Here is a 42,312-nt window from a genome sequence, read left to right as displayed (position 1 = left end):
AGCGGTAGTTCAGTCGGTTAGAATACCGGCCTGTCACGCCGGGGGTCGCGGGTTCGAGTCCCGTCCGCTGCGCCATATCCACCTGCCTCGAGCAGGTTTCCTGAAAAGCGACCCCTGGGTCGCTTTTCTTGTTTCTACCCTCCCTGGATGTCTGCCGCCCAGTGCTCGGTTTTCATCGGCGAATACCCGATGAGGCGTGTGTGCAATTCAAGGCGGCTATACGACTTCTTATTCCCTAATTGAATAAATATCTTCGTAAAAGTGATTTTACGAAATATTCACTAACCTTCATTCTTCGCTGCACCAGACCACTGGAATTCCGCTTTCGCTTAGGCCGCCTCTAAGTCGGTACTTCCAGGAGTCTGTCAGTAATGAGTAATGCTCAATCCTCTGCGCTATCTGTTGCACCCTGGCCTCAGGTGCGTGTTCCAGCAGAGGTTGTGGATCTTGGCGTTCCACTGCGCCATGCGCTGGGCACGCTACGCCACAGGCCGGTGGCATCCAGGTCCGTGCTCAGTCGTCGTGAGGCTGTCCTGCTCGGCATTTTCGCGCTGGTACTCCACGGCGCCGTGTTGCATTGGCTGAGTCAGCGGCCCGAGCCGGTACTGCCGCAAGTGCCGGTGGAAATCCCACCGATGACCATCGAATTCGCCGCCCCGTCGCCGCCACCGGAGCCGGTGCGGCCTCCCGAGCCTGTCGTCGAGCCGCCACCACCACCGCCACCGGTGGTCGATGAGCTGGCGGTCAAGCCGCCGCCCAAGACGGAACCGCCGAAGCCCAAGCCGCAGCCGCCGAAACCGAAGCCTGCGCCCAAGCCCTTGCCGAAACCGGTCGAGCCTGCGCCTGCACCGCCAAAGGCCGAGGCGCCTCCAGCGCCGCCCGCGCCACCAGCACCCAAGCCTGTGACCGAGACGCCGCCGTCGGCCAACGCTGCCTACCTGCGCAACCCGGCGCCGGAATACCCGTCCCTGGCGCAGCGTCGTGGCTGGGAAGGCACTGTGTTGCTGCGCATCCGCGTGCTGGCCAACGGCAAGCCCGGTGATATCCAGATCCAGACCAGCAGTGGCCGTGACGTGCTCGACCAGGCCGCTGTGAAAGCGGTACAGCGCTGGAGCTTCGTACCGGCCAAGCGCGGCGATGTCGCTCAGGAAGGCTGGGTCACGGTGCCACTGGATTTCCGCCTGAACTGACGCGCGCGGCAAATACCTTTTCCCTGGGCCCGGAAAATCCGCGGCCGAATCCCGTCATCGACACATCGCTTTGCGAGGACCGCACCATGAACCTGCTAGCCGACTCTCCTTTCGCCTCAGTCGAACACTCCGTCATCTGGTTGTTGATTGGCTTTTCTGTCGTTACCTGGGGCCTGGCCCTGATCAAGGCCATCCAGTTCACCCGTCAGCGCCATCAGGATCGCAAATTCCAGAAGCTGTTCTGGTCCGCCACCAGTCTCGACTCGGCCGCCGAACTGGGCCACAACCAGTCCGGCGCCGTGGCGCACGTCGCCCAGGCCGGCTTCGCCGCCATCCAGGTGCCGGACGGCCAGCAGCCGGGTGACCTGAGCCAGGCGATCAACCATCAGGATCGCCTCGAGCGCGCCCTTCGTCAGCAGATCCAGCGCGAGCGACGCTCTCTTGAATCGGGCCTGGCGGTGGTCGCCTCCATCGGTTCCACCTCACCCTTCATCGGCTTGTTCGGCACCGTGTGGGGCATCATGGAGGCGCTCAAGGGGATCAGCGCGGCGGGTAACGCCAGCCTGGAGACCGTCGCCGGGCCGATCGGTGCCGCGCTGGTCGCCACCGGGGTCGGCATCGCCGTCGCAGTGCCGGCGGTGCTGGTCTACAACTACTTCCTGCGTCGCCTCAAGCTCACTGCCGCCGATCTCGACGACTTTGCCCACGACTTCTACAGCCTGGCGCAGAAGAGTGCTTTCAAGGTCATCGTCCACCCGGGCGCCAAGCGCGGCGGCATCGTCAGCGGTCAACCTGTGAAAGAGGCGGTGTGACATGGCGTTTTCGACCCAGGACAACGACGAAGTACTCAGCGAAATCAACGTCACGCCGCTGGTCGACGTGATGCTGGTGCTGTTGGTGGTATTCATCGTCACTGCGCCGCTGCTTACCAACTCGATCCCGATCAACCTGCCGAAGACCGAAGCCGTGGCCCCAGCCGATCAGAAAGACCCGCTGGTGATCAGCATTGACGGTGACGGCAAGCTGTTCATCAACAAGGACGAGATCCAGCCAGAGCTGCTGGAAAGCAGCCTGATCCAGGCCAAGGCGGACGACGCCGAACTGAAGGTGCAGCTGCAGGCCGATGACCAGGTGGACTACGGTTCGGTGGCCAAGGCCATGGCCGCCATCGAGCGCGCTGGCATTACCAAGCTGGCTGTGATCACCGCCCGCTGAGTGCAGCGTCGGTAATCACGCAAGAGCGCGATTCGTCCAGGGCGGATCGCGCTTTTTTATGAGCAGTGCTTCGATGCTGTATTCCGGGGTGACACAGCCTTCGGTCAGAATCATTCTATTAGTTCGAATTCCAACAGGTTGCTGGCTTTACCGCTTCACTAGCGAGTGCTATTTTCGCAAATGAAAATGTCACATAATTGTCACATTCGCTTGTGCAGCTAAAACAATAACCGGAGCCTTTGGATGTTCGCCTTCTTCCGTCCTGCCCCCCATCGGGAACAATTGCCCGATGACCAGATAGACAGCACCTACCGCCGCCTTCGTTGGCAGATCTTCGCCGGTATCTTCATCGGCTACGCCGGCTACTACCTGCTGCGCAAGAACTTCTCACTGGCGATGCCCTACCTGATCGAGGAAGAGGGCTATACCCGCGGCCAGCTTGGCTTGGCGATGTCGGCAATCGCCATTTCCTACGGCTTGTCGAAATTCCTCATGGGGCTGATCTCCGACCGCTCCAACCCACGCTATTTCCTACCGTTCGGCTTGATGGTGTCGGCAGGGGTGATGTTCGTTTTCGGTTTCGCGCCCTGGGCTACTTCCAGCGTGACCATCATGTTCATCCTGCTGTTCATCAACGGCTGGGCTCAGGGCATGGGCTGGCCGCCCAGCGGCCGGACCATGGTGCACTGGTGGTCGCAGAAGGAACGTGGCGGGGTGGTCTCGGTATGGAACGTCGCTCACAACGTGGGCGGTGGCCTGATCGGCCCATTGTTCCTGCTCGGCATGGGCCTGTTCAATGAGTGGCATGCAGCGTTCTACGTACCGGCCGCGGTAGCGATGCTAGTCGCCGTCTTTGCCTTCGCGACCATGCGTGATACGCCGCAATCGGTCGGCCTGCCGCCGATCGAGAAGTACAAGAACGACTACCCGGAAGGCTACGACGATAGCCACGAGAAGGAATTCAGTACCAAGGAAATCTTCGTCAAGTACGTGCTGCGCAACAAGATGCTGTGGTTCATCGCCCTGGCCAACGTGTTCGTCTACCTGCTGCGCTACGGCGTGCTGGATTGGGCGCCGACCTACCTGAAAGAGGTCAAGCACTTCACCGTTGACAAGACCTCCTGGGCCTACTTCTTCTACGAGTGGGCGGGCATTCCCGGTACGCTGCTGTGCGGCTGGATGTCGGACAAGGTCTTCCGTGGCAACCGCGGCCTGACCGGCGTGGTGTTCATGGGCCTGGTGACCGTGGCCACCGTGGTGTACTGGCTCAACCCGCCGGGTAACCCGGTCGTCGACATGGCCGCGCTGGTCGCCATCGGTTTCCTGATCTATGGCCCGGTGATGCTGATCGGCCTGCATGCGCTGGAGCTGGCGCCGAAGAAGGCTGCCGGTACGGCGGCTGGGTTCACTGGCCTGTTCGGCTACCTGGGCGGTTCGGTCGCGGCGAGCGCGGCGATGGGCTATACGGTCGACCACTTCGGCTGGGATGGTGGTTTCGTGCTGCTGATCGGTGCTTGCCTGTTGGCCATCGTGTTCCTGATCCCGACCCTGTGGCACAAGCAGGCGCCTAGCGAAGGACGCGCGTCCTGATCGCATGGCCGAGCGCGTGGCACCTGCTGCGCGCTCGTCCCGTTCCTGTTTCCTTCTTTTCCCTGGCCCATGTCGAGGCGCAATGCCCGGTAGCCATCTCTTCTGCAAGCCGATTCGCGCATTCACCGATTACCCGCAAAGCGATACGCGGGCCCTCTCAGCACACATTCTCATGATGGCGGTACTGGCTCGGCGGCATGCCGAACCAGCGCATGCTCGCCTTGTGAAAGCTGCTCTGGTCGCGAAAACCCAGCGTCGCCGAAATGTACTTGAGGCTGCGTGTGGAGTTGCGCAGCAGGTTGTGCGCCAGCTTCAGTCGTGATTCTTCCTGCAGCTGGATGAAGCTGACCGCCTCGCGTTCCAGTGCTTTCTGCAGGCCGCGTTTGCTGAGCAGCAGGGTGTTGGCGACCTCGCTCAAATCCATGTTGATGCCCAGGGTGAGCTGTTTCGAAAGCAGGCGCTCCACCCGCGCGGCCACCGAACCGTTGACCAAGTCGTCGAGGCGCGATTGCGCGTATTCCTGATGCATGACGTGCAATGCTGCATCGGCCGTCGGCAGGGCGATGGCGGCATCCCGTGCCCTGAAGATCAAGCTGTTGTGCGGCGCCGAAAAGCGCAGGTTGTCGCCGAATAGCTGGCGTAAGCGGCTGGTATCGGCGGGTTGCGCGTAGGTGAACTCGGCGCCCAGTGGCCGTGGGCGTTGATGAGGCGTCAGCCAGTGGACGACGCCGAGCGTCAGCGCGGCGCCGGCATCGATGAAGGCCCGCGGTGCTGGTATGGGCGAGGTGCCGACTTCCAGGCCGATCAGTTTCAGGGTGTCCTGGCGCTGCTCGAGCAGATAGTGCGAACCGTTGGTGATCAGCGGGTGGTAATCCACCATCAGCTTCAATGCGGTGCCCAAAGTCGGGCTGGACATCATCGGGTAGCACTGAGGGCCCAGGGCGCTCGGGTGGGCGTGGGCATAGGTGCCGAGGCCGATGTCAGGGTTGGCGGTCTGCTCGCTGGCCTGGCCGAACAGGCTGTATACCTGGGCCAGGGTGATCGGCGCGCCACTGCTCAGGGCCTGGAGCAGTTGTTGGTCGAGCTTTCTCGGGTCGACACCTTGTTCGAGAAAGGTCTTGGCCATCACCTGGAAACAGTTGCTTGTCACTGTGTACATCGCGTGTCCTGGAATGCCGCTGGCAGTGAAGTGAACAGGAAATGCACGTGCGGACAACAAACGGGCTTATGGGAACACTGGTCGCGAAGCCGCTGCGCTGGGAGCATAGGCATCCTGTTCATGGTACTCCCGCTTACCTAGGCAGGCTCCGCAGTGCCGCCGCGGCGCCAGCCCTCGCGCTTTCTCTCGAGCCATGAGGCCGAATAGCCGCCTTAAGAACCGCCGAGGCGCTGCCGAGCAGCCTTGCACCTTATTCCAGTAGGGGATGCGATCTTATCGAATAGTGGCGACAAACCGCCACAAGCAAACGTTTGCGGTTGCCCGTCACGTTGATCAGTCATGGAAAATCCTGGAATGCCTTCGATGTTTGCAGCGCGCCCGATGATCAGCCTGGACGCCATTTCCGAAGTCACTGCGTCATCCGATGAAGCGCGCGTGCGCTACTTCTATGCGCAGTTGCAAGGCGGCCGGTTCCATCTGGCCTTTCAGCCGGTCAAGGCGGCGGCCGATACCGAGCACGCGCTGTATCAGGAAGGCCTCCTGCGCAGTGACGGCGAGCCCCTGGGCTTCAACCCGTTCGCGGTACTGGAGCGCAATCAGTCGATGCGCCGTCTCGATCGCAGCGTCGTTGACGCCATCATCGACCTTCTGCAGCGTCACCCGTCTCTGACCCTGGGATGCAACGTTTCCGCACAGAGCGCCAGGCTCGATTACCACTGGGAGCAGGTGCTGCAGCGCCTGGCCGACGGTGATATCGCCTCGCGCCTGGTCATCGAGATTACCGAAAGTTCGGCGCCAATCAGCCACGATCAGGCCGTCGAGTTCGTCCACCAACTGCGCAGCACCGGCTGCCACGTGGCCATCGACGACTTCGGATCGGGCTTCGGCACCCTGGCCTTCATCCAGCAGGCCCAACCCGACATCATCAAGATCGATCAGGGCTATGTGCAGCGCGCCCGGCGCTCCTCGCAGCATGTCAGGACGCTCAGGCATCTGGTGGGGCTGTGCAACACCCTGGCCGCCCATGTAGTGGTCGAAGGTATCGAGACCGCCGACGACCTGGCGATCAGCCGTGAATGTGAAGCCCAGTGGGTGCAGGGCTTCCTGTTCGCCCGAGCGCAGAAGCTGATCGATGGCCTCGATGCGCCCTGCGTGCTGAAAGCCGTTTGAGCCCGTTCAGTCACCGTCTCCAGAATGCTCCGGTATGGAAATGATCCAGGCATGAAAATCCTGCATGTGGACTCGAGCATCTCGGGCGAAAGCTCATTGAGCAAGGACTTGTCTGCCATCGCAGTCACCCATTTGCGCTCCATCTATCCGCACGCCGAGGTGCTTTATCGGGATCTGGTAGAGGCCCCCATCAATCACATGACCGGCCCGATCTTCGCGGGTTTTGGTGGCCATTGGGGCGGAGAATTCGACGCCGCCACGCAACAGGAACATCGGTTGTCCGAGCAACTGGTGGGCGAGTTTCTGGCCAGCACTATCCTGGTGATCGGCGCACCGATGTACAACTTCTCCATCTCGACCCAGCTCAAGGCCTGGCTCGATCGCATCGCCCAGCAGGGCCGCACGTTCAATTACACGGAGAACGGTACAGTCGGTCTGGCGAGCGGCAAGTGCGTGATCGTGGTGTCGGCCTGCGGCGGTTTCTATTCCCACGGTTCGATGATGCAGATGGACTTCCAGGAGCCGTACCTGCGCGGCTTCTTCAAATTCCTGGGCATCACCGATATTCGTTTCGTGCGGGCCGAAGGCGCGCTCAAGGGCGAACTGGAGCGCAGCGAGGGCATCAGGGTCGCTAAGGCGGCGTTGTCGCGGGTTTACTGATCAGCCAGATGCTGCTGACCGCCAGGTCCGGTTACCGTCGCTTGCGCGGGGGCTGACCGACGTCACCGTGTGCCGATAACCGGTTGCGCCTGGTGCATCAGGCTGCGGCGGAACGCCGGGTCATCCAGGTAGGCCACATTGAGCCGCGTCCAGGGCACCGGGGTGTGGCGATTGACGGCGAAGATCGATCCCGGCGCGAGCATCACGCCCTGGGTCAGGCAATGGCGGGTCAGGACATTGGCGTCATCGATACCGGGGAAGCGCGCCCATAGGTAGAGGCTTTGTTCCGGCCGGCAAAACACCTCGGCACCCAGTTCATCGAGCACCGCGAGACCGCGTTGGGTGGCGGCGTGCAGGCGATCCTGCAGGCGTGACAGGTGCCGCAGGAAATGTCCTTCGCCGAGGATCACCTCGATGGTGCGCTCGCTGTATTCGGCTCCGCTGTTGTGCAGCAGCATCTTCAGGTCGGCCAACTCCTCGATGCGTTGTTTGCTGCCGGCGATGAAGCCGACACGCAGGGCCGCGGAAATCGATTTGGAAAAACTGCCCAGGTAAAGGGTACGTTCGCACTGATCCAGCGCCGTCAGCTTGGTTGCCGAGCTGGGCTTGAAATCGGCCATGGCGTCGTTCTCCACCAGTAACAGGTCATGCGCTTCGGCAATCTGTAGCAGGCGGTGGGCCTTGGCGGGGGAGATGTCCGAGCCGGTGGGGTTGTGGCCCACGGACTGCAGGAAGAACAGCTTGGGCTTTTCCCTTTTCAGCACCCGCTCCAGTGCATCCAGGTCCGGCCCGTCGGCCTCACGTGGCACGCCGAGCATGCGTGCGCCCTGCAGCTGCAATTTGCCGAACAGCGGGTAATAGCCGGGGTCTTCGACAAGCACGGCATCGCCGGGAACGACGTAGCGGCGGATGATCAAATCCATACCGTGGTTGGCGCCCAGAGTGGTGACCAGTTGCCTGGGCGAGACGGCGATACGGTAATCCGCCAGCTTCTGCGCCAGGCGCTGGCGCAGACCTGGGTTACCCAGCCGCGTGCCGTAGCGAAACAGAGTGGTCACGCCACCGCGCACCACCTGGCGGTGAAATTTGTCCAGACGCATGTCCATCAGCCATTCGACCGGTGGAAAGCCCTCGCCGAGGTGCGAGTGGCCGGGGTCGCGGACGAACTGCTGGCGCATCATCCAGATGGTGTCCAGCGCGCGGGTGTAGGGCTGCGCTTCGTCATCCTCGACACTGGCTCTGACGGTACTGCAGACGAAGAACCCCTTGCCGTGGCGGGCCTCGACCAGGCCCTGGGAGGCCAGGTGCTCGTAGGCGGTGATCACCGTGTTCTTGGAGTGCCCGTGCAGACGCATGTACTCGCGCAGCGAGGGCAGTTTGCTGCCCGCCAGCAGGGCGCCATCGGCAATCTGCCTGGCGATGGCAGCGGCGACCTTCTGGGCGAGAGTCTCTCTTGGCATGGCGCAAACCCTGGGTACAGGAATGAAGTGTCCGGGCAAACTGTACCTTCTTTCAGGGATACAGTGCGGCTAACGTTCGTTTCAACCAAGAACAAACGACTCCCCGAGGAGCGCCCATGTCGATCGATTCCCGCCTGCCCGATTTCCGTAACCTGTCCCCCGCAAAACGTCTCGAACACGTGCAGCATCTGCTTGGCCTGTCCGCTGAGGAAGTCGCGCTTTTGCGCGATGCCGGAGCGCTGCCACTGGAGATTGCCGACGGCATGATCGAGAACGTGATCGGCAAGTTCGAGCTGCCCTATGCCCTGGCCAGCAACTTCCGTATCAACGGCCGGGAGATGCTCATTCCACTGGTGGTGGAGGAGCCCTCGGTGGTTGCGGCGGCCTCTTTCATGGCCAAGCTGACCCGCCCGGCAGGTGGCTTCCAGACTTCCAGCAGTGCGCCGCTGATGCGTGCTCAGGTGCAGATCATCGGTGTCAGCGATCCCTACAACGCGCGGCTCAGCCTGCTGCGCAACAAGGACGAGATCATCACCCTGGCCAACAGCAAGGACCAGTTGCTGAACAGCCTGGGCGGCGGGTGCCGTGATATCGAGGTGCATACCTTCATCGACAGCCCGCGCGGGCCGATGCTGGTCGCGCACCTGATCGTCGACGTGCGCGACGCCATGGGCGCTAACACCGTGAACACCATGGCCGAGGCCGTGGCGCCGCTGATGGAGCAGCTCACGGGCGGCAAGGTGCGCCTGCGCATTCTCTCCAACCTCGCCGATCTGCGCCTGGCGCGTGCACAGTTGCGGATCGCCCCGGAGCATCTGGATACCGCCGAGTACAAGGGCACCGAGGTCATCGAAGGGGTGATCGATGCCTATACCTTCGCGGCCATTGATCCGTACCGCGCTGCGACCCACAACAAGGGCATCATGAACGGCATCGACCCGCTGGTGGTGGCCACCGGCAACGACTGGCGGGCTGTGGAGGCGGGTGCCCATGCCTATGCCTGCCGCAATGGCCATTACGGTTCCCTGACCACTTGGGAGAAGGATCGCGAAGGTCATCTGGTTGGCACCATCGAGATGCCGATGCCGCTCGGCCTGGTCGGTGGCGCCACCAAGACCCATCCGCTGGCGCAGCTGTCGTTGCGCATTCTAGGCGTGAAAAGCGCTCAGGAGCTGGGCGAGATCGCCGTCGCCGTCGGCCTGGCGCAGAACCTTGGTGCCTTGCGTGCCTTGGCAACCGAAGGTATCCAGCGTGGCCACATGGCCCTGCATGCACGCAATGTCGCGCTGTCGGCCGGTGCCCGTGGCGATGAGCTGGATTGGCTGGTCAAGCGTATGGTCGAGACCCGCGACGTACGCGCCGACCGCGCCGAGGCGTTGCTGCGCGAAAAGCGCGGGCAATGAGCATGGATGCGGTAAGACTGGTGGAGGTCGGCGCGCGCGACGGCCTGCAGAACGAAGCCCTGACCCTGCCGGTCGAGGTGCGCGTGGCGCTGATCGAACGGCTGGTTGCGGCCGGGCTGCGAACGCTCGAGGCCGGCGCGTTCGTGTCGCCGCGCTGGGTGCCGCAGATGGCCGACTCCGACCAGGTGCTGCGCCGCCTCGGGCAACGCCCAGGGGTGACCTATACGGCGCTGGTGCCCAATCTTCAGGGGCTGGATGCGGCGCTGCAGGCGGGTTGCCGGGAGGTGGCGGTATTCGCCGCGGCTTCCGAGGCGTTTTCGCAGAAGAACATCAACTGCTCCATCGCCGACAGCCTGCAGCGTTTCCAGCCAGTGCTGGGCAAGGCGCTGGAGCAGGGCGTGGCAGTACGCGGCTACGTTTCCTGCGTGCTCGGTTGCCCGTTCACTGGCGAGGTGCCGGTGGCGGATGTGGTCCAGGTCGTACGCGCGCTGCATGCCATGGGCTGCTACGAGATCAGCCTTGGTGACACCATTGGCAGAGGCACGCCGGGCAAGACCAGGGCGCTGCTCCAGGCCTGTGCCAGCGAGGTGCCCATCACGGCACTGGCCGGGCATTTTCACGATACTTACGGCATGGCAGTGGCCAATGTCCAGGCTGCTCTGGAGGCCGGGGTAAGGGTGTTCGACAGCTCGGTATCCGGGTTGGGTGGCTGCCCGTATTCACCCGGCGCCACCGGTAATGTGGCAACCGAAGAGCTGGTTTACCTGCTCGAGGGCCAGGGCCTGGCAACTGGCGTGGACCTGTCGGCGCTGCTCGAAGCCGGCGCCTTCATCGACGCGGCGCTGGGCAAACCGTCGGCTTCCAGAGTGGCCAACGCCATGCGCAACAGGGCCCTTTGATCGAATAGAACATCAACCCGGAACAGATACGGCCAGCCGCGACAAGCATCAGGTCGCGTTGCCCGCATCACTCCGCCCACTCACTGGCCGAGCGCACGTTGGTGTTTCATGCAGGCGCCTCGGCGCGCCGGCGGCGACGTGCCGACACAGGAGAACCCATGAATTCACTGACCGATGCACTGGCGAGCTTCGCCAGAACCGCCGGCCCTCTGCAGGGCGTGACCATCCTCGACCTCACCCGCGTCGTCGCCGGCCCATACTGCGCCATGCTGCTGGCCGACATGGGCGCCACGGTGATCAAGATCGAAAACCCCGCCGACCCCGACCTGACCCGTGAATTTCCGCCGCTCAACCGAAGCAGCGCCGAGCCGGTGAGTGGCTTCTTCGCCCAGTTCAACCGCAACAAGATGGCGGTTGGTCTCGACCTCAAGAAGGCCGAGGGCAAGGCCACCTTTCTGGACATGGTGCGCAAGGCCGATATCGTCATCGAGAACTTTCGGCCCGGCACCATGGCCAAGCTGGGGTTGGGCTACGAGGTGCTCAGGGAGGTCAACCCCGCCATCGTGTTCACGGCCATCAGTGGCTTCGGCCAGTACGGCCCGAATTCGCTGCGGCCTGCCTTCGACAGCAGTGCCCAGGCCAGCGGCGGCTTGTGGTCCATGAATGGCACGGTGGAAGAACCGATGCGCGTGGGCACTGTGCTCGGTGACCTGTCCGCTGCGCTGTATGCGGCCATCGGCACCCTCGGTGCGCTGCGTGAAGCTGAGCGCACCGGCCAGGGCCAACTGGTCGACGTATCGCAGCAGGACTCGATCGTCTCGCTCACCGAGAACGCGCTGGTGACCTACACCGAAACCGGCAAGGTCACGGTGCCGGAGGGCAATGGCCATCCGTTCGTGCGCCCCTACGGACGCTACGCCTGCAAGGATGGCTACGTGTTCTTCGGTGCCTACACCGACAAGTTCTGGCGCGAGGCCTGCCTGACCTTCGGTGACGAGGCGATGGCCAGCGACCCCGAGGTCGACAGCATGGCCAAGCGCTTCGAGGCCGACGTCTACCTGCGCAAGGTCAAGCCTGCCGTGGAGCGCTGGCTCGGCGCCCACACCAAGGCCGAACTGGAAGCCATGACCGGTGATCGCTTCCCCTTGTCGCCAATCAAGAGCATCGATGAAGTGGTGGCCGATCCCCACCTGCGCGAACGCGATATGGTGGTGCCCGTTGACTGCCAGGGTGCTCGCTTCGAGGTGTTCGGCAACCCCATCAAACTCTCTGGTGGCACTCTGGAACGCGATGCCAGCGCGCCGGCGGTCGGCCAGCACAACGCCTCCATCTATCGCCAGTGGCTGGGCCTGGATGAAGCCGAATACGCCGAGCTGGTCCGGCTGGGGGTGATCTGATGGAGAGTCTGATCAGCGATGCGGCGCGGCGCAGCATCGGCACCTCGCTGCCGCCGTCGCGCTTCGAGGTGAACCGCAACGACATCAGAAAATATGCGGTAGCCACCGGGCAGCGCCAGCGCCGCTATCTCGACGGCGACGAAGCGCCGCTGTTGTTCCTGTTCAGCGCGATGATGCCGGTGCTGCCGTTGGAGCAACTGCTGGAAGACGGACACAAACCCGACGACCCGCTGATTCCCGAGTTGCCGCTCAAACGCATCATGGCCGGCGGCAGCGAATACCAGGTGCACCGCAGGATCTTCGCCGGCGACGTGCTGCTTTGTCGGCAGACCCTGCTGGACATCTACCAGAAACAGGGCGCCGACGGGCCGCTGATCTTTCTGGTGTTCGAGAACCGTTTTGAAACCGAATCAGGTGAGCCGGTAGTGACCGAGCGCCTGACCCGGATCGCGAGGTGAGCATGGCCAGGCAGATGATCAGAGCAGGCCAACGGCTGCCTGAGCGCGAGTACCGGCCTGGTACCGTGCAGTTGTTCTTGTACAACGCGGCCATCTGGAATGCCCACCGTATCCACTATGACCTGCCTTATGCCCAGCAGTGCGAAGGGCATCCGGCACTGCTGGTGGACGGCCCGTTGCAGGGCGATTGGCTGACTCAGTTGGTGTACGACTGGATGGAGGAGGGCGATGAACTGCTGAGTTTCCAGTACAGCAATCGCCGCGCCGGTTATCTCGGCGATGTGCTGACCGCCGTCGGTGAAGTCATCACGGTGGAGGGCGGGCAGGTGACCCTGGCGTTGCGCCTAGCCAACCAGGCGGGCCAAGTGATCACCCAGGCAAGCGCCAGCGTACGCCTTGCCCACGCGCAATGAACAGGAGATACGACGGGCGCCATGGCAGGCGCCTGACATGCACACGAAGCTGACCTTGCGGTCGCCAACCAGCTGCTTCCTCAATAACAACAAGAGCCCGAAAGGGCGGGGGACACCATGAGCCAAGAGCTTGCCAGACCGGCCGCGACACCGCCTAGCGCGGACGCGGCGCGCAACACCGACAACCTCTACGAGGTGTGGGGCGACACCGTCGATGCCAGGCATCTGGTGTTGGCCATCATCGTCAGCGCCATCGTCAGCCTGGGGGCTTATGGGCTGGCGCTGTTGATACTCGGTGGCCTCGTCGAATCCGCGCAGATGGCCAAAGCCTACGCCATGCTCTTCGGCATTCTCGGTTGCCTTGGCGGTGGCGCGATCAGCGCCATGCTGTTCAAGCCCAAGCGCGATGTGGTCGAGCACGTGGCGGACCCGGCTTTTCGCGAGCAGGTGGTGGATGACCTGCTCAAGGAGTACGGCAGCCTTGGCCGCCTCGAGGACACCTCGCCGGAAGTGGTCGCCGAACTCCACGAACTCGGCCTCTACGAGTTGTTCCGGGACGCCCAGGCCCGGGAAGAACAGGCCCGCGAGCAGAGTGCAGAGGTCGACGTGGATACGCGCGATTCCCTGGCCCTGAGTGGAGGGCGCCCATGATGGAAGGCCTGCTCTATGAGATTCTCATGGCCCTGGCGCTCGGCCTGTTCGGCGCCATGCTGTTCTCCGCCATCGGCCTGGTATCGGGTACCGACGAAACCACCACCCTGGCACCGCTGACCATGCTCGTGGTGCTGCTCGGCGCGCCGCCGGCCGGCATTCTCACCTTCTTCCTGGCCGGGGCGGTGGCCAAGCATATGACTCACGCGGTACCCACCGCCTTGCTGGGCATTCCCGGTGATACCTCGGCGACCGCGCTGATCGGCGACGCCAACCACCTGCGCCGCCTCGGTGTACCTCACGTGGCGTTGCGCAAGATGATTTCCGGAGGCGCGGTGGCGGCCGTCATCGCGGTGCCGCTGGCGGTGCTGTTCGCCGTACTGCTGGCGCCGTTCGGTGACGTGATCAAGCAGTTCGCCCCCTGGGTGTTCCTCTGCGCCGCCTTCACCATCGCCTACTTCTCGGCCGGGCGCTGGGCCTCGGTGCTGGCCTTGCTGCCGTTCGTGCTGGTGATCGTCGCCCTGCAGACGCTGACGGCCCAGTACGGCGTCAAGCTGGCGGTCAGCTACTTCCTCGGCATTGCCGTGGCACCGCTGATCACCTCGCTGTTCTCGATGCTGGCGCCAGCCGAGCGTGAACGCATGCGCCGCGATGAGTATCGGGTGTTCTCCCTGGCACCGGACATGAAGGGCTGGCGCGGTTACTTTCCCAACCCGTTGCGGGTGATCAATAAACGCCAGACACGTATGACTGCCATGGCGGCGAGCGTGACCAGTGCCACCTTCGTGTTCAGCCCGGTGGCCATGACGGTGATCATGGGCGAGTTGATCGGTGCGCGTATCAAACAGGCCTACGAGCGTCTGACCACGGTGATCACCGCCCGTAATGGGGTCACCGAGTCGACCTACATCGCCGAGGCGCTGATCCCGCTGATCGCCTTTGGCCTGCCGCTCAGCCCGGTGGCCGCAGGGCCGGCGGCGCCGCTGTTCAACGCACCGCCACGCTTCACCGTCGACAACGCCACCGGTGAGGTCAATAACCTGCATAACCTGCTCAACAACTGGGAGTTCTTCGGCTATGGCATGATGGCCGTGTTGGTGGCCATTCTGATCGCCTACCCCTTCACCATGAACTTCGCCCACCAGGCGGCTTCCTTCGTCTCGCGCAGGATCAGCCACGAGGCGGTGATCGCCACCTTCATCGGCTTGGTGCTGGTGGTCGGGATCTGGGAGGGCGGCCTGCTCGGGCTGCTGGTGATCGTCACCATCGGCCTGCTCGGCGGCTTTCTGGGGCGCTTCCTGGGTTTCAATATCGGCGTGCAGTTCATGGGCTACTACACGGCGGTACTCAGCGTGCCTGCGTTGATCGCCCTGTTGAACTGAACGAGCAGGGGCGTGCAGCTTGTGCCAGCACGCCCCTGTTCATCAGCGCTGCGTTGCAGGTGAGGCATCCGCCCGCGCCATGCCAGCGTCCGGCCAGCCACCGCCCAGGGCCCTGAACAGGTCGGCCAGGGCCAGTTGGCGATCGGTGCTGACCTGGATCAGGCCGGTCTGGTCGTTGAAGCTGCTGCGCTGTGCATCGAGGTAGCGCAGGTGGTCGTCCACGCCGCCCCGGTAACGCGCTTCGGCCAGGGTTTCCGCGGCTCGGCTGGAGTCGGCCAGAGCGCTTCGTGCGGCTTCCTCGCGGCGCAGCGTGTCGGTGGCGGCGAGGGCATCGGCGACCTCCCGGAAGGCGGTCTGGATGGTACCTTCGTAGTCGGCCACCGCAGCGTCCTGGCGCACTTCGGCAAGATCCAGGTTGGCGCGGTTGCGCCCGCCCGCGAGGATCGGCAGCGACAGCGTCGGTGCGAAACTCCAGGCCCGTGAGCCGCCGTCGAACAGTCCGGACAGCTCGGTGCTGGAGCTGCCTACCGAGCCGGTCAGGGTGATGCGCGGAAAGAACGCCGCACGGGCCGCGCCGATGTCCGCGTTACGCGCCTTGAGGCGATGCTCGCTGGCCAGGATGTCCGGGCGCCGTTCGATCAGCGCCGAGGTGGTGCCGGGAGCGATGTCCTGCAGCACCAGGCGATCGTCGCGGGGCACGCTGGGCAATCCTTGCAGGGCATCCGGCGTGCCGAGCAGCAGTACCAGGGCGTTATCGGCCTGGCGCAGCTGGCGCTGGATGCTTTCCCGCTCCGCCTTGGCCTGCTCGGCGAGGCCCACCGCTTCCTGGTAATCCAGCGCCGTGGCGGCCCCCGCTTCACGGCGTTTGCTGACCAGTTCCAGGGAAGCCAGGCGGCTGTCCAGGGTCTGCTCGACCAGGGCTTGGCGGCGCAGCGCGCCGTCGCGGGTCAGGTAGGCCTGGATCACCTCGGCGATCAGGCTGATCTGCGTGGCGCGGGTCGCCTGCTCGGTGGCCAGGTAGCTTTGCAGTGCCGACTCGGAAAGGTTGCGCACGCGGCCGAACAGGTCGACCTCGTACTCGGCCAGGCCCAGGCCAACCTGGTACACGCTGGTCACCTCCGAACGCCCGGTCTGCGACTGGTCGGCCGGCAAGCGTTGGCGGTTGCCGCTGGCATTGGCGTTGATCGACGGCAGGCGATCGGCACGTTGGATACGGTACTGGGCACGGGCCGCTTCGATATCCAGCAGCGCCTGGCGCAGGCTGCGGTTATTGCCGAGCGCGGTTTGCACGGCATTGCGCAGGTCGGCATCGACGATGAAGGTCTGCCAGTCCAGCGCTTGCGCGCTGGTACCGGTCGCCTGGGGGGCGCTCCATTGCGCTGTCACTGGCGCCTCGGGGCGTTCGTAGCTGGGCGCCAGGGAACAGCCGGCGAGGGCGACGGCCAGGGCCAACAGGGCAGGGCGCAGCAGGGTCGTGGAGGTCATGGCCTTACTCCGCCTTGTGCAAGGGATGGTGGTCGGTCTGCTTGGGCTTGGTGCGCAGCAGCGACAGCACCCAGACGAAGAAGATCGGCACGAAGATCACCCCCAGCAACGTCGCGCTGAACATGCCGCCGAGCACGCCGGTGCCGATGGCACGCTGGCTGGCGGCACCGGCGCCGGTGGCGATCACCAGTGGCACCACGCCGAGCATGAAGGCCATGGAGGTCATGATGATCGGCCGGAAACGCAGGCGGGCAGCTTCGATGGCGGCATCGCGCAGTGAGTAACCGTCCTCCCACAGGTCCTTGGCGAACTCGACGATGAGGATCGCGTTCTTCGCCGCCAGACCGATCACGGTGATCAGACCGACCTTGAAATACACATCGTTGGGCAGGCCGATAGCCGTCACCGCGAGCACCGCACCGAGGGCACCCACCGGCACGATGAGCATCACCGCCAAAGGAATCGCCCAGCTCTCGTAGAGCGCGACGAGGAGCAGGAACACCACCACGATGGCCAGGGCGAAGAGCATCACCGCCTGGCCGCTGGCAACCTTCTCCTGGTAGGAGAGGCCGGTCCACTCATAACCGATGCCTTCCGGCAGGTCGGCGGCGATGCGCTCCAGCTCGGCCATCGCCTCGCCAGTGCTGACCCCCGGTGCGGCGTCGCCGGAAATGCGGATCGACGGATAGCCGTTGTAGCGGGCGACCTGCACCGGTCCTTGTTCCCACTGGGTGGTCACGAAGGCGCTCAGTGGCACCAGGTTGCCGCTGTCGTTGGGCACGTGCAGCTTGAGCACGCTGTCCGGGGTCATCCGTGCGCCTTGCTCGGCCTGCACGACCACGCGCTGCTGGCGGCCAGCGTTGGCGAAGTCGTTGATCACCGAGGAGCCGAAGGCGGTGGACAGCGCATTGCTGATCGACTCGAAGCTGACGCCCTGGGCGCGCGCCTGCTCGCGGTCGATGACCAGGCGCAGTTGCGGCGCCTCGGCCAGGCCTTCCATCATGCCGTAGAGGAACAGCGGGTTGCCGTTGACCTTGCCGAGCACTTCGTCACGGGCTGCCAGCAGCGCTTCGCGGCCAAGGCCGCCGCGGTCCTGCAGACGCAGTGCGAAACCGCCGGAGTTGCCCAGGCCTTCGATCGGTGGCGGCGGAACGGCCATCATCGCGCCGTCGTCGAGGTTGGCGAAGCGGCCGTTGACTGCGGCCGTCTCAGCCTCGACCGATTGCTGCGAGTCGCGCTCGGACCAGTCCTTGAGCAGCGGGAACGCGATGGCAGCGTTCTCGCCCATGCCCGAGAAGCTGAAGCCCAGCACCAGGAACGAGGTCGCCACGGCTTCGCGGGAGGCGAGGAATTCCTCCAACTGTTTGCCGGTCGCCGAAGTGCGCTCGCGCGTAGCGCCGGGCGGCAGTTGGATGTCGACGATCATGTAGCCCTGGTCTTCGACCGGCACGAAGGATTCCGGCAGGCGCAGGTAGAAGAAACCCATCAGCACCACGATGCCCAGATAGATGAACATGAAACGTCCGGCACGCGGTACAAGCTTGCTATTGAGTTTGGTGTAACGGCCGGTCAGCCCGGTGAACTTGCGGTTGAACCAGCCGAAGAAACCGGTCTTCTCGTGATGCCCCTGGGGGATCGGCTTGAGAATGGTGGCGCACAGCGCCGGCGTGAAAGTCAGTGCCAGGAAACCCGAGAACAGGATCGATACCGCCAGCGACAGCGAGAACTGCTGGTAGATCACGCCCACCGAGCCGGCCATGAACGCCAGCGGCAGGAACACCGCCGACAGCACCAGGGTGATGCCGAGGATCGCCCCGGACACCTGGCCCATCGCCTTGATGGTTGCCGGCACCGGCTCCAGGCCTTCTTCGGCCATGATCCGTTCGACGTTCTCCACCACCACGATGGCGTCGTCGACCAGGATGCCGATGGCCAGCACCATGCCGAACATGGTCATCATGTTCACCGAGAAGCCCAGCAGGTACATGAAGGTCAGGGTGCCGAGCAGGCACACCGGCACCACGATGGACGGAATCAGCGTGTAGCGCACGTTCTGCAGGAACAGGAACATCACCAGGAACACCAGCACCATGGCCTCGATCAGGGTCATGATGACTTTTTCGATGGCCACGTCGACGAACCGCGAGGTGTCGTAGGGCACCGAGAACTGCACGTTGTCCGGGAAGTTCGCGGACAGCTCGGTGAGGCGCTGCTTGACCGCCTCGGCGGTCTGGATGGCGTTGGCGCCTGGCGCCAGCTGCACGGCGGCGGCCACGGCCGGTTTGCCGTCCTGGCGCGAGCCGAAGTTGTAGTCCTGACTGCCAACCTCGATACGCGCGACGTCGCCCAGGGTCAGGCGCGAGCCGTCCTGGTTGGCGCGCAGCACGATGGCGGCGAATTCCTCGGGATTGTCCAGGGTGCCCTTGACCGCCAGGGTCGCGGTCAGCTCCTGCTCGGCGCTGCCCGGCGTGCTGCCGAAGGCACCAGCTGGCACCTGCACGTTCTGGGCGCGGATGGCGTTGTTGACGTCATCGATGGACAGCCCGTAACCGACCAGCTTCTGCGGATCGATCCACACGCGCATGGCCGCTTCGGAGGCGAAGAACTGCAGCTTGCCGACACCGGTAACGCGGCGGATCTCATTGTTGATGTTGCGCGCCGCATAGTCGGCCAGGGCCGTGGTGTCATCGTTGGCGCTGCCGTCCTTGTAGCTCAGCGCGTAGATCAGCAGAAAGCCCGCAGTGGCCTGTTCGGTCTGAATGCCCAGGGTTAGCACGGCCTGGGGCATACGCGCCTCGGCCTTCTTCAGGCGGTTCTGCACGTCGACCTGGGCCAGCTCCGGGTCGGTACCCGGCTGGAAGGTCACGGTGATCTCGGCGATGCCGTTGGCGTTGCTGGTGGACTCGAAGTACAGCAGATTCTTGGCGCCGTTGAGCTCTTCCTCGATCACGCTGGTTACCGAATCGGTCAGCACCTGGGCCGAAGCGCCCGGGTAGGTGGCAGTGACGGTGATCTGCGGCGGCGCGACGTTGGGGTACTGCGCCACCGGCAGGAAGGGGATGGCCAGCAAGCCGCCCATGGTGATGAATAGCGCGACCACCCAGGCGAAGTTCGGGCGCCGGATAAAAAACAAGGACATGTCGGGTGCTCCGGCTTATTGCGCCTGGGAAGGGGTGTCGTTCTGGGCTTCGGCGTCGGGCTGGCGCGGTACCACCTTGGCGCCGGGGCGGATGGCCGACAGCGAACTGGTGATCACCTTGTCACCGGCCTTGAGGCCGTCGGTAATCTGCCAGCGCGCGCCCTGCATGGCGCCAGTGGTCACCGGCCGCGCCTCCACGGTGTCGTCAGCGCCGAGCAACATTACGCTAGCCTTGCCATCGGCAGCGCGCTGCACGGCGCGCTGCGGTACCAGGATGGCGTCCTGGTCGAGCCCCTGGGGGGTTCCGACGCGCACGTACATGCCAGGCAGCAAAACGCCCTTCGGGTTGTCGAAGCGCCCGCGCAGGGCGATCTGCCCGGTGCTTCGATCCACCGAAATGTCGGTGAACAACAGGGTGCCCTTGCTCTGGATATCGGTGCCATCGACGCGTAGCGACAGCGTCTTGTCACCGTCGCCGGAAACCTTGCCATCGGCGATGGCGGCGCGCAGGCGCAGGGCATCTGCAGCCGGCTGGCTGAAGTCGGCATACACCGGGTCGAGTTGCTGGATACGGGCGAGCAGGGTGGTTTCACCCTGGCCGACCAGCGCGCCTTCGGTCACCTGGGCGCGGCCGATGCGCCCGGCGATGGGCGCGCGTACCTGGGCGTAACCCAGGTCCAGCTTGGCGGTTTCCACATTGGCCTGGGCCGAGCGTTTGTCGGCCTGGGCACTGCGCAAGGTGGCGCGGGCCACGTCGAAGTCCTGCTGGCTGACCGCATCGATCTTCACCAACGGCTCATAGCGCTTGACCGTGGCCTGGGCCTGGAACAGCTGCGCGTCGGCGCGGGCCAGCTCGCCCTCGGCGCGCGACAGCGCGGCCTTGAACGGCGCAGGATCGATCTGGAAGAGCAGGTCGCCGGCCTTGACGTCAGCACCTTCCTCGAAGGTGCGCTTGAGCACGATGCCGGCGACCCTGGCACGCACTTCGGCGACGCGTACCGGTTCGATGCGCCCGGGTAATTCGGCTACCACGGTGAAGGGTTCGGTTCTGATCGTGAGAACGTCCACTTCGCGAGGCGGTGCTTCGCCCCAACCTTGTTCGCCTTTGTCACAGCCGGCCAGGCCGATGATGATTGAAAGGGTGATCGCCGATACGACGTGTTGGGTGCGAATCCTTCTCATGCTTCACCTGGGGCGATGCCCAATCCAGTTAGTCCTCGAAAGGCGCGAATGGTCGTTTATAGATGCATGTGAGTCAATATTGTCTCATTTGCATTTTTTGTGACTAAATTTGGCAGTCCTTTTGAACATTAGGGGTTTTCCTGCACAATGACGCGCCGTGCCGATGAGCCCCGAGAAGAACCGATTGATGCAAAGACCTGTCGCTGAAGAAAAACTGCTCAAAGCACTGGCCGTCGCCATGGTCGAGCACCCGCGTGGCACCTTCAAGGAAATCGCTCAGGCGGCAGGCGTGAGCAAGGCAACCCTGAATCGTTTCTGTGGCACGCGCGACAACCTCATCGAAATGCTCTTCGACTACGGCTCCGAGGTGATGAACCAGGTCATCGCCGAGGCCGACCTGCAGCATGCGCCGGTGCCCGAGGCCTTGCAACGCCTGGTGGATGGGCATCTGGTCCACCGCGATCTGCTGGTTTTCCTGATGTTCCAGTGGCGCCCGGACTCCCTGCATGAATGCGGCGAAGAGGCGCGCTGGCTGCCGTACACCAACGCGCTGGATCAGTTCTTCCTGAAGGGGCAGCAGGAGGGCGCATTCCGCATCGACATCGGCGCGCCGGTACTGACCGAGCTGTTCGCTTCGCTGCTGTTCGGCCTGGTCGACGGCGAGCGCCGTGGACGGGTCGCGCGGGCGAGCATGGGCTCATCGCTGCAGACGTTCTTCATGCACGGGGCGGCGACCTGAAGGTAGTCGTCACACGCGGTGACGTCTGATGAGTGCGCCATGCCGGCGGGCTGGTAGTATGCGCCTCATGTTGTGGCCCTGAGCCGGATTACGCAGAGGGACGCTGCGCCTCGCGGAGAAACCAATCATGAACGTACAAGTGATCGAGCGTGACGGCGAACCGGAATACGCGGTGTTGCCGTGGGCCGATTATCAGGCGCTGCTCCAGGCGGCCGGCAAGCGCCCCGAGGCCGCGCCGACCCCGCAGGATGTCGATGCGCCGAAAGCGTTGAGCGAACTGAGCGCATTGCGCGAAGCCAAGGGCCTGAGCCGTGATGAACTGGCGCGGGCGGTGGGCATCAGCCCCCATTACCTGGGCATGATCGAGAGCGGCGAGCGTCAGCCAGATGCCGCTATTTTGCGTGCGCTGGCCTGGGTGCTGGGTATCTCGGGTTGGCAAGCATGAGCGTGCGCATCAGCCGCGTACACTGGGATGCGCTGCTGGCGGCCCTCGACGACGCCCGCAGGCAACGCCACCTGCTGACGTACCGTGCACTGATCGAGCGCCTGTCGCTGCCCGCGCCTGCCATGCAGACTCTCACCGCCGCGCTGGAACACCTGGCCGCACTGGATGCCCGCAGTGACCGCCCACTGCGCAGTGCTCTGGTGATCAGCCAGGGCGCCAGCCGCCTGCCGCGCACCGGGTTCTTCGAGTGCGTCACCCGCCTGGGCCGTTTCGACGGCGCCCCCGACGGCGTCGCGGCCGCCTCCTGGCATGCTTCGGAAGTGGCCCGGGTGTTCGAGTTCGATTACCCCGCCGAGGCCTGAGCAGGCCGCTCCTGCAGCGTATGGGTGTCGATCACGTGCAGGCTGTAACCAGGCACCGCCTTGGCCTGGCGTTTGGCTTCGGAAGCCAGGCCAGCCAGTTCGCTGGCATCCAGCAGCGGGCAGTGCTGCGGGTGCAGGTGCACCACGCCGAGCGACAGTGACAGCAGGGGAAACTCCTCGCGCTGGCCCTGGCGGTTGTGGCTGACGAAGCAACCGGCATCCAGGTGTTCTTCCAGGTAGAAGCGCCGGCACTGGCTCTGGAAATCTTCGAGCAGGTGGTTGAGGCGGGCGCGCCAGTCCTTGGAGCCGAACACCAGCAGGAAATCGTCGCCGCCGATATGGCCGACGAAATCCCGGCTGGGGTCGATGCGCTCGTTCAGGCAGTGCGCCAGGCAGAGCAGCACCTCGTCGCCCTTGGCGTATCCGTAGAGATCGTTGAAAGGTTTGAAGCTATCGATGTCGACGTAGCAGATCGCCGCTTCGCGGTTCTGCTGCAGCAGGCGCGCCAGGCATTGCTGAATTGGCACGTTGCCCGGCAGCAGGGTCAGTGGGTTGGCGTAGCGGGCCTGCTGGATCTTCATCTCGGTGATCAGCTTGAGCACGTCGATTACCCGCCCCAGGCCCTGGTAGCAGCCCTCGACGGTAATCACGAAGTCTTCTTCCATGCGCTGGCGGGCGCGGCTGGTCAGCAGGCGGCTGACCTGCTGCAGCGACTGGCTGATCTCCACGGCCAGGAAGTCGTTGCTCATCAGCCGGCTGATCGGCTTGCGCGCATACAGCTCGGTGGCGAAGGGTTTGAGCAGTACATCGGACAACGAATGACGGTGCACGATGCCCACCGGCCGCTGGGCTTCGTCCAGCACCGCCAGGGAGTTGAGGTTGGCCTGGGCTCGGAACGCCTCCAGTACCTCGGCGGTGGGTGTGGAAATCGACACCGCCTGCTGCTCGTTGAGCAGGGCAGTGAGATCGCTGCCTTCCTCGCCCAGCGGTGTGGGCGCCTGGCCCAAGGCGGGCAGCATCTTGCGGGCGTCGGTGGGCGGCGTTTCCTGGGGGCGGCAGAGCAGGTAACCCTGCAGCAAATCGACACCCATCTCGCAGAGCACGGCGAGCTCTTCTTCCAGTTCGATACCTTCGGCGATCACCTTGGCTCGCGAGGCCTTGGCCATCTGCAGGATGGAGCCGACGAATTCGCGCTTGACTGCATCGCGATGAATGCCGTCGATGAAGTGACGGTCGATTTTCACGTAGTCCGGGCGCAATTCCGACCACAGGCGCAGGCTGGAGTAGCCGGCGCCCAGGTCGTCGAGAGCGATGGAGAAGCCCATGTCGCGGTAGTGGTGCAGGGCGGTGTCGAGCAGGTAGAAGTCGTCGGTGGGCGATTGCTCGGTCAGCTCGATGACTACGCGGCTGGGGGCGATACCGTAGGTCTGCAGCAATTGTAGGGTGCGGCCAGGCTGGTGGTTGGCGTCGAGCAGCGAATCGGGGGAAACGTTGAGAAACAGCAGGCCATCGAGTTGCTGCTCGCTGAACCGGCGGCAGGCGCTCTTGCGGCAAGCCAGCTCCAGCTCGCTGAGCATGCCGGTCTGCCGCGCCGCGGCGAACAAAGTCAGCGGCGAGTGCAGCGGGCTGTTGGAGGGTCCACGGGTCAGCGCTTCGTAACCGAGGATGCGTCGCTCGGCGACCGACACGATTGGCTGGAACAGGCTATGCAGGTCGCCGTGGGCGAGGATCTGGCCCAGCGAGCTCAACTGTTCGGTGACGGTCATGGCGAATCTCTATGCAAATCGAAGAACGGGAGATGGCTATTAGCCATGATAGATGCGTCCCGTTAGATGCGCATGATTTGACTACAGAATGATGACCGATTGATGAAGTGGGTCGGGCGTCAACAAAAAACCAATGCTTTTCTGACACGGTCTGCGTTGTCCCGGCAATCCGGGAAGGCCATAAAAAAGGGCGTCTCGGTGGAGACGCCCTTCGGCTTACTTCGGGCCAGCAATCACTGCTTGGCCAGGCGGGTGTTGAGCTTCAGGTAGTCGATCAGGATGTGTCCGGTTTCTGTCAGGTAGGCGTCGTCTTCCGGCTTGGTCTTCTTGTCTTCCTCGGCCTGCGCCAGCACGTCGTCTTCGTCTTCCTTCTTCAGCTCCTTGAGCGGCTCCTCGCCCTTGGCAACGCGACGAGCATTCTCGATCGCCAACTGGCGCTTCTCGATATCGGCTTGCTGGGCACGGCGCTTGGCTTCGTTGAGGCTGACGGTCTTCTCGGCCATCAGTTCGCGGGACAGGGCCAGGCGCTCGCGGGCGAAGTTGAAGTCCGGGTTATCCGCAGTGCGGCTGTCGTAACGGTTCTTCAGTTCGGTGAGGAACGGCTTGATCGGATCCAGCTCGGGCTTGATCGCCGGGCGGATGCTGTCCCATGGCATGGCCTCGGGCAGCGCGCTTTCGCCGATTTCCTTGTTGTCCATCACGTCGGGGTAGGAAATATCCGGCACCACGCCGCGGTGCTGGGTGCTCTGCCCGGATACGCGGTAGAACTTGGCCAGGGTCAGCTTCAGCTCGCCGTGGTTGAGCGGCTGGATGGTCTGTACGGTGCCCTTGCCGAAGGTCTGGCCACCAAGGATCAGCGCACGGTGGTAGTCCTGCATGGCACCGGCGAAGATCTCCGAAGCCGAGGCGGACAGACGGTTGACCAGCACGGCCATTGGCCCTTTGTAGAAGGCACCCTCCTGCTCATCGGCCAGCACGTCCACGCGGCCATCGCTGTTGCGCACCAGCACGGTAGGGCCTTTGTCGATGAACAGGCCGGTCAGTTCGGTGGCTTCCTGCAACGAGCCGCCGCCGTTGTTACGCAGGTCGATGACGATGCCGTCTACCTTCTCGGCCTGCAGTTCGGTGATCAGTTTCTTGACGTCGCGCGTGGTGCTCTTGTAGTCGGGATCACCCGCACGGAAGGCCTTGAAGTCCAGGTAGAAGGCCGGGATTTCGATCACGCCCAGCTTGTAGGAGCGGCCGTCCTGATCGACCTTGAGCACCGATTTCTTGGCGGCCTGCTCTTCGAGCTTGACCGCTTCACGGGTAATGCTCACCACCCGGCTGGTCATGTCATTCGGTGCGTTGCTGGCCGGGATCACTTCCAGGCGCACGCGCGAGCCTTTCGGGCCGCGGATCAGCTTGACCACTTCATCGAGACGCCAGCCGATCACGTCGACGATTTCGCCGTCGCCCTGGCCAACCCCGACGATCTTGTCGGCAGGCGAGATCTGCTTACTTTTCTCGGCTGGGCCGGCCGGTACCAGGCGCACCACCTTGACGTGTTCGTTGTCGCTCTGCAGCACGGCGCCGATGCCCTCGAGGGACAGGCTCATGTTGATGTCGAAGTTTTCCGCGCTGTCCGGCGACAGGTAGTTGGTGTGCGGATCGTAGGTCATGGCGAAGGCGTTGATATATGCCTGGAACACGTCTTCGCTGCGGGTCTGCTGCAGGCGCGCCTGCTGTGCCTTGTAGCGTTTGGTGAGCAGTTCCTGGATCGCCTTGGGTTCCTTGCCAGCGAGTTTCAGGCGCAGCACTTCGTCTTTCAGGCGCTTGCGCCACAGGTCGTCGAGTTCGGCGACGTCCTTGGCCCACGGGGCTTTCTCGCGGTCGACCAGCAGGCTTTCGTCAACGGTGAAGTCGATCTTGTCGACGCCCTTGGCCAGCAGGCCCTGCACGTAGTTCAGGCGGTCCTGCTGACGTTCGAGCTGGCGCTTGTAGATCGCGAAGCCGGGTTCCAGATCACCCTTTTTCAGGAAATCGTCGAACTTGTCCTTCCAGCGGTCGAATTCGGCGATGTCGCCGGCGGTGAAGTAGCTGCGCGCCGGGTCGAGCATTTTCAGGTAACCCTGATAGATCTTTTCCGAACGGGCGTCGTCCAACGGAGGCTTGCTGTAGTGATGGCGCTGCAGCAATTCGACCACGTTGAGGCTGGCGATCACCTGATCACGATCGGGCTGCAGGTACTCCCAAGAATCGGCTTTGGTGGTTTTGGCGGCGAGGGGCAAGGCGCCCAGCCCGAGTACAAGGGTCAGGGTGGCACTGATAAAGGATCGCTTCATGCTGATTCGACGTGGGGACAGTTGATAACGCATATTAGGCCGTCTTTGAGGGCGCCAGGTTCCATTGGCGCAATGCAAAGGCCCGTCACTCAGCGACGGGCCAGGTTCAAATGCACTATGGAGGCACCGTGAAAGCATTGCAAGGCGTTGAAGGGCAGGTGGAATGGGTCGATCGTCCCGCACCTGCCTGTGATGTAGGGGAAGTACGCATTCGCGTGGCGGCAGCGGGCCTGAACCGCGCCGACCTGTTGCAACTGGCCGGCAACTACCCGCCGCCGCCGGGTGCCAGCGATACGCTGGGCCTGGAATGTGCGGGCATCGTCAGTGAAGTGGGCGCCGGGTGCGATGACTGGCAGGTGGGTGATCGCGTCTGCGCATTGCTGGCTGGCGGCGGCGTGGCCGAAGAAGTGGTGGTCGATGCGCGCCATGTGCTGCCGGTGCCAGAAGGCCTGTCGCTGCACGAGGCGGCGGCGCTGCCGGAGGTGTACGCCACCGCCTGGCTCAACCTGTTCCAGCTGGCCGGCCTGAAGCCCGGTGAGAAGGTGCTGTTACACGCAGGTGCCAGTGGTGTTGGCTCGGCGGCCATCCAGCTGTGCAAGGCCTTCGGCAGCACCTGCTGGGTGACCGTCGGTTCGCAGGATCGCCTGGCCTACTGCGAAAGCCTGGGGGCCAGTGGCGGGGCGATTCGTGACAAGGACGGCCTGAACGTGACGGATGATTTCGGCCCGTTCGAAGTCATCCTCGACCCGGTCGGTGCCAGTTATGCCGCGTTGAATCTCAAGCTGCTGGCCCGCGACGGCCGTTGGGTGAACATCGGCCTGATGGGCGGGCGCAAGGCCGAGATCGACATGGCCCAGGTGCTTGGCAAGCGCATCCAGCTGATCGGCTCGACGCTGCGCAACCGCGACGATCTGTTCAAGGCCGAACTGCTGCGCGACCTGCGCCAGCACGTGTGGCCGCTGTTCAGCGAGGGGCGCCTCAAGCCGCAGCTGGCGCGCACCTTTGCGATTGCCGAGGCTCATGAGGCCTATTCGACCCTGGAAGGCAACCAGGTCAACGGCAAGCTGGTGCTGGTCATCGATGAAAGCCTGAGCTGACGTGCCGGCGGCCGTTCCCGGTTGAAGGGCGACGGCCGCCTCAGCGCTTCGCTTTGCGCTGGTCGAATGCGTCTCGGGCGCGCTCGATGGTGTCGAGATTATCCTGCGCCCAAATCCACACCCCGCAAGACGCCTCGCCTAGGTTCAGGCCCAGATCGGTCAGGCGATATTCCACCCGCGGTGGTACCTCGGCGTGCACCGTCCTGATCACCAGGCCTTCGCGCTCCATGTCGCGCAGTGTCTGCGTGAGCATCTTCTGACTGATACCGCCCACCTGTCGTTGCAGTTGCACAAAGCGCGTCTCGCCGTGCTCGGCGAGCACGTCGAGGATGATCATCGTCCATTTGTCAGCTACCCGGGCGATCACGCCGTTGACCAGTTCGGCCACGCGAGGCTCCAGCGGGGCAGTGGCTCTCAACTGCTCGCGCGTTTCTCGATGACGTTTTTCATCCGTGGACATGGCTTCACCATTCGATAGTTACCCTCAGGTGTGTATAGCACTTTCGGGTGCCTACTTTCGGCAGGTAAGTGGTCGTCATAAGCTGGCGTCGAATATCGAACCGACCATTCGTAAAAGGGACATGTTGGCTCGACCTTTTCGCATCCAGCGTGCTCCAACAGTTGGGATGCCAGATCGTCGCGAGTCACATGGCGCTCGTGCGTACCGAGCAACCAACCGAGAGGCATGACCATGAAAGCATCGGGTAATACTCTGTTGATCACCGGCGGTGGTTCTGGCATCGGCCGCGAGCTGGCGCTGCGTTTTCATGCGCTGGGCAATACCGTGATCGTCACCGGCCGTCATCTGGACACTCTGCAGGAAACCATCGCCGGGCGAGAAGGCATGCATGCCATGACCCTGGACGTGGCAGATGCAGAAGCGATTCGCGATTTTGCCAGGGAGATCACCAAGCGCTTCGCGAATCTCAATGGCGTGATCAACAACGCGGGCATCATGCACATCGACGATGTCGGTACCGAGTCGGACCTGGCCGACGCCGAGGCTCAGGTCATCACCAACCTCCTGGGCCCCATCCGCCTGAACAACGCGCTGGTCGAACACCTGAAACGCCAGGATGCGGGCGTCATCGTCAATGTTTCCTCGGGGCTGGCATTCGTGCCTCGGGCCGATGCGGCGGTGTACAGCGCCACCAAGGCGGCGATTCACATTTACAGTCAGTCGCTCCGGCATCAATTGGCGGGCAAGGTTCGGGTCATCGAACTGGCGCCGCCGGCAGTGCAGACCGAGCTTACGCCCGGACAGGCCACCCGTGAGGGATACATGCCGCTGGAGGCGTTCGTAGATGAAGTGATGGCGCTGTTCGCGAAGCAGCCGGTGGCGGACGAAATCATCGTCGAGCGTGCCCGCTTCCAGCGGCTGGCCGAGCGTGAAGGGCGGTCCGACGAGGCATTCCAGCGCATCAACGGTGGCGCCTGAGCCCGGCCAGGTCAGTAGCGGATTTCCCCGGCGCTTACCCGGCAAGCGCTGCTTTTTGTGGGCTGCAGCCCACCTGCCCGATGGGCGTGACCCTTTTGGCTGTGGCACACTTGGCCGCCTGTGAGCGCGGACAACGATACGGTCGACCACCTGCCGCGTCCTGGTGCCGCAGGCGGTCAGCCCGGCAATGGCCACAACAACAAGGGGAAGCAGCGTGCATAACGTCGTCATCAGCGGTACCGGCCTGTTTACGCCGGCCAACAGCATTTCCAACGACGAGTTGGTGGCGTCCTTCAATGCCTACGTGCAGCAATTCAACAGCGACAACGCCGACGCCATCGAGCGTGGCGAGGTCGAGGCGCTGAGCGAGTCGAACAGCGCCTTCATCGAAAAGGCTTCGGGCATCAAGAGCCGTTTCGTGATCGACAAGCAGGGCATTCTCGATCCGCAGCGTATGGTGCCTTTCATCCCTGAACGCAATAACGAGCAGTGGGGCATTCTCTGCGAGATGTCGGTGGCGGCGGCCAAAGAGGCGCTGGCTCGGGCCGGCAAGAGCGCTGCGGACATCGACGGCGTGATCGTCGCCTGCTCCAACCTGCAGCGCGCCTATCCTGCCGTAGCCATCGAAGTGCAAGCGGCGCTGGGCATTCAGGGCTTCGGCTTCGACATGAACGTGGCGTGCTCCTCGGCAACCTTCGGCATCCAGGCCGCGGCCAACAGCATTCAGCTCGGCCAGGCGCGGGCGATCCTGATGGTCAACCCGGAGATCTGCACCGGGCACCTGAATTTCCGCGACCGTGACAGCCACTTCATCTTTGGCGATGCGGCCACCGCAGTGGTGCTCGAGCGCGCCGACTTGGCCACCTCGGGCCATCAATTCGAGGTGGTCGGCACCAAGCTGCTGACCCAGTTCTCCAATAACATCCGCAACAACTTCGGTTTTCTCAATCGTGCCGCTGAAGACGGCGTTCAGACCTCCCGCGACAAGCTGTTCGTGCAGGAAGGGCGCAAGGTGTTCAAGGAAGTCTGCCCGATGGTCGCTGAGCTGATCGCCGCTCACCTGCAGGAAAACGGCCTGAATGTGGCGGACGTGAAACGCTTCTGGCTGCACCAGGCCAACCTCAACATGAACCAGCTGATTGCCCGCAAGCTCTTGGGGCGCGACCCGGAGGCCGACGAGGCACCGGTGATTCTCGATACCTACGCCAACACCAGTTCTGCCGGTTCGGTGATTGCCCTGCACAAGAATCAGGATGATCTGCCGTCAGGCTCGCTGGGCGTGCTGAGCTCCTTCGGTGCCGGTTATTCGATCGGTAGCGTGATTCTGCGCAAGCGCTGAGCGCATGAAGGCGGCATGCAAGGTGCCGCCTGCTTCACGTCCGCAACCCCTCTAGTACGCACTATGCAGCGGGTTCAGCTACTCGGCTGAGCGCTTCGCTGTCAAGCTTTATATTCAAAGCGACTAAAAAGTTCCCCTGTCACCAAATATTTATATATCAGCAACTGCGCTGAAATAAGTCGCCGCGAAGATTCCCCCAGCACGAACGAGCCCAAGGCTCGGGTGTTTTTCAGCACTTAAGTTCAATTAGGGGAATTCTCGATGATCCGTAAGCACTTCGCCGGTTTCGCAGCCAGCGCCCTGGCTCTGGCCGTTTCCGCCCAGGCTTTCGCCGGCACCGTCACCACCGACGGCGCTGACATCGTGGTCAAAACCAAGGGCGGCCTCGAGGTCGCTACCACCGACAAGGCATTCGGTTTCAAGATCGGTGGTCGTCTGCAGGCTGACTACAGCTCGTTCGACGGTATCTACACCCGTAACGGCGACAGCGCCGACGCGGCCTACTTCCGCCGTGCTTTCCTGGAATTTTCCGGTGTCGCCTTTACCGATTGGGCCTACACCCTGAACTACGACTTCTCGCACAACTCCGGTAGCTCGGACGACGGCTACTTCGACGAGGCGTCCATCGCCTACAACGGCTTCAAGCCGGTTTCCATCAAGGTCGGTCGCTTCGATCCCGAGTTCGGTCTGGAGAAGGCCACCAGCTCCAAGTGGGTAACTGCCCAGGAGCGTAACGCTTTCTACGACGTGATCGACTGGGCCAACGGCCACCAGAACGGCATGGGTATCCAGGCCTCCAGCACCATCGGTGATTCGGTCTACCTGTCCGGTGGTCTGTTCGCCAAGGACAACAACGACACCGATGGCGACAGCAACAAACAAGTCAACCTGCGCGGTGTATTCGCACCCCTGCACGACGCCGGCAACGTGCTGCACCTGGGCTTCAACGCCGCTCGCCGCGATGTATCCGACTCGGTGATCGATACACGCTTCCGTAGCCGCCTGGGCATGCGTGGCGTGGAAACCACCGGTGGTAACGACGCCGGCACCAACGGCAACCGCGTTGTATTCGCGGGCGCCAACAACACCGTCGCTGGCTCCTACGACGACGATACCGCCCTGGGTCTGGAGGCTGCCTGGGCAATGGGCCCGCTGTCGATCCAGGGTGAGTACATGAAGCGCAAGCTGAAATCTGACTCCTCTGCCTTCCAGGACATCAAAGCGGACGGTTATTACGTGCAGGCCGCCTACACCCTGACCGGCGAATCCCGTGGCTACAAGCTGGGCAAGTTCGACGCCATCAAGCCTGAGAACAAGCAGATCGGTGCGTGGGAAGTGTTCTATCGCTATGACAGCATCAATGTCGAAGACGACAACCTGGTGACCGCTTCCGCTACCCGTGATGTCGGTGACCTGGAAGCCAAAGTGCACAACCTGGGCGTCAACTGGTACGTGAACGAAGCGGTGAAAATCAGCGGCGTGTACGTCAGGGCCAATACCGAGAACGTTTACAACGCTTCTACCACAGGCGTCCGTACTGGCGACGACAGCGGCGACGGTTTCGTCTTCCGCGCCCAATACGCGTTCTAAGCAACACCTTTCAAACGTGGTGCTCCCTTGAACCCCGCTTCGGCGGGGTTTTTTATTGGCCGCCTGCTTGGCGATATAGTGTGCGCTGAATGCCCGCGGATATAACCGATGCCCGTTTACAGCCTGCACTCCCTCAAGGATCTCGCCGCCACTACCTGGGACGGCCTGCTCAGCGAACCCCAGCCATTCTTGCGCCACGCTTTTCTATCTACGCTCGAAGACAGCGGCAGCGTAGGTGGGCGTAGCGGCTGGCAGGCTGCCCATCAGGTACTGCTCGACGCCGATGGCCAGCCACTGGCGGCGTTGCCGGCCTATGTGAAGTACCACTCCCAGGGCGAGTACGTATTCGATCACGGCTGGGCCGATGCCTGTCGTCGTGCTGGAGTCGGCTATTACCCTAAACTCCTGGGCGCCATTCCCTTTTCTCCGGTGACGGGCCAGCGCCTGCTGGGCGCGCCCGAAGCGGCCGGGCAACTGCTCGATGGCATCACCGCGAGTCTCGAAGCGCAGGGGCTTTCTAGCCTGCACGTGAATTTCACCGATGCGGCGGGCGATGCGGTGATGCAGGGGCGTGACGGCTGGTTGCAGCGCCTGGGCTGCCAGTTCCACTGGCACAACCGCGGCTACCGGGACTTTCAGGATTTCCTCGATACCTTGAGTTCACGCAAGCGCAAGCAAATGCGCAAGGAGCGCGAGCAGGTGGCCGGGCAGGGCATCGCCTTCGACTGGCGTGAAGGACACCAGTTGAGCGAGGCGGAGTGGGATTTCGTTTATCACTGCTACGCCAACACCTACCATGTTCGCGGACAGCGGCCCTATCTGACCCGCGACTTCTTCAGCCTGCTGGCCGAGCGCATGCCCGAGGCGATTCGCGTGGTGTTGGCCTGCCGCGGTACGCAGCCAGTGGCCATGGCCTTCAGCCTGCAGGGCGGCGGCAGCCTGTATGGACGCTATTGGGGTTGCCTGGCCGAGTTCGACCGGCTGCACTTCGAAACCTGTTTCTACCAGGGCATGGAGCAGGCGATCACGCTCGGGCTGAAGCGTTTCGATGCGGGGGCTCAGGGTGAGCACAAGCTGATTCGTGGTTTCGAGCCAACCATCACCCATTCATGGCACTACCTGGTGCATGACGGGCTGCGCGATGCGGTGGCGGGCTTTCTCCAGGAGGAGCGGGTGGGGGTTCTGTCCTATGCCGAGCAGGCGCGGGAGCTATTGCCTTATCGGCAGGCCTGAACGATAGCGCTGCGCGCTGCAGTTGCCCGCAGCGCGGCACGCACCGGGTCAACCATCGTAACGGCCGCCCCACTCGAGAAAGCGCATCTTGTGGGTTTCGCCCTGGCTGTCGGTGTAGACCATGATCACCGGCACCACGCCTCGCTTGTCGGAAACGTCGGTGCGGTACAGCACTTTCTGTACGTCGACCTTCATGCCGTAGTGGTATTCCTCGGTCGGCAGGCCGGCACCGGGCTTGGCCTGGATGTCAGCGGCGAACACGGCCGGAGCGAGACTGGAAAGCAGAGCGGTGACAGCGGTTGCAACTTTCATGGTGGAGTCCTCGATGTTCGATTGCCGGCAACCGGATCGACCTATTCGATTTGGTTGCCTGGTGGACTCATATGACCAGCAAAGGCGAAGCGGCGGAAATTGATGGTCTCGTTAGTAGATATCATGGAAAATGATATTGTTAGCAAGCTAACTAGTTGCTCGGTCGCAGGCCGCTGAGCCTACCCGTGTCGGCGTCAATCGACGCCGACGAAACCACCAGTCTGATGCTGCCAGAGGCGCGCATACAGGCCGCCGCGCTCGATCAGCTCGGCGTGGGTGCCGGTCTCGATGATCCGGCCCCTGTCGATCACCACCAGGCGATCCATACGCGCGATGGTCGACAGGCGATGGGCAATGGCAATCACCGTCTTGCCGTCCATGAGGTCGTCGAGGCTTTCCTGAATCGCCGCCTCGACTTCCGAATCCAGCGCCGAGGTGGCTTCGTCGAGCACCAGGATCGGCGCGTCCTTGAGCAAGACGCGAGCGATGGCGATGCGCTGGCGCTGGCCGCCGGAGAGCTTGACGCCGCGCTCGCCGACCTGGGCATCGAAGCCGGTGCCGCCCTGGCCATCGTCCAGCGTGGCGATGAAACCCTCGGCGCGGGCCTTGCGGGCCGCGGCCCAAAGTTGTTCGTCGTTGGCCTCGGGGCGGCCATAGCGCAGGTTGTCACGGATCGAGCGGTGCAGCAGGGAAGTATCCTGGGTAACCACGCCGATATTGGCACGCAGGGTTTCCTGGCTGACCTCGGCGATGTTCTGGCCGTCGACGAGGATGCGTCCGCTCTCCAGGTCGTAGAGGCGCAGCAGCAGGTTGACCAGGGTCGACTTGCCCGCGCCGGACGGGCCGACCAGGCCGATTTTCTCGCCCGGACGGATATCCAGGGCCAGGCCGCTGATCACGCCGCCCTTCTTGCCGTAATGAAAGTGCACGTCGTCGAAGCGCACGCCGCCTTGTTGCACCTGCAGCGGTTTGGCGTCCTCGCGGTCGAGCACGTGGCGCGGCTGGACGATGGTCTGCATACCGTCCTGCACGGTGCCGACGTTCTCGAAAATGCCGTTGACCACCCACATGATCCATTCGGCCATGTTGTTGATGCGGATCACCAGACCCAGCGCCAGGGCGATGGCGCCGGTGCTGATCAGCGACTCGCTCCACAGCCACAGGGCCAGGGCGCCGGTACCGACGATCAGCAGACCGTTCATGCAGGTGATCAGGAAGTCCAGGCTGGTGATGGTGCGCGACTGCAGGCGGAACTTGTCGAGCAGTTCCTGCATGGCCTCGCGGGCGTAGCTTTCCTCTTCTCGGGAATGGGCGAACAGCTTGAGCGTGGCGACGTTGCTGTAGCCGTCGACCACCCGGCCCATGACCTTGGAGCGCGCCGCCGAAGCAGCTGCCGAACGCTCCTTGATGCGCGGCACGAAGTACCAGAGCGCGGCGCTGTAGCCGATGATCCACAGCGTCAATGGCACGATCAAACGCAGGTCGGCGGCGGCGAACAGGTAAAGCGCGCTGCCGGCGTAGACCACCACGTGCCACAGCGCGTCGATCACCTGCATGGCCGAATCGCGTAGCGACGGGCCGGTCTGCATCACGCGCTGGGCGATGCGCCCGGCGAAATCGTTCTGGAAGAAATTCAGGCTCTGCTTGAGTACATAGCGGTGGTTCTGCCAGCGGATCAGGTTGGTCAGCCCCGGGTTGATCGCCTGGTGGGTGAGCAGGTTGTGCAGGCCGAACACCAGCGGCCTGATGATCAGGGCCACCAGCGCCATCCACAGCAGCTCGCCCTGGTGTTCGGCGAAGAAGGTGCGGGCGTCGGCGGTGCTCTGGGCCATGTCGATCAACTGGCCGAGGAAGCTGAATAACGCCACTTCGATCACAGCGGCGAAAAAGCCGATCACCAGGACGGCGAGCATCAGCGGCCAAACCTGTTTCAGGTAATGGGCGTAGAAACGCAGCATGCCGCTGGGCGGCGCCACATCAGGGCTGGGCTTGAAGACGTCGATCAGGCTTTCGAAGCGGCGAAACAACATGAGGTGCAGTCTGCTCTGGCGAGTGATGGGGGCGAGTCAAGGAGGCTGCCGAGGGGCAGAAGCGCAGGGCGCTGAGGTAGACCCACGCGCTCAAGCGCGCAGGTTACCGGGGGAGGGTAGCAGTATCAGAGGCGCTTGGCGTCGAGAATCACCACCGGATCGACCGGAACGTTCTGCTGGCCGGCGCGATTGGCGGTGCGCACCTGAGCGATGCGGTCGACCACCTCCATGCCGCGGGTCACCTTGCCGAACACCGCGTAGCCGAAGTCGCGCGAGCCGTGGTCGAGAAAGGCATTATCGGCGTGGTTGATGAAGAACTGGCTGGTGGCCGAATCGCGTACCTGGGTACGGGCCATGGCCAGGGTGCCGCGCACGTTGTGCAGGCCGTTGTCGGCTTCGTTCTTGATTGGCGCCTTGGTCTGCTTCTGACGCATGCTCTCGTCAAAGCCCCCGCCCTGGACCATGAAGCCTGGAATCACTCGGTGAAACACGGTGCCTTTGTAGAAGCCGCTGTCCACGTAGGCGAGGAAGTTCTGGGTGCTGATCGGCGCTTTCTGCTCGTCGAGCTGCACCTCGATCTCGCCCAGGCTGGTGGTCAGCAGAACGGTGGGGTTTTCTGCGGCCATCAGGTGGGCGGTGAACAGCAGCGAGCAGGCGGTGAGGGCGAGTTTCTTCAGCATTGGGTCTAATCCTTGGATGAGGTGGCGGCAGTGTTTTCGACTTCCCGCACAAAGGCAAGCAAGCTGCGGTTGAAGTGTTCAGGCTGGTCGAGCGGTGTGGCATGGCGTGAGTCTCTGATCACCAGCAGGCGGGCGTCGGGCAGTTCGTCGACATAAGCCTGCTTGAGCGCGATGGGCGTGTAGTCGCGGTCGGCGCTGATCACCAGGGTAGGACAGGTGATCAGCGCCAGACGTTCACGTACGCCCCAGCCGATGATGGCGTCGAGGCTGGCCAGGTACGCGCGTTTGTCGTTGCGAGGCCAACGCTCTTCGACCTTGCGGCGCAGTTCGGCCTGTTCCGGTTTTGGAAACAGCAGTCGTGCCAGGGCCCTGGCGGTAGCGTCCAGACTCAGCACCCGGGCCAGCGTCCAGCGCTTGGCGATCTGCAGGTAGTCGCTGGGTTTTTTCGCTTTAACCTCAGGAGCACTGTTGACGACGGTCAGGCTGCGCAGCAACTGTGGATGATCGACCCCCAGCTGGAAGCCGATCATGCCGCCCATGGAAATGCCGACCAGGTGCACCGGAGCTAGCTGCAGATGGTCGATCAGCGCCGCAGCGTCGTCTGCGAAGTCGGCGATGCGGTAGCGCTGGCGCGGTTTGTCGGAGCGGCCGTGGCCGCGTACGTCCAGGGCGATCACCCGGTAATGAGCAGCTAGGGCAGGAATTTGCAGCTCCCAATCCAGAGCGCTGGAGCCCAGGCCGTGGATCAGCAGTACCGGTGTGCCCTGGCCATGCTCTTCATAGAAAAGCCGGCAGCCGCGATGCGTGAAGTAGGCCATTGGATTCAGTCTTGCGAAGCAGGTGCGCCGAACGCGGCGTTGAGCGGCGCGGCATCGAAACGCTGGATAAGGTCGGTAAGGATCTGTGTGGCCGGGCCCAGGGCCTTGTCCTTGCTGGCGTAGAGAAAGAACACTGGCTTGCGGCTGCCGCCCTTGTCCAGCGGCAGGGGCTTGAGCAGACCATCCTTGAGTTCGCGTTCGATCATGTGGCGTGGCAGCCAGGCGAACCCCAGCCCACTGCCGACGAAGGTCGCCGCAGTGGCCAGACTGCCCACCGTCCAGCGCTGCTCGGCACCCAGCCAGCCGACGTCGCGGGGCTGGTGGCGTCCGGAGTCGCGAATCACCACCTGCATCTGGGTTTCCAGATCCTGAAAATTGATTTCGCGTTCCAGGCGATGCAGGGAGTGATCGGGATGGGCCACGGCGATGAATTCCACCGGGCTCATTTCCGAGCCGAGAAAACCGGGGATGTTGTAGGCGCTGATCGCGAGATCGGCGACGCCTTCCTTGAGCACTTCCTCGACGCCGGACAGCACTTCTTCGCGCAGGCGCACCCGGCAGCCGCGGCTTTGTGGCATGAAAGCGGTCAGCGCTCGCACCAGGCGCGCGCTGGGGTAGGCGGCGTCGACCACCAGGCGCACCTCGGCCTCCCAACCCTGTTCCATGTGGTGCGCCAGGTCTTCGAGCTGGCTGGCCTGCTTGACCAGTTGCCGGGAGCGGCGCAGCAGCACGTCACCGGCTTCGGTGAGCACCGCCTTGCGGCCATCGATGCGCAGCAGCGGCACACCCAATTGCTCCTGCATGCGCGCCACCGTATAGCTGACCGACGATTGCGAGCGATGCAGCACCTCGGCCGCCTGGGCGAAGCCGCCGTGATCGACCACGGCCTGCAAGGTTCGCCATTGATCGAGGGTTACGCGTGGAGCCTTCATTTGATCTCCTTCACCAGCGGCTGTGCATGGACAGGCTGTGGTTCTAAACTGGGGGCTGACCTTGGAGGCTGGCCATGAAAAAACTTTGTTGCGCGCTGATCGCCTGCTTGCCACTGGCGGTGCAGGCTTATCCCATCGAACTGGAAAAACAGTTCAATGGCGCCGAGATATCGGCCAGCACCCAGGAAATCGATCACAACATGGCCGCCGTGCGGGTGCAGAACTATGGTCAGCAGGCCGCTTCCTGCAAGGCGGTATTTCGCAATGGCCCCGAGGCGCCACGTACCCGCAGCGTGAACCTGGCGGCCGGGCAGAGCGGCAATCTCACGGTGAAATTCGCCCGTAGCATCATTCGCCTGCGGGTTCAGCTCAACTGCGAGCCTCAATAACTTACCCAGCCTATGAGCAGGCGTGGAACAAATCAACTTCATCGATAGTTAGAGGCGGATAATTACGCTTTTTCATCGGATACCAGCTTACTACCCTCGCGACCATCGTTTAACTGCCTTCGATGGAGCGAGCTCATGGCCCAGTTACTGGTGATCGACAGCAGCATACGGCAGCAGGATTCGGTGTCGCGGCAGCTCACCGAGCGCTTCGTGGCCTGCTGGCGCGAGCGCCATGCCGCCGACCGCATCTGTCGACGGGATCTGGCTGCCGAACCGCCTCCCCATCTGGACGGCGCCTTGCTTGGCGCCTGGACAGGCCCCGCCGCGCAGCACGGCAAGGCCGAGCGTGATGCCCTGCAGCGTGCCAATGCACTGACCGACGAGCTGCTGGCCGCCGATGTGCTGGTGCTGGCGGTGCCGATGTACAACTTCAGCATTCCCGGCACGCTAAAGGCCTGGTTCGACCATGTGCTGCGCGCCGGCGTGACCTTTCGTTATGGCGAGAATGGCCCCCAGGGCCTGCTGCACGGCAAGCGTGCCTTCGTGCTATGCACGCGCGGCGGTATCTACGCTGGCGGCAATCAGGATTTCCAGGAGCCCTATCTTCGCCAGTTGCTGGCCTTCGTCGGCATTCATGACGTCACCGTCATCCTTGCCGAAGGTCTCAACCTGGGCGAAGCGTTCATGGCGCGTGGCATCCAGGCTGCCCAGCAGCGGATTGCCGAACTCGTCTGATCGTCATCGCGCCATGCCTGGTTTTCAGGGCAGGTCGCTGCCGCGGATTGTCTGCCGGACGGCGAACCGTTATGGTGCGCCGCCCGTTCACGCAGCGACGCTCGCCTATCTGCGCGCGCCGTCGCCGCCGCAACTGCGCGGCTGCCTGATAGGCTGAACCGTTAGGGCGACTTTCCTATTCCTCGAGGTGCGCGATGACGCTTTCCGGACCCGGCGTGCTGTTCTCTGTCAGCGCCTCGATCCTGTTCGCCCTGATTCCCGGCTACGTGCAAATGCTCACGCCGCTGGATGGTTTCCAGGTGTTCGCCCAGCGCGTGCTCTGGTCGATCCCGGCGGTGCTGTTGCTGCTCACCCTGCTGCGTCAGTGGCCGTTGTTGCTCGGCGCGCTGCAGCGCCTGCGTCGCGAGCCGTTGCTGCTGGCGGCGCTGCCAGTCGCCGCGGCGCTGATCGGCCTGCAGTGGTTCCTGTTCGTGTGGGCACCGCTGACCGGGCACATGCTCGATGTTTCCCTGGGCTATTTCCTGCTGCCGCTGGCCATGGTGCTGGCCGGCCGGGTGTTCTACGGCGAACGCCTGCGTCCGCTGCAGCGGCTCGCCGTAGCCTGCGCCTTTGCCGGGGTGCTGCACGAGCTGTGGCAATCCCAGGCGTTTTCCTGGGTCACGCTGGTCACCGCCCTGGGCTATCCGCCATATTTCATGCTGCGTCGCTGGATGCGCCTGGATGCTTTGCCGGGCCTGGTGTTGGAGATGCTGGTAATGGCGCCCCTGGCCATCTGGCTGATTCTCTACTGGGCGCCGGCGGGCATGTTTGCCGAGCATCCGCGCCTGTGGTGGCTGGTGCCGGGCATGGCGCTGCTGGGCACCATCGCCCTGGCGGCGATGATGGCCTCGTCGCGCCTGCTGCCACTGGGCCTGTTCGGCATTCTCAGCTATGTGGAGCCAGTGCTGCTGTTCACTGTCAGCCTGCTGTTCTTGGGCGAGCAATTCGATCCGGACCAATTCCTGACGTACCTGCCGATCTGGGTGGCGGTGGTGCTGGTGGGCTGGGACAGCGGGCGCCTGCTGATCAAGCAGCGGCGCATGCAGACGGCCGCCTGAGGCGACGGTTGGTCAGCGTCGCCCTTCGAGCGCCATGCGCACTGCCAGGGTCGCCAGCACGGTGCCCATCAGCCAGCGTTGCACGCTTTGCCACCTCGGCCTGGCGATGAAGAACGCCGCGATGGAGCCTGCTGTAAAGACGATCAGCGCATTGACGCTCACGCTGATGAAAATCTGCGTGAAGCCCAGCACCAGCGACTGTGCCAGTACGCTGCCGTGTTCGGGTGGGGCTATGAATTGTGGCAGCAGTGACAGGTACATGACCGCGATCTTGGGATTGAGCAGGTTGGTCAGCAATCCCATCGTGAACAGTTTGCGCGGGCTGTCTTTTGCCAGGTCGCGTAGCTGGAATGGCGAGCGTCCGCCGGGCCTGACCGTCTGCCAGGCCAGATAGAGCAGGTACGCCGCGCCGCCAATCCTCACCGCATCGTAGGCATAGGGAACGGTCAGCAGCAGAGCGGTGATACCCAGCGCCGCGCACAACATGTAGAAGACGAAGCCGAGCGCCACGCCGCCCAGGCAAACCAGCCCGGCCACCGGCCCCTGACAGATCGACCGTGAGACCAGATAAACCATGTTGGGGCCTGGCGTCAGCACCATGCCGAGGGAAATCAGCGCGTAGGCCAGCAGGTTGGACAGTTCGGGCATGAGCGCCTCCTGGAGTCTCATTCGCGGCCGCGAGCGCGGCCCGCTCCTGCGGGTGCAGAAGGTAAGGCGCATGTTAGGGCGTTGAGGACCGCGCGGTTAGTGACAGATCGCCGAGCAAAACGCCATACACCGCCGCGTCTGCGCTGTTCAAGCAGGTACCGGCCGATGGCGTGGTGCCGTGCAGAGATCGCTGGTTTTTCGCAAAGGCTACTGGGCGGCGAGCTTTTCAAGCGGTTGCGCAGAGAAAGCGTTCGGCCCCGAGGCACGAACGCGGTAACCTATGCGGCTGATTTAGCATTTGCATCGAGGTTGCCCCGTGTTTGCCCAATTTGCCCTGCATGAACGCCTGCTCAAAGCCGTCGCCGAGCTCAACTTCACCGAGCCGACCCCGGTGCAGGCCGCTGCGATCCCCCCGGCGCTGGAGGGCAAGGACCTGCGGGTGATCGCCCAGACCGGTAGCGGCAAGACCGCCGCCTTCGTACTGCCCATGCTCAACCGCCTGCTTGGCGACGGCAGCTCCAAGGCGCGGGTCAGCGTGCGTGCGCTGATCCTGCTGCCGACCCGCGAGCTGGCCCAGCAGACGCTCAAGGAAGTCGAGCGCTTCGCCCAGTACACCTTCATCAAGGCCGGGCTGATCACCGGCGGCGAAGACTTCAAGGTGCAAGCCGCCATGCTGCGCAAGATCGATATCGTCATCGGCACGCCGGGGCGCCTGATCGAGCACGCCAATGCCGGCAACCTGCTGTTCGAAGACGTCGAGGTGCTGGTGCTCGATGAGGCCGACCGCATGCTCGACATGGGCTTTGCCGAAGACGTGCAGCGCCTGGCCGAACTGTGCGACCGCGAGCATCAGACCCTGCTGTTCTCCGCTACCGGCGGTGGCGCCGGCCTGCGCGAAGTGGTCGCCAAAGTGCTGCGCGAGCCCACGCACCTGCAGCTCAACCGCGTCAGCGAACTGGCCGAGGGCACCCGCCAGCAGATCATCACCGCCGACCACAACTATCACAAGGAACAGCTGGTCGAGTGGTTGCTGAGCAACGAGACCTACGACAAGGCGATCATCTTCACCAATACCCGCGCCCAGGCCGACCGCCTGTACGGCAAGCTGGTGGCCAAGGAATTCAAGACCTTCGTGCTGCACGGCGAGAAGGATCAGAAGGATCGCAAACTGGCCATCGACCGCCTGCGTCAGGGCGCCGTCAAGGTGCTGGTCGCCACCGACGTGGCGGCTCGCGGCCTGGATGTCGAGGGCCTGGATCTGGTGATCAACTTCGACATGCCGCGCTCCGGTGACGAATACGTGCACCGCGTCGGGCGTACCGGTCGAGCTGGCGCCGAAGGCCTGGCCATCTCGCTGATCACCCACAACGACTGGAACCTGATGTCGAGCATCGAGCGCTATCTCAAGCAGCGTTTCGAGAAACGTACCGTCAAGGAGCTCAAGGGCAGCTACCAGGGACCGAAGAACCTCAAGGCGTCCGGCAA

At 63.5% G+C, this 42,312-nt stretch carries 39 protein-coding genes (1 of these 39 running past the window's edge); 25 read left to right on the top strand and 14 right to left on the bottom strand.

Annotation, left to right across the window (positions count from 1 at the left end):
• Positions 1–371: 371 nt before the first annotated feature.
• The 4 genes from BVH01_RS06360 to glpT all read left to right on the top strand — a co-directional run bounded on the left by BVH01_RS06360 (position 372) and on the right by glpT (position 3,995).
• Positions 372–1,190: an energy transducer TonB gene (locus BVH01_RS06360; protein ID WP_075929520.1), complete on the top strand. Its 819-nt coding sequence runs from the start codon at positions 372–374 to the stop codon at positions 1,188–1,190.
• An 86-nt stretch (positions 1,191–1,276) separates the two neighbouring features.
• Entirely contained in the window at positions 1,277–2,002 is a 726-nt protein-coding gene (locus BVH01_RS06355) for a MotA/TolQ/ExbB proton channel family protein (protein ID WP_075929519.1), read from the top strand.
• 1 nt (position 2,003) lies between these two features.
• Positions 2,004–2,405, top strand: a complete 402-nt coding sequence (locus BVH01_RS06350) for a biopolymer transporter ExbD (RefSeq protein WP_075929518.1) — start codon at positions 2,004–2,006, stop codon at positions 2,403–2,405.
• Between the two features lie 243 nt (positions 2,406–2,648).
• The gene (gene glpT / locus BVH01_RS06345) at positions 2,649–3,995 is read left to right on the top strand and encodes a glycerol-3-phosphate transporter (protein ID WP_075929517.1); all 1,347 of its coding nucleotides are present in this window, start codon (positions 2,649–2,651) and stop codon (positions 3,993–3,995) included.
• Positions 3,996–4,152: 157 nt separating this feature from the next.
• On the opposite strand, the gene BVH01_RS06340 is transcribed toward glpT, so the two are convergent.
• Positions 4,153–5,154: an AraC family transcriptional regulator gene (locus tag BVH01_RS06340; RefSeq protein WP_075929516.1), complete on the bottom strand. Its 1,002-nt coding sequence runs from the start codon at positions 5,152–5,154 to the stop codon at positions 4,153–4,155.
• A gap of 381 nt (positions 5,155–5,535) precedes the next feature.
• Between BVH01_RS06340 and BVH01_RS06335 the strand changes: the two genes are divergently transcribed.
• Together BVH01_RS06335 and BVH01_RS06330 are read left to right on the top strand one after the other, a co-directional pair.
• A complete protein-coding gene (locus BVH01_RS06335) occupies positions 5,536–6,324 on the top strand; it encodes an EAL domain-containing protein (RefSeq protein WP_075929562.1) in 789 nt (262 codons plus the stop codon).
• 51 nt (positions 6,325–6,375) lie between these two features.
• Positions 6,376–6,984, top strand: a complete 609-nt coding sequence (locus BVH01_RS06330; RefSeq protein ID WP_075929515.1) for an FMN-dependent NADH-azoreductase — start codon at positions 6,376–6,378, stop codon at positions 6,982–6,984.
• A gap of 62 nt (positions 6,985–7,046) precedes the next feature.
• Here the strand turns inward: BVH01_RS06330 and BVH01_RS06325 are convergent, their stop codons facing one another.
• Entirely contained in the window at positions 7,047–8,444 is a 1,398-nt protein-coding gene (locus BVH01_RS06325) for a PLP-dependent aminotransferase family protein (protein WP_075929514.1), read from the bottom strand.
• A gap of 116 nt (positions 8,445–8,560) precedes the next feature.
• Here BVH01_RS06325 and BVH01_RS06320 point away from each other — a divergent pair, with 116 nt between their 5' ends.
• The 7 genes from BVH01_RS06320 to BVH01_RS06290 all read left to right on the top strand — a co-directional run bounded on the left by BVH01_RS06320 (position 8,561) and on the right by BVH01_RS06290 (position 15,047).
• Positions 8,561–9,847: a hydroxymethylglutaryl-CoA reductase, degradative gene (locus BVH01_RS06320; protein WP_075929513.1), complete on the top strand. Its 1,287-nt coding sequence runs from the start codon at positions 8,561–8,563 to the stop codon at positions 9,845–9,847.
• A complete protein-coding gene (locus BVH01_RS06315) occupies positions 9,844–10,746 on the top strand; it encodes a hydroxymethylglutaryl-CoA lyase (protein ID WP_075929512.1) in 903 nt (300 codons plus the stop codon). The genes BVH01_RS06320 and BVH01_RS06315 overlap by 4 nt, the downstream gene beginning before the upstream one ends.
• A 158-nt stretch (positions 10,747–10,904) precedes the next feature.
• A complete protein-coding gene (locus BVH01_RS06310; protein ID WP_075929511.1) occupies positions 10,905–12,143 on the top strand; it encodes a CaiB/BaiF CoA-transferase family protein in 1,239 nt (412 codons plus the stop codon).
• Entirely contained in the window at positions 12,143–12,601 is a 459-nt protein-coding gene (locus BVH01_RS06305) for a MaoC family dehydratase N-terminal domain-containing protein (RefSeq protein ID WP_075929510.1), read from the top strand. Before BVH01_RS06310 ends, BVH01_RS06305 begins: the two co-directional genes overlap by 1 nt.
• Before the next feature lie 14 nt (positions 12,602–12,615).
• The gene (locus tag BVH01_RS06300; protein WP_218189090.1) at positions 12,616–13,014 is read left to right on the top strand and encodes a hypothetical protein; all 399 of its coding nucleotides are present in this window, start codon (positions 12,616–12,618) and stop codon (positions 13,012–13,014) included.
• 117 nt (positions 13,015–13,131) lie between these two features.
• Positions 13,132–13,665 carry a hypothetical protein gene (locus BVH01_RS06295; RefSeq protein WP_139315624.1) on the top strand — a complete coding sequence of 178 codons (534 nt, stop codon included), beginning with the start codon at positions 13,132–13,134 and terminating at the stop codon, positions 13,663–13,665.
• Positions 13,665–15,047, top strand: a complete 1,383-nt coding sequence (locus BVH01_RS06290) for a tripartite tricarboxylate transporter permease (RefSeq protein ID WP_177344604.1) — start codon at positions 13,665–13,667, stop codon at positions 15,045–15,047. Before BVH01_RS06295 ends, BVH01_RS06290 begins: the two co-directional genes overlap by 1 nt.
• A gap of 42 nt (positions 15,048–15,089) precedes the next feature.
• Here BVH01_RS06290 and BVH01_RS06285 read toward each other — a convergent pair whose 3' ends face one another.
• Genes BVH01_RS06285 through BVH01_RS06275 form a run of 3 tightly spaced genes read right to left on the bottom strand, consistent with a single transcriptional unit; the run spans position 15,090 to position 20,853 of the window.
• A complete protein-coding gene (locus tag BVH01_RS06285) occupies positions 15,090–16,532 on the bottom strand; it encodes an efflux transporter outer membrane subunit (protein WP_075929507.1) in 1,443 nt (480 codons plus the stop codon).
• A gap of 4 nt (positions 16,533–16,536) precedes the next feature.
• A complete protein-coding gene (locus tag BVH01_RS06280) occupies positions 16,537–19,671 on the bottom strand; it encodes an efflux RND transporter permease subunit (protein WP_075929506.1) in 3,135 nt (1,044 codons plus the stop codon).
• 15 nt (positions 19,672–19,686) lie between these two features.
• Positions 19,687–20,853, bottom strand: a complete 1,167-nt coding sequence (locus BVH01_RS06275; RefSeq protein WP_075929505.1) for a MexC family multidrug efflux RND transporter periplasmic adaptor subunit — start codon at positions 20,851–20,853, stop codon at positions 19,687–19,689.
• 187 nt (positions 20,854–21,040) lie between these two features.
• Here BVH01_RS06275 and BVH01_RS06270 point away from each other — a divergent pair, with 187 nt between their 5' ends.
• The 3 genes from BVH01_RS06270 (at position 21,041) to BVH01_RS06260 (ending at position 22,399) form a co-directional block, all read left to right on the top strand.
• On the top strand, positions 21,041–21,592 hold the full coding sequence (locus tag BVH01_RS06270) for a TetR/AcrR family transcriptional regulator (protein WP_075929504.1): 552 nt from the start codon (positions 21,041–21,043) through the stop codon (positions 21,590–21,592).
• A gap of 127 nt (positions 21,593–21,719) precedes the next feature.
• Complete coding sequence (locus BVH01_RS06265) at positions 21,720–22,037, top strand: helix-turn-helix domain-containing protein (protein WP_075929503.1); 318 nt, start codon at positions 21,720–21,722, stop codon at positions 22,035–22,037.
• Positions 22,034–22,399, top strand: a complete 366-nt coding sequence (locus BVH01_RS06260; protein WP_075929502.1) for a hypothetical protein — start codon at positions 22,034–22,036, stop codon at positions 22,397–22,399. Before BVH01_RS06265 ends, BVH01_RS06260 begins: the two co-directional genes overlap by 4 nt.
• On the opposite strand, the gene BVH01_RS06255 is transcribed toward BVH01_RS06260, so the two are convergent.
• Positions 22,381–24,165: a bifunctional diguanylate cyclase/phosphodiesterase gene (locus tag BVH01_RS06255; protein WP_075929501.1), complete on the bottom strand. Its 1,785-nt coding sequence runs from the start codon at positions 24,163–24,165 to the stop codon at positions 22,381–22,383. The genes BVH01_RS06260 and BVH01_RS06255 overlap by 19 nt on opposite strands.
• 233 nt (positions 24,166–24,398) lie before the next feature.
• On the bottom strand, positions 24,399–26,522 hold the full coding sequence (locus tag BVH01_RS06250) for a carboxy terminal-processing peptidase (protein WP_075929500.1): 2,124 nt from the start codon (positions 26,520–26,522) through the stop codon (positions 24,399–24,401).
• Between the two features lie 95 nt (positions 26,523–26,617).
• On the opposite strand from BVH01_RS06250, the gene BVH01_RS06245 reads away from it, so the two are divergent.
• A complete protein-coding gene (locus BVH01_RS06245; RefSeq protein ID WP_075929499.1) occupies positions 26,618–27,586 on the top strand; it encodes an NAD(P)H-quinone oxidoreductase in 969 nt (322 codons plus the stop codon).
• A 40-nt stretch (positions 27,587–27,626) separates the two neighbouring features.
• Here BVH01_RS06245 and BVH01_RS06240 read toward each other — a convergent pair whose 3' ends face one another.
• The gene (locus BVH01_RS06240) at positions 27,627–27,974 is read right to left on the bottom strand and encodes a helix-turn-helix domain-containing protein (protein ID WP_256562716.1); all 348 of its coding nucleotides are present in this window, start codon (positions 27,972–27,974) and stop codon (positions 27,627–27,629) included.
• Between the two features lie 297 nt (positions 27,975–28,271).
• On the opposite strand from BVH01_RS06240, the gene BVH01_RS06235 reads away from it, so the two are divergent.
• The 4 genes from BVH01_RS06235 to BVH01_RS06220 all read left to right on the top strand — a co-directional run bounded on the left by BVH01_RS06235 (position 28,272) and on the right by BVH01_RS06220 (position 33,186).
• On the top strand, positions 28,272–29,024 hold the full coding sequence (locus BVH01_RS06235; protein ID WP_256562715.1) for an SDR family oxidoreductase: 753 nt from the start codon (positions 28,272–28,274) through the stop codon (positions 29,022–29,024).
• A gap of 214 nt (positions 29,025–29,238) precedes the next feature.
• The gene (locus BVH01_RS06230) at positions 29,239–30,363 is read left to right on the top strand and encodes a beta-ketoacyl-ACP synthase III (protein WP_075929497.1); all 1,125 of its coding nucleotides are present in this window, start codon (positions 29,239–29,241) and stop codon (positions 30,361–30,363) included.
• 261 nt (positions 30,364–30,624) lie between these two features.
• Positions 30,625–31,953, top strand: a complete 1,329-nt coding sequence (locus BVH01_RS06225; protein WP_075929496.1) for an OprO/OprP family phosphate-selective porin — start codon at positions 30,625–30,627, stop codon at positions 31,951–31,953.
• A 108-nt stretch (positions 31,954–32,061) separates the two neighbouring features.
• Positions 32,062–33,186 carry a GNAT family N-acetyltransferase gene (locus tag BVH01_RS06220; RefSeq protein ID WP_075929495.1) on the top strand — a complete coding sequence of 375 codons (1,125 nt, stop codon included), beginning with the start codon at positions 32,062–32,064 and terminating at the stop codon, positions 33,184–33,186.
• A 48-nt stretch (positions 33,187–33,234) separates the two neighbouring features.
• Here BVH01_RS06220 and BVH01_RS06215 read toward each other — a convergent pair whose 3' ends face one another.
• The 5 genes from BVH01_RS06215 to BVH01_RS06195 form a co-directional block, all read right to left on the bottom strand.
• Entirely contained in the window at positions 33,235–33,498 is a 264-nt protein-coding gene (locus BVH01_RS06215; RefSeq protein ID WP_075929494.1) for a DUF2790 domain-containing protein, read from the bottom strand.
• Between the two features lie 194 nt (positions 33,499–33,692).
• Positions 33,693–35,528: an ABC transporter ATP-binding protein gene (locus tag BVH01_RS06210; protein ID WP_075929493.1), complete on the bottom strand. Its 1,836-nt coding sequence runs from the start codon at positions 35,526–35,528 to the stop codon at positions 33,693–33,695.
• A 125-nt stretch (positions 35,529–35,653) separates the two neighbouring features.
• The gene (locus tag BVH01_RS06205; protein WP_075929492.1) at positions 35,654–36,208 is read right to left on the bottom strand and encodes a peptidylprolyl isomerase; all 555 of its coding nucleotides are present in this window, start codon (positions 36,206–36,208) and stop codon (positions 35,654–35,656) included.
• Between the two features lie 5 nt (positions 36,209–36,213).
• The gene (locus tag BVH01_RS06200) at positions 36,214–37,026 is read right to left on the bottom strand and encodes an alpha/beta fold hydrolase (protein ID WP_075929491.1); all 813 of its coding nucleotides are present in this window, start codon (positions 37,024–37,026) and stop codon (positions 36,214–36,216) included.
• A gap of 5 nt (positions 37,027–37,031) precedes the next feature.
• Positions 37,032–37,958, bottom strand: coding sequence for a LysR family transcriptional regulator (locus BVH01_RS06195; RefSeq protein ID WP_075929490.1), 927 nt, complete (start codon positions 37,956–37,958; stop codon positions 37,032–37,034).
• Positions 37,959–38,032: 74 nt separating this feature from the next.
• On the opposite strand from BVH01_RS06195, the gene BVH01_RS06190 reads away from it, so the two are divergent.
• From BVH01_RS06190 to rarD, 3 genes are all read left to right on the top strand, one after another.
• Positions 38,033–38,347, top strand: coding sequence for a 3-phosphoglycerate kinase (locus tag BVH01_RS06190; protein ID WP_075929489.1), 315 nt, complete (start codon positions 38,033–38,035; stop codon positions 38,345–38,347).
• A 135-nt stretch (positions 38,348–38,482) separates the two neighbouring features.
• Positions 38,483–39,082 (top strand): FMN-dependent NADH-azoreductase, encoded by a 600-nt coding sequence (locus BVH01_RS06185; RefSeq protein WP_075929488.1) that lies wholly within the window; start codon positions 38,483–38,485, stop codon positions 39,080–39,082.
• Positions 39,083–39,276: 194 nt separating this feature from the next.
• The gene (gene rarD / locus BVH01_RS06180; protein WP_075929487.1) at positions 39,277–40,179 is read left to right on the top strand and encodes an EamA family transporter RarD; all 903 of its coding nucleotides are present in this window, start codon (positions 39,277–39,279) and stop codon (positions 40,177–40,179) included.
• A 12-nt stretch (positions 40,180–40,191) separates the two neighbouring features.
• Here the strand turns inward: rarD and BVH01_RS06175 are convergent, their stop codons facing one another.
• Complete coding sequence (locus BVH01_RS06175; protein ID WP_075929486.1) at positions 40,192–40,827, bottom strand: LysE family translocator; 636 nt, start codon at positions 40,825–40,827, stop codon at positions 40,192–40,194.
• Between the two features lie 316 nt (positions 40,828–41,143).
• On the opposite strand from BVH01_RS06175, the gene BVH01_RS06170 reads away from it, so the two are divergent.
• Positions 41,144–42,312: the 5' portion of a DEAD/DEAH box helicase gene (locus BVH01_RS06170; protein ID WP_075929485.1), read on the top strand. Its footprint extends 181 nt past the window's final position; 1,169 of the gene's 1,350 nt are visible here — the first part of the coding sequence; its start codon is at positions 41,144–41,146; its stop codon lies off the right edge, out of view.

The sequence above is a fragment of the Pseudomonas sp. PA1(2017) genome (assembly GCF_001945375.1).
GTDB lineage: Bacteria > Pseudomonadota > Gammaproteobacteria > Pseudomonadales > Pseudomonadaceae > Aquipseudomonas.
The sequence above is the reverse complement of the archived record's forward strand: the minus strand, read 5'-3'. Positions and strand labels throughout refer to the sequence as shown.

What these genes read in the sequence shown, in the direction of transcription:
- BVH01_RS06220 (WP_075929495.1), top strand. Translation starts at nt 32,062, where the DNA reads ATGCCCGTTTACAGCCTGCACTCCCTCAAGGATCTCGCCGCCACTACC.
- BVH01_RS06350 (WP_075929518.1), top strand. Translation starts at nt 2,004, where the DNA reads ATGGCGTTTTCGACCCAGGACAACGACGAAGTACTCAGCGAAATCAAC.
- rarD (WP_075929487.1), top strand. Translation starts at nt 39,277, where the DNA reads ATGACGCTTTCCGGACCCGGCGTGCTGTTCTCTGTCAGCGCCTCGATC.
- BVH01_RS06235 (WP_256562715.1), top strand. Translation starts at nt 28,272, where the DNA reads ATGACCATGAAAGCATCGGGTAATACTCTGTTGATCACCGGCGGTGGT.
- BVH01_RS06215 (WP_075929494.1), bottom strand. Translation starts at nt 33,498, where the DNA reads ATGAAAGTTGCAACCGCTGTCACCGCTCTGCTTTCCAGTCTCGCTCCG.
- BVH01_RS06320 (WP_075929513.1), top strand. Translation starts at nt 8,561, where the DNA reads ATGTCGATCGATTCCCGCCTGCCCGATTTCCGTAACCTGTCCCCCGCA.
- BVH01_RS06325 (WP_075929514.1), bottom strand. Translation starts at nt 8,444, where the DNA reads ATGCCAAGAGAGACTCTCGCCCAGAAGGTCGCCGCTGCCATCGCCAGG.
- BVH01_RS06290 (WP_177344604.1), top strand. Translation starts at nt 13,665, where the DNA reads ATGGAAGGCCTGCTCTATGAGATTCTCATGGCCCTGGCGCTCGGCCTG.
- BVH01_RS06330 (WP_075929515.1), top strand. Translation starts at nt 6,376, where the DNA reads ATGAAAATCCTGCATGTGGACTCGAGCATCTCGGGCGAAAGCTCATTG.
- BVH01_RS06250 (WP_075929500.1), bottom strand. Translation starts at nt 26,522, where the DNA reads ATGCGTTATCAACTGTCCCCACGTCGAATCAGCATGAAGCGATCCTTT.
- BVH01_RS06270 (WP_075929504.1), top strand. Translation starts at nt 21,041, where the DNA reads ATGCAAAGACCTGTCGCTGAAGAAAAACTGCTCAAAGCACTGGCCGTC.
- BVH01_RS06360 (WP_075929520.1), top strand. Translation starts at nt 372, where the DNA reads ATGAGTAATGCTCAATCCTCTGCGCTATCTGTTGCACCCTGGCCTCAG.
- BVH01_RS06355 (WP_075929519.1), top strand. Translation starts at nt 1,277, where the DNA reads ATGAACCTGCTAGCCGACTCTCCTTTCGCCTCAGTCGAACACTCCGTC.
- BVH01_RS06175 (WP_075929486.1), bottom strand. Translation starts at nt 40,827, where the DNA reads ATGCCCGAACTGTCCAACCTGCTGGCCTACGCGCTGATTTCCCTCGGC.
- BVH01_RS06225 (WP_075929496.1), top strand. Translation starts at nt 30,625, where the DNA reads ATGATCCGTAAGCACTTCGCCGGTTTCGCAGCCAGCGCCCTGGCTCTG.
- BVH01_RS06210 (WP_075929493.1), bottom strand. Translation starts at nt 35,528, where the DNA reads ATGTTGTTTCGCCGCTTCGAAAGCCTGATCGACGTCTTCAAGCCCAGC.
- BVH01_RS06310 (WP_075929511.1), top strand. Translation starts at nt 10,905, where the DNA reads ATGAATTCACTGACCGATGCACTGGCGAGCTTCGCCAGAACCGCCGGC.
- BVH01_RS06280 (WP_075929506.1), bottom strand. Translation starts at nt 19,671, where the DNA reads ATGTCCTTGTTTTTTATCCGGCGCCCGAACTTCGCCTGGGTGGTCGCG.
- BVH01_RS06260 (WP_075929502.1), top strand. Translation starts at nt 22,034, where the DNA reads ATGAGCGTGCGCATCAGCCGCGTACACTGGGATGCGCTGCTGGCGGCC.
- BVH01_RS06265 (WP_075929503.1), top strand. Translation starts at nt 21,720, where the DNA reads ATGAACGTACAAGTGATCGAGCGTGACGGCGAACCGGAATACGCGGTG.
- BVH01_RS06190 (WP_075929489.1), top strand. Translation starts at nt 38,033, where the DNA reads ATGAAAAAACTTTGTTGCGCGCTGATCGCCTGCTTGCCACTGGCGGTG.
- BVH01_RS06315 (WP_075929512.1), top strand. Translation starts at nt 9,844, where the DNA reads ATGAGCATGGATGCGGTAAGACTGGTGGAGGTCGGCGCGCGCGACGGC.
- BVH01_RS06285 (WP_075929507.1), bottom strand. Translation starts at nt 16,532, where the DNA reads ATGACCTCCACGACCCTGCTGCGCCCTGCCCTGTTGGCCCTGGCCGTC.
- BVH01_RS06300 (WP_218189090.1), top strand. Translation starts at nt 12,616, where the DNA reads ATGATCAGAGCAGGCCAACGGCTGCCTGAGCGCGAGTACCGGCCTGGT.
- BVH01_RS06295 (WP_139315624.1), top strand. Translation starts at nt 13,132, where the DNA reads ATGAGCCAAGAGCTTGCCAGACCGGCCGCGACACCGCCTAGCGCGGAC.
- BVH01_RS06205 (WP_075929492.1), bottom strand. Translation starts at nt 36,208, where the DNA reads ATGCTGAAGAAACTCGCCCTCACCGCCTGCTCGCTGCTGTTCACCGCC.
- BVH01_RS06195 (WP_075929490.1), bottom strand. Translation starts at nt 37,958, where the DNA reads ATGAAGGCTCCACGCGTAACCCTCGATCAATGGCGAACCTTGCAGGCC.
- BVH01_RS06340 (WP_075929516.1), bottom strand. Translation starts at nt 5,154, where the DNA reads ATGTACACAGTGACAAGCAACTGTTTCCAGGTGATGGCCAAGACCTTT.
- BVH01_RS06200 (WP_075929491.1), bottom strand. Translation starts at nt 37,026, where the DNA reads ATGGCCTACTTCACGCATCGCGGCTGCCGGCTTTTCTATGAAGAGCAT.
- BVH01_RS06305 (WP_075929510.1), top strand. Translation starts at nt 12,143, where the DNA reads ATGGAGAGTCTGATCAGCGATGCGGCGCGGCGCAGCATCGGCACCTCG.
- glpT (WP_075929517.1), top strand. Translation starts at nt 2,649, where the DNA reads ATGTTCGCCTTCTTCCGTCCTGCCCCCCATCGGGAACAATTGCCCGAT.
- BVH01_RS06275 (WP_075929505.1), bottom strand. Translation starts at nt 20,853, where the DNA reads ATGAGAAGGATTCGCACCCAACACGTCGTATCGGCGATCACCCTTTCA.
- BVH01_RS06335 (WP_075929562.1), top strand. Translation starts at nt 5,536, where the DNA reads ATGATCAGCCTGGACGCCATTTCCGAAGTCACTGCGTCATCCGATGAA.
- BVH01_RS06255 (WP_075929501.1), bottom strand. Translation starts at nt 24,165, where the DNA reads ATGACCGTCACCGAACAGTTGAGCTCGCTGGGCCAGATCCTCGCCCAC.
- BVH01_RS06185 (WP_075929488.1), top strand. Translation starts at nt 38,483, where the DNA reads ATGGCCCAGTTACTGGTGATCGACAGCAGCATACGGCAGCAGGATTCG.